The 57,336-nt window shown below is 63.2% G+C and carries 46 protein-coding genes, 3 tRNA genes and 3 pseudogenes (1 of these 52 only partly in view); 35 read left to right on the top strand and 17 right to left on the bottom strand.

All coding sequences use genetic code 11. The features are described 5' to 3' along the window. Window positions 1-1,837 carry the 5' portion of a M1 family metallopeptidase gene (locus tag ACQ4WS_RS12810; RefSeq protein WP_436476758.1) on the bottom strand. 869 nt of this gene lie to the left of the window's left edge, so 1,837 of the gene's 2,706 nt are visible here — the first part of the coding sequence; the start codon lies at window positions 1,835-1,837; its stop codon lies beyond the left edge, outside the window. Between the two features lie 210 nt (window positions 1,838-2,047). On the opposite strand from ACQ4WS_RS12810, the gene ACQ4WS_RS12805 reads away from it, so the two are divergent. Continuing rightward, window positions 2,048-2,671, top strand: a complete 624-nt coding sequence (locus ACQ4WS_RS12805; RefSeq protein ID WP_436476756.1) for a glutathione S-transferase family protein — start codon at window positions 2,048-2,050, stop codon at window positions 2,669-2,671. 74 nt (window positions 2,672-2,745) lie between these two features. Here ACQ4WS_RS12805 and ACQ4WS_RS12800 read toward each other — a convergent pair whose 3' ends face one another. Then, window positions 2,746-4,893, bottom strand: coding sequence for a prolyl oligopeptidase family serine peptidase (locus ACQ4WS_RS12800; protein WP_436476754.1), 2,148 nt, complete (start codon window positions 4,891-4,893; stop codon window positions 2,746-2,748). 199 nt (window positions 4,894-5,092) lie between these two features. Between ACQ4WS_RS12800 and ACQ4WS_RS12795 the strand changes: the two are divergent. Then, window positions 5,093-5,540 (top strand): annotated as a pseudogene (locus tag ACQ4WS_RS12795) (transposase); the annotation flags it as partial. Between the two features lie 70 nt (window positions 5,541-5,610). Here ACQ4WS_RS12795 and ACQ4WS_RS12790 read toward each other — a convergent pair. Then, window positions 5,611-6,963 carry a GAF domain-containing sensor histidine kinase gene (locus tag ACQ4WS_RS12790; RefSeq protein ID WP_436476752.1) on the bottom strand — a complete coding sequence of 451 codons (1,353 nt, stop codon included), beginning with the start codon at window positions 6,961-6,963 and terminating at the stop codon, window positions 5,611-5,613. A 156-nt stretch (window positions 6,964-7,119) separates the two neighbouring features. Here ACQ4WS_RS12790 and ACQ4WS_RS12785 point away from each other — a divergent pair. Then, window positions 7,120-7,654, top strand: a pseudogene (locus ACQ4WS_RS12785) (transposase); the annotation flags it as partial. A gap of 78 nt (window positions 7,655-7,732) precedes the next feature. Here the strand turns inward: ACQ4WS_RS12785 and ACQ4WS_RS12780 are convergent. Next, window positions 7,733-9,355, bottom strand: a complete 1,623-nt coding sequence (locus tag ACQ4WS_RS12780; RefSeq protein WP_436476749.1) for a CehA/McbA family metallohydrolase — start codon at window positions 9,353-9,355, stop codon at window positions 7,733-7,735. Between the two features lie 415 nt (window positions 9,356-9,770). Between ACQ4WS_RS12780 and ACQ4WS_RS12775 the strand changes: the two genes are divergently transcribed. The 7 genes from ACQ4WS_RS12775 to ACQ4WS_RS12745 all read left to right on the top strand — a co-directional run bounded on the left by ACQ4WS_RS12775 (window position 9,771) and on the right by ACQ4WS_RS12745 (window position 20,554). After that, window positions 9,771-11,078, top strand: a complete 1,308-nt coding sequence (locus tag ACQ4WS_RS12775) for an MFS transporter (protein WP_436476747.1) — start codon at window positions 9,771-9,773, stop codon at window positions 11,076-11,078. A gap of 10 nt (window positions 11,079-11,088) precedes the next feature. After that, window positions 11,089-13,653, top strand: a complete 2,565-nt coding sequence (nirB, locus tag ACQ4WS_RS12770; protein WP_436476745.1) for a nitrite reductase large subunit NirB — start codon at window positions 11,089-11,091, stop codon at window positions 13,651-13,653. A gap of 12 nt (window positions 13,654-13,665) precedes the next feature. After that, window positions 13,666-14,019 carry a nitrite reductase small subunit NirD gene (gene nirD, locus ACQ4WS_RS12765; RefSeq protein ID WP_436476843.1) on the top strand — a complete coding sequence of 118 codons (354 nt, stop codon included), beginning with the start codon at window positions 13,666-13,668 and terminating at the stop codon, window positions 14,017-14,019. Beyond that, complete coding sequence (locus ACQ4WS_RS12760; protein WP_436476743.1) at window positions 14,016-15,248, top strand: NAD(P)/FAD-dependent oxidoreductase; 1,233 nt, start codon at window positions 14,016-14,018, stop codon at window positions 15,246-15,248. The genes nirD and ACQ4WS_RS12760 overlap by 4 nt, the downstream gene beginning before the upstream one ends. Before the next feature lie 22 nt (window positions 15,249-15,270). After that, on the top strand, window positions 15,271-17,940 hold the full coding sequence (locus tag ACQ4WS_RS12755) for a molybdopterin-dependent oxidoreductase (protein ID WP_436476741.1): 2,670 nt from the start codon (window positions 15,271-15,273) through the stop codon (window positions 17,938-17,940). Between the two features lie 63 nt (window positions 17,941-18,003). Next, entirely contained in the window at window positions 18,004-18,534 is a 531-nt protein-coding gene (gene cysC, locus ACQ4WS_RS12750) for an adenylyl-sulfate kinase (protein ID WP_436476739.1), read from the top strand. Between the two features lie 19 nt (window positions 18,535-18,553). After that, window positions 18,554-20,554, top strand: a complete 2,001-nt coding sequence (locus ACQ4WS_RS12745) for a diguanylate cyclase domain-containing protein (RefSeq protein ID WP_436476737.1) — start codon at window positions 18,554-18,556, stop codon at window positions 20,552-20,554. A gap of 3 nt (window positions 20,555-20,557) precedes the next feature. Here the strand turns inward: ACQ4WS_RS12745 and ACQ4WS_RS12740 are convergent, their stop codons facing one another. From ACQ4WS_RS12740 to ACQ4WS_RS12730, 3 genes are all read right to left on the bottom strand, one after another. Continuing rightward, a complete protein-coding gene (locus tag ACQ4WS_RS12740) occupies window positions 20,558-21,475 on the bottom strand; it encodes a pyridoxal-phosphate dependent enzyme (protein ID WP_436476735.1) in 918 nt (305 codons plus the stop codon). Window positions 21,476-21,553: 78 nt separating this feature from the next. After that, the gene (locus tag ACQ4WS_RS12735) at window positions 21,554-22,057 is read right to left on the bottom strand and encodes a MarR family winged helix-turn-helix transcriptional regulator (protein WP_436476733.1); all 504 of its coding nucleotides are present in this window, start codon (window positions 22,055-22,057) and stop codon (window positions 21,554-21,556) included. 356 nt (window positions 22,058-22,413) lie between these two features. Next, window positions 22,414-23,172, bottom strand: coding sequence for a DeoR/GlpR family DNA-binding transcription regulator (locus ACQ4WS_RS12730; RefSeq protein WP_193316641.1), 759 nt, complete (start codon window positions 23,170-23,172; stop codon window positions 22,414-22,416). A gap of 194 nt (window positions 23,173-23,366) precedes the next feature. Here ACQ4WS_RS12730 and glpD point away from each other — a divergent pair, with 194 nt between their 5' ends. From glpD to glpK, 8 genes are all read left to right on the top strand, one after another. Then, entirely contained in the window at window positions 23,367-24,923 is a 1,557-nt protein-coding gene (gene glpD, locus ACQ4WS_RS12725; protein WP_436476730.1) for a glycerol-3-phosphate dehydrogenase, read from the top strand. Between the two features lie 93 nt (window positions 24,924-25,016). Further along, the gene (locus ACQ4WS_RS12720) at window positions 25,017-26,120 is read left to right on the top strand and encodes an ABC transporter ATP-binding protein (protein WP_436476728.1); all 1,104 of its coding nucleotides are present in this window, start codon (window positions 25,017-25,019) and stop codon (window positions 26,118-26,120) included. A 1-nt stretch (window position 26,121) separates the two neighbouring features. Continuing rightward, complete coding sequence (locus ACQ4WS_RS12715; RefSeq protein ID WP_436476726.1) at window positions 26,122-27,213, top strand: ABC transporter ATP-binding protein; 1,092 nt, start codon at window positions 26,122-26,124, stop codon at window positions 27,211-27,213. Continuing rightward, entirely contained in the window at window positions 27,213-28,097 is an 885-nt protein-coding gene (locus ACQ4WS_RS12710; protein ID WP_099667330.1) for a carbohydrate ABC transporter permease, read from the top strand. Before ACQ4WS_RS12715 ends, ACQ4WS_RS12710 begins: the two co-directional genes overlap by 1 nt. Continuing rightward, on the top strand, window positions 28,094-28,900 hold the full coding sequence (locus tag ACQ4WS_RS12705; protein ID WP_436476723.1) for a carbohydrate ABC transporter permease: 807 nt from the start codon (window positions 28,094-28,096) through the stop codon (window positions 28,898-28,900). Before ACQ4WS_RS12710 ends, ACQ4WS_RS12705 begins: the two co-directional genes overlap by 4 nt. Before the next feature lie 28 nt (window positions 28,901-28,928). Continuing rightward, complete coding sequence (locus tag ACQ4WS_RS12700) at window positions 28,929-29,204, top strand: DUF2160 domain-containing protein (protein ID WP_034779613.1); 276 nt, start codon at window positions 28,929-28,931, stop codon at window positions 29,202-29,204. Window positions 29,205-29,276: 72 nt separating this feature from the next. Then, window positions 29,277-31,004 carry an ABC transporter substrate-binding protein gene (locus ACQ4WS_RS12695; RefSeq protein ID WP_436476721.1) on the top strand — a complete coding sequence of 576 codons (1,728 nt, stop codon included), beginning with the start codon at window positions 29,277-29,279 and terminating at the stop codon, window positions 31,002-31,004. An 81-nt stretch (window positions 31,005-31,085) separates the two neighbouring features. Then, a complete protein-coding gene (glpK, locus tag ACQ4WS_RS12690; protein ID WP_436476719.1) occupies window positions 31,086-32,579 on the top strand; it encodes a glycerol kinase GlpK in 1,494 nt (497 codons plus the stop codon). Window positions 32,580-32,598: 19 nt separating this feature from the next. On the opposite strand, the gene ACQ4WS_RS12685 is transcribed toward glpK, so the two are convergent. Further along, the gene (locus ACQ4WS_RS12685; protein WP_436476717.1) at window positions 32,599-33,159 is read right to left on the bottom strand and encodes a YdcF family protein; all 561 of its coding nucleotides are present in this window, start codon (window positions 33,157-33,159) and stop codon (window positions 32,599-32,601) included. 54 nt (window positions 33,160-33,213) lie between these two features. Further along, window positions 33,214-33,852 carry a cysteine hydrolase family protein gene (locus ACQ4WS_RS12680; protein WP_436476715.1) on the bottom strand — a complete coding sequence of 213 codons (639 nt, stop codon included), beginning with the start codon at window positions 33,850-33,852 and terminating at the stop codon, window positions 33,214-33,216. Window positions 33,853-33,994: 142 nt separating this feature from the next. Between ACQ4WS_RS12680 and ACQ4WS_RS12675 the strand changes: the two genes are divergently transcribed. Continuing rightward, entirely contained in the window at window positions 33,995-34,963 is a 969-nt protein-coding gene (locus tag ACQ4WS_RS12675) for a GlxA family transcriptional regulator (RefSeq protein WP_436476841.1), read from the top strand. Here the strand turns inward: ACQ4WS_RS12675 and ACQ4WS_RS12670 are convergent. The 3 genes from ACQ4WS_RS12670 to ACQ4WS_RS12660 form a co-directional block, all read right to left on the bottom strand. Then, entirely contained in the window at window positions 34,940-35,800 is an 861-nt protein-coding gene (locus ACQ4WS_RS12670) for a tetratricopeptide repeat protein (protein ID WP_436476713.1), read from the bottom strand. The two genes, ACQ4WS_RS12675 and ACQ4WS_RS12670, sit on opposite strands and share 24 nt — an antisense overlap. A 77-nt stretch (window positions 35,801-35,877) precedes the next feature. Continuing rightward, entirely contained in the window at window positions 35,878-36,225 is a 348-nt protein-coding gene (locus ACQ4WS_RS12665; RefSeq protein ID WP_436476712.1) for a hypothetical protein, read from the bottom strand. 147 nt (window positions 36,226-36,372) lie between these two features. After that, window positions 36,373-36,873, bottom strand: a complete 501-nt coding sequence (locus ACQ4WS_RS12660; protein WP_353656458.1) for an Lrp/AsnC ligand binding domain-containing protein — start codon at window positions 36,871-36,873, stop codon at window positions 36,373-36,375. 105 nt (window positions 36,874-36,978) lie between these two features. Here ACQ4WS_RS12660 and ACQ4WS_RS12655 point away from each other — a divergent pair, with 105 nt between their 5' ends. The 12 genes from ACQ4WS_RS12655 to ACQ4WS_RS12600 all read left to right on the top strand — a co-directional run bounded on the left by ACQ4WS_RS12655 (window position 36,979) and on the right by ACQ4WS_RS12600 (window position 49,930). Beyond that, window positions 36,979-38,268, top strand: coding sequence for a D-amino acid dehydrogenase (locus ACQ4WS_RS12655; protein WP_436476709.1), 1,290 nt, complete (start codon window positions 36,979-36,981; stop codon window positions 38,266-38,268). A 13-nt stretch (window positions 38,269-38,281) separates the two neighbouring features. Beyond that, the gene (gene alr, locus ACQ4WS_RS12650) at window positions 38,282-39,400 is read left to right on the top strand and encodes an alanine racemase (RefSeq protein WP_436476707.1); all 1,119 of its coding nucleotides are present in this window, start codon (window positions 38,282-38,284) and stop codon (window positions 39,398-39,400) included. An 88-nt stretch (window positions 39,401-39,488) separates the two neighbouring features. Then, window positions 39,489-40,046 (top strand): NADPH-dependent FMN reductase, encoded by a 558-nt coding sequence (locus tag ACQ4WS_RS12645; RefSeq protein ID WP_436476706.1) that lies wholly within the window; start codon window positions 39,489-39,491, stop codon window positions 40,044-40,046. Between the two features lie 138 nt (window positions 40,047-40,184). After that, window positions 40,185-41,759 carry a diguanylate cyclase gene (locus ACQ4WS_RS12640; RefSeq protein WP_436476704.1) on the top strand — a complete coding sequence of 525 codons (1,575 nt, stop codon included), beginning with the start codon at window positions 40,185-40,187 and terminating at the stop codon, window positions 41,757-41,759. Between the two features lie 134 nt (window positions 41,760-41,893). Continuing rightward, entirely contained in the window at window positions 41,894-42,430 is a 537-nt protein-coding gene (locus tag ACQ4WS_RS12635; RefSeq protein WP_436476702.1) for a hypothetical protein, read from the top strand. Between the two features lie 41 nt (window positions 42,431-42,471). Beyond that, entirely contained in the window at window positions 42,472-42,897 is a 426-nt protein-coding gene (locus ACQ4WS_RS12630; protein WP_436476700.1) for a hypothetical protein, read from the top strand. A gap of 120 nt (window positions 42,898-43,017) precedes the next feature. Beyond that, entirely contained in the window at window positions 43,018-43,359 is a 342-nt protein-coding gene (locus ACQ4WS_RS12625; RefSeq protein WP_436476698.1) for a hypothetical protein, read from the top strand. A gap of 1 nt (window position 43,360) precedes the next feature. Then, window positions 43,361-44,719, top strand: a complete 1,359-nt coding sequence (locus tag ACQ4WS_RS12620) for a TolC family protein (RefSeq protein WP_436476696.1) — start codon at window positions 43,361-43,363, stop codon at window positions 44,717-44,719. A 2-nt stretch (window positions 44,720-44,721) separates the two neighbouring features. Then, entirely contained in the window at window positions 44,722-46,104 is a 1,383-nt protein-coding gene (locus tag ACQ4WS_RS12615; RefSeq protein WP_436476694.1) for a multicopper oxidase family protein, read from the top strand. Window positions 46,105-46,288: 184 nt separating this feature from the next. Next, entirely contained in the window at window positions 46,289-47,944 is a 1,656-nt protein-coding gene (locus tag ACQ4WS_RS12610) for a methyl-accepting chemotaxis protein (RefSeq protein ID WP_436476692.1), read from the top strand. 178 nt (window positions 47,945-48,122) lie between these two features. Continuing rightward, window positions 48,123-48,617: a hypothetical protein gene (locus tag ACQ4WS_RS12605; RefSeq protein WP_436476690.1), complete on the top strand. Its 495-nt coding sequence runs from the start codon at window positions 48,123-48,125 to the stop codon at window positions 48,615-48,617. Window positions 48,618-48,631: 14 nt separating this feature from the next. Continuing rightward, complete coding sequence (locus ACQ4WS_RS12600) at window positions 48,632-49,930, top strand: NAD(P)/FAD-dependent oxidoreductase (protein WP_436476688.1); 1,299 nt, start codon at window positions 48,632-48,634, stop codon at window positions 49,928-49,930. Between the two features lie 56 nt (window positions 49,931-49,986). Here the strand turns inward: ACQ4WS_RS12600 and ACQ4WS_RS12595 are convergent, their stop codons facing one another. After that, complete coding sequence (locus ACQ4WS_RS12595; RefSeq protein WP_436476686.1) at window positions 49,987-50,502, bottom strand: DUF6265 family protein; 516 nt, start codon at window positions 50,500-50,502, stop codon at window positions 49,987-49,989. 50 nt (window positions 50,503-50,552) lie between these two features. Then, complete coding sequence (locus tag ACQ4WS_RS12590) at window positions 50,553-51,266, bottom strand: sensor histidine kinase (protein ID WP_436476684.1); 714 nt, start codon at window positions 51,264-51,266, stop codon at window positions 50,553-50,555. A gap of 309 nt (window positions 51,267-51,575) precedes the next feature. Here ACQ4WS_RS12590 and ACQ4WS_RS12585 point away from each other — a divergent pair, with 309 nt between their 5' ends. Further along, window positions 51,576-51,971, top strand: coding sequence for a hypothetical protein (locus ACQ4WS_RS12585; RefSeq protein ID WP_436476682.1), 396 nt, complete (start codon window positions 51,576-51,578; stop codon window positions 51,969-51,971). A gap of 71 nt (window positions 51,972-52,042) precedes the next feature. Here the strand turns inward: ACQ4WS_RS12585 and ACQ4WS_RS12580 are convergent, their stop codons facing one another. Together ACQ4WS_RS12580 and ACQ4WS_RS12575 are read right to left on the bottom strand one after the other, a co-directional pair. After that, window positions 52,043-53,026: a response regulator gene (locus tag ACQ4WS_RS12580; protein ID WP_436476680.1), complete on the bottom strand. Its 984-nt coding sequence runs from the start codon at window positions 53,024-53,026 to the stop codon at window positions 52,043-52,045. Window positions 53,027-53,324: 298 nt separating this feature from the next. Next, window positions 53,325-55,796, bottom strand: coding sequence for a PAS domain-containing hybrid sensor histidine kinase/response regulator (locus ACQ4WS_RS12575; RefSeq protein ID WP_436476678.1), 2,472 nt, complete (start codon window positions 55,794-55,796; stop codon window positions 53,325-53,327). Between the two features lie 440 nt (window positions 55,797-56,236). Here ACQ4WS_RS12575 and ACQ4WS_RS12570 point away from each other — a divergent pair. The 3 genes from ACQ4WS_RS12570 (at window position 56,237) to ACQ4WS_RS12560 (ending at window position 56,627) form a co-directional block, all read left to right on the top strand. Further along, window positions 56,237-56,313 (top strand) — tRNA-Arg (locus ACQ4WS_RS12570). An 82-nt stretch (window positions 56,314-56,395) separates the two neighbouring features. After that, window positions 56,396-56,472: transfer RNA gene (locus ACQ4WS_RS12565), tRNA-Arg, on the top strand. Between the two features lie 78 nt (window positions 56,473-56,550). After that, window positions 56,551-56,627: transfer RNA gene (locus tag ACQ4WS_RS12560), tRNA-Arg, on the top strand. Between the two features lie 216 nt (window positions 56,628-56,843). Here ACQ4WS_RS12560 and ACQ4WS_RS12555 read toward each other — a convergent pair. Continuing rightward, window positions 56,844-57,336 (bottom strand): annotated as a pseudogene (locus tag ACQ4WS_RS12555) (ISNCY family transposase); the annotation flags it as partial.

Below are 57,336 nucleotides of genomic sequence, written 5' to 3'. Positions count from 1 at the left end.
TGCCCAGCGACTGGCTGTCCGCCAGCAAGCCCAGTTGATCGATCGGCGCCAGGCGCGCGAAGCTGCCCGCCAGCGCGCGCGTGCCGGCTGGCGCGTACAGGGTGCGGTAGTAGCCGCTCTGGCCCGCGTTCACCAGCAGGGCGCCGCAACCGGGCACGTTCAGGGTGGCCTTGCCATCCTTGAGCACTACCTTGGCCAGCTTGCCGTTGCCGACCGTCGAAGCGATCACCGGTACTTTCCACGACAGCGGCTTCTTGTCCGGCTGGTCCTTGGAAAATTCCGTCTGCGTGAGGGTCACGCGCGTGCGGCCCTTCCTGCACACGGCTTGGCCCACCGTGATCATCGGCACGCCCGGCTGCAGGGTGAAATCATGGGCGATGGCGCTGACGGGCTTGCCCGCGGCCGCATCGACTTCGCGCCACAGGTCGTCCGACACCGTATTGCCATACGCATGCTTGCGCATGTAGTTGCGCACGGCCGTGCGCCACGTGTCGGCGCCCACGTACGCTTCGAGCATGCGGATCACCGCCTCGCCTTTTTGATAGGTGATGCCGTCGAAGGCCTGGCTGGCCTGTTCCACGGTGGCGATGCGCTGCACCACGGGATGCGTAGTGCGCAGCGCGTCCTGGCTCATCGCCGATTCGCGCCCGCCCACGTTGGACAGGGCCGTGTTCCACTCGGGGTGCAGGCGTTCCGTGGTGCGGCTTTCCATCCACGACGCAAAACCTTCGTTGAGCCACAGGTCGTCCCACCAGCGCATGGTGACCAGGTCGCCGAACCACTGGTGCGCCATTTCATGCGACAGGGTGGTGTAGATATTTTCCTTGTCGGACTGGGTCGAGATGGCCGGGTCGAGCAGCAGGCCATATTCGAAGGTGAACACGGCGCCCCAGTTTTCCATGGCGCCGAAGAACTGGCTGCGGCCCGGCGCGGCGATGTTGTCGAGCTTGGGCAGCGGGTAGCGCACGCCGAAATAATCGTTGTATTCGCGCAGCAGGGCGCTTGACTCGTCGAGCGCGAAGCGGCTTTGCGCCAGCGCGCCTTTCTTCGTGATGACGCCTATTTCCGTGCCGTCGCTCATGGTCGTGGCGCGCTCGAAGTCGCCCAGGCCGAAGAACAGCAGATAGGTCGACATGCGCGGGGTGGTGGCGAAGTACACGTGCTTCATGCCATAGCCCAGCTCTTCGCTGCGGGCAATCGGCATGTTGCCAACGGCCATCAGATTGCTCGGTACGACCACGTCCAGCGCGAAGGTGGCCTTGTAGTCCGGTTCATCCCACGATGGCAGCATGCTGCGCGCATCGGAATTTTCGAACTGCGTGTACAGCGCGCGCTGGCGACCCTGCGGCGTGTCGTAGTCGAGCGAGAACAGGCCCGTGGCCTGCGTGCCAATCTTGCCGCTGTAATCGATGCGCAACAGGTACTCGCCCTTGGCCACGGGCTCGGCAAAGTGCACGGTGGCCGTCTGCTTGTCCGCATCGAACTCGATCTTGCCCGTCACCTGCTTGCTGCCACCCGCGCCTTCGATGGCGGCGGCGGCAAACGCCAGGTTCAGGGCATTGAAAGTGATGCTGCTTGTGGGCGCCTCGACGGCCACCTTGATGGCGACTTCGCCCTTGAAGGTCGAGGCGGCGGCATCCGGCGTGATCGACACGATGTAGTGCAAAGGCGTGACGCCGCGCGGCAGCTGCGTGGTGGTGCCAAGGGCGTGGCTGGCCGACGCGTATCTGGCGGCGGGTGCGGCGTGGCCCGGGATGACGGCGGCGACGGCGGTCAGTGCCAGAACGGCGGCGGCCAGTTGGCTGCGGCGGAAACGCGAAGTCGGTGTGCGATGCATGGTATGCCCTTCGTTCATGAGTAAAACGCCCGCCAGCCGGGTAGGCTGCGAGCGTTGATGGCGGTTGGGGGACATCGCTGGAACTGGAAGCCAGCGTTCCCGTACAGCAATCTAAGTGGAAACCGGGGCAAAGTCAACGCGCCAGGGGGACTGCACCAGGATGGCGCGCTGGTATGATTGTGAACCACCATAACGAGACGAGACCTGCCCATGAAACTGATTATCAGCCCCCGCACGCCCAATCCGCGCCGCGTCACGATGTTCATCGCCGAGAAGGGCATCAGCGGCATCGAGGAAGTGGCGCTCGACCTGATGGCGGGCCAGCACCGCGATCCCGCCTTCCTGGCAAAAAACCCGCTGGGCCGCGTGCCCGTGCTGGAATTGGCGGACGGGCGCGTGCTGACCGAGACGCGCGCCATCTGTACCTACCTGGAAGGTTTGCAGCCGCAGCCGAATCTGATGGGCGAAGGTTTCGAGGAGCGCGCCTTCATCGAAATGGCCGACCGCCGCGTGGAACTGCATCTGTTCAGCGCCGCCGCCAACTGGGTGCGCCACGGCCATCCGGCCCTGGTGGCGCTGGAAAACCCGCAGTTTCCCGACTTCGCCACGGCGCAGGCGGGCAAGCTGCGCGAGACGGCGCAATGGCTGGACCAGGTGCTGGCCCAGCAGCCGTACATCGCCGGCGAGCGCTTTACGATTGCCGACATCACGGCTTTCTGCGCGCTGGAATTTGCGCGCGGCCTGATGAAGTACCGGCCCGGCGCGGAAGGCTTGGCCAACCTGCAGGCTTACCGCGACCGCATTGCCCTGCGCCCCAGCGCGCAGGCGAAGTAAGTTCCCCAAAAAAGAACGCCTGCGCCGGAGTCCGGTGCAGGCGTTCTGTCTTGTCAGGTGCTGTCAGGCCCGTTTTATTTGAGCTGCTCCAGCAGGAAGGTGTAGGTCAGCGCCCACATCAGCGCCTGCTGGTCGTTATTGGCTGCACCCGCATGGCCGCCTTCCGTGTTTTCCCAGTACAGCACGTCGTGGCCTTGCTCTTCCATCTTCGCCACCATCTTGCGCGCATGGCCAGGGTGGACCCGGTCGTCGCGCGTCGAGGTGGTCAACAGCACGCGCGGATATTTCTTGTCCTTGAAGACGTTTTGGTACGGCGAGTACTTGCTGATGTAGGCCCATTGTTCCGGTACGTCCGGGTCGCCGTACTCGCCCATCCACGAGGCACCCGCCAGCAGCTTGTTATAGCGGCGCATGTCGAGCAGCGGCACCTGGCTGACGACGGCGTTGAACAAATCGGGACGCTGCACCAGCACGGCGCCCGTCAGCAGGCCGCCATTGCTGCCGCCCATGATGCCCAGGTGGCGCGGGCTGGTGACCTTGCGCTTGATCAGGTCTTGCGCCACGGAGATGAAATCGTCATACGCGCGCTGGCGGTTTTCCTTCAGCGCCGCCTGGTGCCAGCGGGGGCCGAACTCGCCGCCGCCGCGGATATTGGCCAGTACATACACGCCGCCCTTTTCCAGCCACGCCACGCCCGTGGTGCCGCTGTAGCTTGGTTTCAGCGACACTTCGAAGCCGCCATAGCCATACAGCACGGTGGGGTTGCTGCCGTCGAACTTCGTCTTCTTGCCCATGATGGCGAAATACGGCACCTTCGTGCCATCCTTCGACGTCGATTCGAACTGCTCCACCTTGTACGGCGCCGCGTCGTAGTAGGCGGGCAGGGACTTGATCTTTGTGCGCTTGTCGCTTTGCGCCGTGGCCAGGTACAGGGTGGTCGGGTTGAGGAAGTCCGTCACTGTCAGGAAGTATTGGTCCGAGTCGACGGGATCGAGCGCGCTGACGGCCAGGGTGCCCAGTTTTGGCGCATCGACTGCGCGGCGCTGCCACTTGCCATTCACGTGGCGCAATTCCGTCAGGCGGTTCTTGACCTTGTCCAGGGTCGTCACGAGGATGGCCGATTTCGTCGGCGTGACATTGTCCAGCGAAGACGTGGCCGTGGGCGCGTACAGTACTTCCAGCTCTTGCTTGCCCTGCATGAAGGCCTTGAAATCCGTGGCCAGCAGCGAGCCTTGCACATAGGTCTTGCCGTTCACTTTCCAGTCCGAGCGCAGGGTGATGATCAATTGATCGCGCACGGTAAACATGGTGGCGTCGTCCGGTTTCGGCACTTTGGTCAGGCTCGTGCCGTCGCGCAAAAAGGTTTCGCCGCTGTAGAAATCGATTTGCCGCTCGATGAACTGGTGTTCGTAGCCGGGCGTGAAGTCCTTGTAGGCGCCGGCGCTCAGATCGTCGGCCTTGGCTTCGTACAGCGTGTGCGCCTGCGCCAGCGGCGTGCCGCGCCGCCACTCTTTGACGATGCGCGGGTAGCCGGAGCTGGTCATCGTGCCGGGACCGAAATCGGTGGAGACTAACAGGGTATCCTGGTCGATCCAGCTGGCGCTGCCCTTCGCTTCCGGCAGGCTGAACCAGTCGTCGCTGCCCTTCGCTTCCGGCAGGATGAAGCCGCCGTCGACAAAGGCGCGTTTCGCCACGTCGTATTCGCGCACCACCTTGGCGTCGCCGCCGCCGCGCGACAGGGAAATGAGGCAGCGTTCGCCCTTCGGATACAGGCAGGAAGCGCCGCCCCAGACCCAGTTTTCATTTTCGCCGGCGGCCAGCTGGTCGAGGTCGATCACGGTTTCCCAGGTCGGTTCGGCCTGCTGGTATTGCGCCAGGGTGGTGCGGCGCCAAATGCCGCGCACATGCTGGGCGTCGCGCCAGAAGTTGTAGTAAAACTCGCCTTCCTTGCTGACGTAAGGAATGCGTTCCTTCGAATTGAGGATGGTTTTCAGGCGCGCCTGCAGGGCGGGGAAGCCGGGCCGGGCTTCCAATTCTTTGGTGGTGACGGCATTGTGCTGCTTGACCCAGGCCAGCGGCTTGTCGCCATGGACTTCTTCCAGCCACAAATGGGGATCGGCCGGAACAGTGGAAGCGGCGGGCGTGGGTGCTTGCGCATGGGCGATGCCCGCTGCGGCCAGGCCGAGCAGCATGCTGCTGGCGAAGATGCGATATGACGACATATAGGGTTCCTGGTTGGTCCGATGGAGGCCGCGTTGCAGGCAAAACGGCGCAGCCATGGTGCCATGGATTGCTGTGGGGAACCAGTGTGACGTAGATATTAGTGTAGCTTTGGCATGCATTTCATATAATATTCGCTGCTGGATCGTCAGGCCGTATATTCTGCGGCCCCGTAATCTATCCCAAAGTCGAGGATGGAGTCGGCCGCCGATCGGCCTGGCACGCATGCCGCGCGTGTTTGTGAGCCTGCTATGCTTCGGTTTATCCGACGAAGGCATTGAGGAGGCGATTTACGACAGCCAGGCCATTCGCGCCGTCGTCGGCATCGACGCGGGCCGCGAGTCGGCGCTGGACGCGATTACCTTGCCCAAGTTTCGCCGCCTCCTCGAGTCGAAGGAGCTGACGCACCGGAATCTCGACACAATCAACGGCCACTTAGACGAAAAGGGGCCTGACGATGCGCGAGCGGACCATCGTCGACGCGACGCTGATCGTCGCGCCACCATCGACAAAAAACAAAGTCAGCTAGCGCCATCTGGAGATGCACCAATCGAAGAGTGGCAATCACTGGCATGTCGGGATGGACGCCTACATCGGCATCGATGCAGCGTCGGGCCTCGTGCACACAGTCGTCGGCGCCGCCGGCTCTCAAGTCGTCGAAAAGCGCCCCTACATTCCAGGCAAATCCGTGACCTTGCAGGTGCTCATGAAGAAAAATGCTACCGCCACTGGTGTGCGCTGTCCGGTATCGTCACGGAGAAGCAGCTACCAACTCCCGGAGTGCTGACCAGCACTATCGTCCCTCGCATGGCGGTACTGACCAGGTTGTATGTAGTATGCAAGCCAAGGCCGCTGCCCCCCTGACCTAGTTGCGTAGTGAAGAACGGATCGAATACACGGCTTTGGTCCGCTGCCGATATGCCAACGCCATCGTCGCTGACTGTCAATTCGATGCAGCGTGCATCCGTCATGCGGGCAGCGACCGTGACATTGCCCGGGGCACGACCAACGAACGCGTGACGTGCAGCATTTCCCAACAATTCGGCAAGCACATCGGCAAAAGCGCCGAGATAGCCGGTCATCGAAAGGTCTTCGTTGACGGTGTTGACGAGACGCAGACCTGGCACGGCGGCGGCCACGGTCTCGACAGTATGACGCAGGTTGAAGTGGCTCGGCGTCATATCAGTCGGATCCACGGAAATCCGTTTGAAGCTGGCTACCAGCTGCGACGCCCGCTCCAGATTACGCGTCAGCAGGAAGGTACCGTCATGCATAGCCTCACAAAAGCTGCTGAGATCAGTACGCGTCAGGCCTGTCGCCATCTTGTCGCGAAAAGCCAATGCCTGATCTTGGATTGTGCTGGCCACCAGTATGCTGTTACCGATAGGCGTGCCAAGCTCGTGCGCCACGCCGGCCACCAGCGCACCCAAGGCCGCATTCTTGGCCGATTTCAACAGCTCTGATTGCATCGCTGTCAGCGTGGCAAGTGCCAGATTGAGTTTTTCATTTGACCGCTGCAGTTGCTCGGCATCGCTGTGTTGGCGGGCAATGGCGGCGGTCAGCTCGATATTACTTCGCTTGAGCTGCTCTTGCTGCTCTATAAGCTGTTGCTGCTGCTCCATTAATTCTAAATCGCGCTCGATACTCTTTTTTATTTCCCACATCAGCTCGACGTACTTTTCATGGTAGGTACGAGTTTTGTTATCGAGGACGCAAATAGTGCCGAACACGTTCTGGTTCGGCGCAAGCAAAGGTACGCCTAGATACGAAATCATGTCCAACGCGACGTCGGGATTGTCCTTCCATTGAGTATCGTCTAACGCATTGGGCACGTGCAACAAGGCGCGAGTTTCCATCACCGTCTCACAATAGAGGCCCGTGTTGAGCACGGCCATCTCGTTGGCGTGGTATGGATTGCCTGCCCTTTGGGCGGCCACCAGCACTTCAATCTGCCCCGGCTGCACGCGCATGATCAGACCAGCTGGTACCTCAAATACTTCGGCCATGACATCGACGGTATGCTGCCAGTTGTCCAGCACGTACTCGGGAATCGTGGATGCCTGATCAAGCATGGGATAGTCCTTTCGTATTGGAGCAACGGCTCGCTAAGTAAGGTAGAGAATTGACGTTCCCTACCAGACAAGTCTAAAGCTGACGGTACAACATAACCATTCCCGCTGCAAGCCATCGCACCTCACGGATAGACGGTCCGCTTACAAACGCCATGATACTCCGCCAAGAAAAAGCGCACGCCGCGCGACCGCTTCCTCGCCGAGATCGACAGCGTGACGCTGTGGGGCAAGCTCCACAAACTCGTCGAGCCGTTCTATCCGAAGGTTGAGGGCGCGGGTCGTCCGCCAATCGGCTTGGCACGCATGCTGCGCAGGTATGTGGCGCAACAATGCTTCGGTTTGTCGGACGAAGGCATCGGGGACCATCGTCGACGCGACGCTGATCGCCGCGCTCGGCGACGCCGGTTGCCAGGGCGTGCAAAAGCGGCCTGAGAACGCAGGCAAATCCGTGACCTGGCACGTGGCCATGAAACGTTCCAAACGCAAGGCGCTGCCCAACAATAAACTGGGGCGTTTGACGGAAAAGCTCGAGCATCCGTTTCATGTCGTCAAGAATCTGTTCCGTCATCGCAAGACGCGCCATCGCGGCCTGGCGAAGAACACCGCACAACTGTCCACGCTGTTCGCCTTTGCCAATCGGGTGCTGGCCGGCAGGCGCTTTACCGTCACCGAAACCCGAAGAGCGTCTTGATCGCCGAAAGGCGCCCGATCAAGGCAGAGCCAGGATATCCGCGGTGACATGCCATCACAGGCGGCGATGCAGACAAATTCATTGCAGCTGCGTCACCCACACGGGCGCCGACCAGACGATATTGCCGTCATCCTGCGTCAGGCGCGCGTAATAGAAATGCGGGCCGGGCGCGGGCGTGACGGCGATCTCGGCCTGGTCCGATACTTGTGTGACGGAGCCGTTGCTTCCCGGCACACCGTGGAAAATGACGATGGCCGCCGCTTGCCGCCCCGCGCTATTGCTGAAATGGATGGCCAGGTGCAGCGGTCCCCGGTTCTCGAAGCGCTCGCCCATCAACTTGCCATTCGCCGTCAACAGCAGCTGCGCGTGCTTGTCCATGGTGGCAAACACGCGGCGCGCCCGCAGCGCTTCGAAGAAGCTGTCGCGTGAAACGGGCATGCCGGCGGCCGGGCTGGCCACCAGCACGGCCGTGCGGTTGCCATAGGCCGCGCCCCAGTTGGCGCAGTGGTTGTCCTGGTTGCTGCTGAAAGCCACGTGGTAGCCGGCCGCCAGGGCCCGGTTGCAAGCCGTCTCGTAGTTGCTGCGCCGCGTCTCCGTTTCCTGGTCGTTGGTGGAAAAGGCGGACGTGTTCATCACTTCGCACAGCACCATGGCCGCGTCGCCATCCTGTGTGTAGCCCAGCGGCTGGCCGTTGACGAGAAACTGGCCCGTTTGCGCCGGGTGGTTGAACTGGCCGATCCAGCCCCGTTCGCGCATCAGCGCGTACAGGCCCGCGTAATCGCCCTTCGGCGTTTCCACGTCGGCCAGCAGCTGGTCCAGGGCATTCCTTTCCCAGCCCAGCAACAGCTCGCTATTGAGGATATTCACATGGCCGCCCTTGTTGATGACGCCCCATTCCATGCCGTACAGGGCCAGAAAGCCCGGGTGAGCGGCCGAATACGCCGCCGCTTCGGCCAGCCCTGTCTGGTACAGGGCTGTCGCCTCGGCAGGGGTGGCAGCGCTATTCGTGCCGTCGGAACCGTCATACATATGGTTATGCTCGGATGTCAGCAGGGCGTCTAGCCCCTGTTGCTGCGCATACTTGTAGGCATCAATGGGGCCGAAAGGCGCCGTTTGCGGCTCCTGCGCGCCATGGCAAGCGTCGAGCGCCGCACCGCCATCGCTGTGGCGCGTCTGGCTGTGCAGGTTGGCGTAGACGATGCGGTAGCCGGGCTGGCCGTCCACGCTGGCCAGTTGTTGCAGGCCGGCCTGGAAGGCGGGCAGCGTGGGCGCCGTGCTTGCACCCCGCTGCACCTGGATGTGCCATTGCTGCTCCACCTGCGCTTCCTGCGGCGTGTCCGCGTCCGCCACGGCCAGCAGGCGCAACTGGTATAAACCGTCCGGCGCCAGCACGCGCCGTTCGCGCGCATCGGCGTCGGCGCGGCCATCCCAGGGCAAGGCGATGCTCTTGCCTTTGGTTCCCACCTGTTCTGCGCCCGACCAGCGCCGCAGCACGGCGCCTTGCGGCCCCGGGCCGGACAAGGTCAGGGTCCAGCGCACCGCATGGGTGCGCCCCGCGTCGGGGTAGGCGAGGCGCACGATAAATGTACGTGCCTGCGTTGTCTGCGCGCCGCGCGCGGCGTGAAAGGGCGCGACGACGGCGGCATCGAGTTCGCTGTGTTCCTTCGCCTCTTGCGCGGCGGCACTGTTACTCCATGTCATCAGTAACAGCCCGGCGCACGCGCATGCCAGCCAGGGTGGCCAGGGTGATCGCAAATGGCGGTGCAGTGTCTTGGCCATCGTGGCCTCCCGCGACTGCTTCAGATGATGGTTTAGACAAGAGATGCCACGTACTGGTTCCCGCATGCACCAGCAAGTGGCGCCCTTGCACCGTCAGGTGCCATGACTTGGCGCAAAACCGGTGCGCATGGCGCTGCATGCCCGGCAGGCAAGCTGGCACGGCGCTTGCTACACAAGAGATACGGATCAACGGCGATCCCCTGAATAAACGCACAACGGTCCAACGACGGACCACATGGACAACGGCGTCCGCTCTGGCTGATTTTTTTCATCGGCGGGGGCGGGCGCCGTTTTTGTTTGCATTTTTGTTATTTTCGGGATACTTCGGGAACCTATCATGGCCAGCCAAAAAGCAACGAGCATCGCGCTCTTCTCCCTCGCCACGCCACCCATGCGCGCATTCCACCTGACGTGGATGGCATTTTTCGTGTGTTTCTTCGCCTGGTTCGCCTGCGCACCGCTGATGCCTGTCATCAAGGGCGAGTTTGGTCTTTCCTTGGCGCAAGTGGCGAACATCAATATCGCGGCCGTCGCCATCACCATCCTCGTGCGCCTGATCGTGGGGCCATTGTGCGACCGCTACGGCCCGCGCAAGACCTACACGGGCTTGCTGCTGCTGGGCGCCATTCCCGTGCTGGGCGTGGCCGCCTCGCAAAGCTATGAAAGCTTTCTGTTCTTCCGCCTGGGTATCGGCGCCGTCGGCGCCAGCTTTGTCATCACGCAATATCACACCTCCGTGATGTTCGCGCCTCGCGTAGTGGGGACGGCGAATGCGGCCGCCGCCGGCTGGGGCAATGCGGGCGGTGGCGCGGCGCAGGCGCTGATGCCGCTGCTGCTGGGTGCCGTGCTGATGCTGGGCGTGTCCGAATCGCTGGGTTGGCGCGTGGCCCTGCTGGTGCCGGGCGTGCTGATGCTGGTGATGGCCGTGCTGTACTGGCGCTATACGCAGGATTGCCCTGAAGGCAATTACTCGGACTTGCGTGCCGCTGGCAGCGCCATCGAAGGCGGCAAAGGTGGCGGCAAAAGCGGCGGCTGGGACAGCTTCAAGGCGGCAAGTTCCAACTATCGCGTCTGGCTGCTGTTCGTCACCTACGGCGCCTGCTTCGGCATCGAAATTTTCATTCATAACATCGCCGCCGTGTACTACGTCGACCATTTCGGCCTGTCCTTGAAATCTGCCGGCCTGGCCGCTGGCAGCTTCGGCTTGCTGGCCCTGTTTGCCCGCGCTCTCGGTGGCTGGATGTCCGACAAACTGGCCCTGCGCGGCAACCTGAACAGCCGCGTGACCCTGCTGTTCATGCTGATGATAGGCGAAGGCGTGGGCCTGCTGTGGTTTGCGAAAGTCGACAGCGTCACGTACGCCGTCATCGCCATGCTGGTCTTCGGCCTGTTCACCCACATGGCGTGCGGCGCGACCTACGCGCTGGTGCCCTTCATCGACAGCCGTGCGCTGGGCGGCGTGGCCGGCATCATCGGCGCCGGCGGCAATGTGGGCGCCGTGGCGGCCGGTTTCCTGATGAAGGGTACGGGCGACATCCGCCAGACCCTGATCATCCTCAGCGCGCTGGTGGTGATCTCGGCCCTGTGCGCCATCGCCGCCCGATTTACGGGGCTGGCGGCGGAACCGACCATGGCTGCGGCCTGAGGAGACAAGCATGAACCACCCTTTGAACATCGTCGTCCTTGGCCATGGCATGGTCGGGCATAAATTCCTTGAACGGCTGGCGCTGGAAAACAACACACGCCTGTGCGTGACGGTATTGTGCGAAGAACCGCGTCCCGCCTATGACAGGGTGCACCTGTCCGAATTTTTCAACGGCAAATCGGCCGAGGACCTCTCCTTGGTGGCGCCCGGCTTCTTCGACAAGGACAACCTTGTGTTGAAGCTCAATACGCGCGCCGTGTCCATCGACCGCGTGGCGAAAACCGTCACCGTCAGCACGGGCGAAGTGCTGGCCTACGACAAGCTGGTGTTCGCCACCGGCTCCACGCCGTTCGTGCCACCGCTGCCGGGCAAGGAGCGCGATGGCTGCTTCGTCTACCGCACCATCGAAGACCTGGAAGCCATGCTGGCCTGGGGCGCCAAGTCCACCACGGGCGTGGTCATCGGCGGCGGACTATTGGGCCTCGAATGCGCGAAGGCCTTGCGCGATCTCAAGCTCGACACCCACGTGGTGGAATTCGCGCCGCGCCTGATGGCCGTGCAAGTGGACGAGGGTGGCGCGCGCGTCTTGCGCCGCAAGATCGAGGAACTGGGCGTGACCGTGCACACGCAAAAGAACACCCTGGCCATCGTCGACGGTGTAGCGGCCACGCACCGCATGCAGTTCGCCGATGGCAGCCACCTGGAAGCGGACATGATCGTCTTTTCGGCCGGCATCCGCCCGCGTGACGAACTGGCGCGCGCCTGCGGCCTGGACGTGGGGCCGCGCGGCGGCATCGCCATCGACGACCGCTGCGTCACCTCCGACCCCGACATTTACGCCATCGGCGAATGCGCGCTGTGGGGCGGCTTGATCTTCGGCCTGGTGGCGCCCGGCTATGACATGGCGCGCATCGCCGCGCGCCACCTGCTGCAGAAGGAGGAAGGAGAAGCGGGCGAAGCCTCCTTCAAGGGCGCCGACATGAGCACCAAGCTCAAGTTGATGGGCGTGGACGTGGCCAGCCTGGGCGACCCGCACGGCAATGCACCGGGCAGCCGCTCCTACCAGTTCACGGACGAACGCAAGCAGATATACAAGAAAATCGTCGTTTCCGACTGCGGCAAATACCTGCTGGGCGGCGTGATGGTGGGCGACGCCAGCGAATACGGCACCTTGCTGCAGATGATGCTGAATAAAATCGAGCTGCCGGAATTCCCCGAATTCCTGATCCTGCCGCAGGCCGACGGCCAGCAAAAGGTGGGACTGGGCGTGGATGCCTTGCCCGAGTCGGCGCAAATCTGCTCGTGCAACGACGTCTCGAAAGGCGCGCTGTGCGCGGCCGTCGCCGAGGGCGCCACCACCATAGTCGCGCTGAAAAGCTGCACGAAAGCCGGCACCGCCTGCGGCGGCTGCGTGCCGCTGGTGACGCAGATCATGAAGGCGGAAATGCAGAAGCAGGGCATGATGGTAAACAACCACGTGTGCGAACACTTTGCGTACTCGCGCCAGGAATTGCACCACCTGGTACGCGTGGGCAAAATCCGCAGCTTCGGCGCGCTGCTGTCCGCGCATGGCCAGGGTCTCGGTTGCGAGGTGTGCAAGCCCGTGGCGGCGAATATCCTCGCCTCGTGCTGGAACGATTTCGTCCTGTCTCCCATACACGCCAGCCTGCAGGACAGTAACGATTATTTTCTCGGTAATATCCAGAAAGATGGCACTTACTCCGTCGTGCCGCGCATGCCGGGCGGCGAAGTGACGGCCGACGGCTTGATCGCCGTCGGCATGGTGGCGAAAAAATACGGTCTCTACACGAAAATCACCGGTGGCCAGCGTGTCGACCTGTTCGGCGCGCGCGTCGATCAATTGCCGGCCATCTGGGAAGAACTGATCGCGGCCGGCTTCGAGTCGGGCCACGCCTACGGCAAATCCTTGCGCACGGTCAAATCGTGCGTCGGCTCCACCTGGTGCCGCTACGGCGTGGCCGACAGCGTGGGCTTTGCGATTCAGCTGGAAAACCGCTACAAGGGCTTGCGCACGCCGCACAAGATCAAGTTCGGCGTCTCCGGCTGCACGCGCGAATGCGCCGAGGCGCAGGGCAAGGACATCGGCCTGATCGCCACCGAAAAAGGCTGGAACCTGTACGTGTGCGGCAATGGCGGCATGAAGCCGCGCCACGCGGAATTGCTGGCGGCCGACCTCGATGAAGCGACCCTGGTGCGCTATGTCGACCGCTTCCTGATGTTTTACGTGCGCACGGCTGACCGCCTGCAGCGCACCAGCGTGTGGCGCGACAACCTGGAAGGGGGCCTCGATTACCTGAAAGCCGTCGTCGTGGCCGATCGCCTGGGCATCGCCCAGGAACTGGAAGCGGACATGCAGCACGTGGTCGATACCTATGCCTGCGAGTGGAAGGAAGCCATCTCCAACCCCGCCGTGCGCCAGCGCTTCCGCCATTTCGTCAACAGCGAGAAGAATGATGAAAACGTGGTGTTCGTGGAAGAGCGGGGCCAGATCCGGCCCGCCACCGAGATGGAACGCCGCGGCACCGTGATCCCCATCCTTGCCGTGGAGGCTTGAGCCATGAATGCGATGAATGAACTGACTGGCGCCAGCGCCGACAACTGGGTGGCCATCTGCCCCTTGACGGACATCGTGCCCGACACGGGCGTGTGCGCGCTGCTGGGTGGCCGGCACGTAGCCGTGTTCCGTGTCGGCGATGCCGCGCCGCGCGTGTACGCCATCGACAATATCGACCCGAACGCGGGTGCTTCCGTGCTGTCGCGCGGCCTGGTGGGCAGCATCGGCGAGCGTGTCGTTGTCGCCTCGCCCATCTACAAGCAGCACTTCGACCTGGCCAGCGGCGAGTGCCTGGAAGCGCCCGAGCATTCGGTTGCCGCCTGGCCGGCGCGCGTGTTTGCGGACATGGTGTGGGTGGCCCTGTGAACCCGCCAGCCAAGGCACGCCCCTCGCTGGTGGTGGTCGGCAACGGCATGGCCGGCATGCGCACGGTCGAGGAACTATTGAAACTCGCGCCGGACCTGTACCACACCACCGTGTTCGGCGCCGAGCCGCATGGCAATTACAACCGCATCCTGCTGTCTCCCCTGCTGGCCGGCGAAAAATCGCTGGACGACATCATGCTGCACACGCGCGACTGGTATGCGCACAACGGCATCACCCTGCATGCGGGCGACCCTGTGGTGCGCATCGACCGCCAGGCGCGCACCGTGCAATCGCTGTCCGGCATCACGGTTGCCTACGACCGCCTGCTGCTGGCCACCGGTTCGACGCCCTTTATCGTGCCCGTGCCGGGCCACGCGCTGCCCGGCGTGATCGGTTTTCGCGATATCAGCGACGTCGACACCATGCTGCAGGCGGCGCGCATGCACCACCATGCGGTGGTCATCGGCGGCGGCTTGCTGGGACTGGAAGCGGCCAACGGCTTGCAGCGCCAGGGCATGGACGTCACGGTCGTGCACATGAGCGGCGCCCTGATGAACCAGCAGCTTGACGCACCCGCATCGATGCTGCTGAAAACGGCGCTGGAAGCGCGCGGCCTGCGGTTTTTGATGCAGGCGCAAACGGCGGAAATCCTCGGCACCGACCGCGTGCAGGGAGTGCGCTTTGCCGATGGCGCGTCGATTCCCGCCGACCTGGTCGTGATGACGGCCGGCGTGCGCCCGAATATCGCGCTGGCGCAAGCGGCCGGCCTGCACTGCGAACGGGCCATCGTCGTCGACGACTGCCTGCAAAGCTACGATCCGCGCGTGTACGCCGTGGGCGAATGCGTGCAGCACCGGCGCGCCACCTTCGGCCTGGTCGCGCCCATCTGGGAACAGGCGCGCGTGTGCGGCGCGCACCTGGCCGGCGCCGGGCACCGGCGCTACGTGCAGCAGGCCAGCGCCACCAAATTGAAAGTGACGGGCATCGACCTGTATTCGGCCGGCGACATCATCGGCGGCGAGGGCAGCGAAGACCTGGTGCTGCGCGATCCGCGGCGCGGCGTCTACAAGCGCCTGGTGGTGCAGGGCAGCCGTCTGGCCGGCGCCGTGCTGTACGGCGACGTGCAGGACGGCCCCTGGTACTTCGACCTGATCCAGCAGCGCCGCGACATCAGCAAGCTGCGCGCCCATTTATTGTTTGGCCAGGCGCTGTGCGCCCAGGCCGCCTGACAGCGACCAACAGGATACTTTCATGACTAGCTGCACGCCCGTGAAAACCACTTGCCCGTATTGCGGCGTCGGCTGCGGCGTGGCAGCGACACGCCTGCCCGACGGCGCCATCCGCATCGCCGGCGATGCCAGCCACCCGGCCAACCTGGGCCGCCTGTGCGTGAAAGGCTCGGCCCTGGGCGATACCCTGGAGCTCGAGAATCGTTTGCTGCAGCCGCAGGTGCGCGTCGATGGCATCTTGCAGCGGACTTCATGGGACATTGCGCTGGACCAGGTGGCGGGCGGCTTGCGCGCCATCATCGACGAGCACGGCCCTGACGCTGTGGCCCTGTATGTGTCGGGCCAGCTGCTGACGGAAGATTATTATGTGGCCAACAAATTCATGAAGGGCTATGTGGGCAGTGCGAACATCGACACCAATTCGCGCCTGTGCATGTCGTCGGCCGTGGCGGGCCACAAGCGCGCGTTTGGCGAGGATATTGTGCCGGGCTGCTATGAAGACCTGGAACTGGCCGACATGGTGGTGCTGGTGGGCTCGAACACGGCCTGGTGCCACCCCATCCTGTTCCAGCGCATCGCCCGCATCCGCGAAACCCGGCCGGAGATGAAACTGGTGGTGATCGACCCGCGCCGCACGGCCACCTGCGAGCTGGCCGACCTGCATTTGCCCGTGAAACCGGGTACCGATGTGTGGCTGTTCAACGGCTTGCTGTGCCATCTGGCGCGCGAAGGCGTGATCAATGAGGCTTTCGTGACGCAGCACAGCTCGGGACTCGACGCAGCGCTGGCGGCCGCCCACGTGGATTGCAGCGACCCCTTGCAGGTGGCGCGCATCTGCAAGGTCGACCCGCAAGCCTTGCTGGCGTTTTACCAGGCGTTTGCCGCCACGCGCAAGGTCGTCACGGCCTTTTCGCAGGGCGTAAACCAGTCGTCCTCCGGCACGGACAAGGTCAACAGCATCATTAACTGCCATCTGGCGACAGGGCGCATCGGCCAGCCCGGCATGGGGCCGTTTTCCCTTACGGGCCAGCCGAACGCCATGGGCGGGCGTGAGGTAGGGGGCCTGGCCAACATGCTGGCGGCGCACCTGGAGCTGGATAATGCGCTGCACCGCGAGACCGTGCAAACCTTCTGGGACTCTCCCCGCATCGCCGGTAAACCTGGCCTGAAGGCGGTGGACCTGTTTCACGCCATCGAAGCGGGCAAGGTCAAGGCCGTGTGGATCATCGCCACCAATCCCCTGGTCAGCATGCCGGACGCCGACCAGGTGCGCCGCGCGCTGGCCAAATGCGAGCTGGTGGTGGTGTCGGACATCAGCGCCGCGTCGGACACGAACGTGCATGCCGACGTGCTGCTGCCTGCCCTGGGCTGGGGTGAAAAGGATGGCACGGTGACCAATTCCGAGCGCCGCATCTCGCGCCAGCGGGCGTTTTTGCCGGCGCCCGGCGAAGCGCGCGCCGACTGGGACGTGCTGTGCGATGTGGCGCGGCGCATGGGCTATGCGGGCTTCGATTTCACGTCGCCGCAAGCCATCTTCGACGAACACGCGCGCCTGTCCACCTTCCGCAACGGGGCGGAAACGGCGCGCCTGTTCAATCTGGCGGGCCTGGACAACCTTGATGCGGCGCAATACGAGGCCCTGGCGCCGCAGCAATGGCCGCAGGGCCAGGCGCGCCTGTTCGGCGACGGCCGCTTCGCGCATGCGGATGGCCGCGCGCGCTTCATTCCCACGCCACCGCGCGCGCCGCAGAACATGCCCGGCGAAGACTATCCGCTCATCTTGAATACAGGCCGGGTGCGCGACCAATGGCATACGATGACGCGCACGGGCAAGGCGGCCAAGCTCTCGGGCCACATCGCCGAAGCCTTCATCGACATCCACCCGCAGGATGCGCTGCTGTACAGCGTGCGCGAAGGCGAGCTGGCGCGCATCAGCAGCGCCTGGGGCGCGATGGTGGCGCGGGTCGTGCATGGCGGCGGCATCGCGCGCGGCCAGGTCTTCGTGCCGATCCATTGGAGCGATGCGAATGCATCCGATGCGCGCGTGGGCGCCGTCGTCAATCCCGTCGTCGACCCTGTCTCGGGCGAGCCCGAATTCAAGCACACGCCCGTGCGCATCGAGCAGTTCCGCGTGCACTGGCATGCGTTTGTCCTGAGCCGCACGCCCTTGAACCTGGACGGCGTGGCGCACTGGACGCGCATCCAGGGCGAGCAGTTCCTGCGCTACGAACTGGCGGGCCGCCAGCGCATCGAAGACCTGGGTGCCTGGGCGCGCGCGCTGCTGGGCGTCACGGACGACAATGCCGACTGGCTCGATTATGCGGACGCCAGCGCCGGCGTGTACCGCGCCGTGCATCTGGTCGAGGGGCGCATCGGGCAATGCGTGTATGTCTCGCCGCGTCCCGACCTGCCGTCGCGCAGCTGGCTGGCGGGCCTGTTTGCGCACGCGCAGCTCGATGCGGCCGACCGCGCCGGCGTGTTGCTGGGCCAGCCCATCGGCAAGGGCATGGACGCCGGTCCCACCGTGTGTTCGTGCTTTGGCGTGGGGCGCAACACCATTTGCGCCGCCATCGCGGAGCAAAAACTGACGACGACGGCGCAGGTGACGGCCTGCGTCAAGGCGGGCGGCAATTGCGGCTCCTGCGTGCCGGAGATACGACAGTTGCTGCTTGAGGCGCGCAGCGCTGCCTGATCATCTGTCCTTTCCTGCGCGGCTTTGTTATATTGCCAGCTCTACAAGGGGAGAGGCAGTCTGATGACAGCAGGACAACACGACACGGTCTGGCTGACGGGCTTGAGCGGTGCAGGCAAATCCAGCATCGCCGATGCGCTGGCGCGCCGGCTCAAGGCGCAGGGCCGCGCCGTGGCGGTGCTCGACGGTGACCAGCTGCGCCATGGCTTGAACCGCGACCTGGGTTTTACGCCGCAAGATCGGCATGAAAACATCCGCCGCGCGGCCGAAGTGGCGCGCCTGATGAATGGGGCGGGCCTGACTGTCATCGCCGCCTTCATTTCGCCGTATCGCGCCGACCGTGCCATGGCCGCCGCCATTATCGGCACGGCGCATTTCATCGAAGTCCACGTCAGCACGCCGCTGGCCGTGTGCGAGGCGCGCGATCCGAAAGGTTTGTATGAACAGGCGCGCGCGGGGCAGATCGCCGAATTCACGGGCGTTTCCGCGCCGTATGAAGCGCCGCTGGCGGCCGCTCTGACCCTCGACACGGGGGCCTTGGCGCTGGAAGAAGCGGTCGAGCGTCTGTGCCGGCATTTGCAGCAGCGGCTGTGACGGCGTGGTGGCGATGCGTATGAGATTGCGCAAATGGCTGCGCGGGTGCCTGCCGGCCAGCCTGAAGGCGCGCATGAGCGTGGTCGTCTTCCTGCTCGTGCTGGGCGCGGTGGCTTCGCTGGCGCTGGCCACCCTGGCCGTGGCCGAGCGCGGCATGCGCGACGTGACGGGGCGCCAGCAGTACGTATCGCTGGCCAGCGCCGCCGTTTTCATCGATGAAGAAACCGACGCCAAGCGCAATGTGCTGCGCGCGATGGCGGACAGCCTGGCGGCCAGCGGCGCGCACGACGGCGCCAGCCTGCAGCGCTTCCTGGCCGCGCAAACTGTGCTGGGCAAGGAGTTCTTTTCGGCCGGCGTGGTCGGCGTCGACGGCGTTGTCCTGGCCAGCGTGAGTCCCTTCAAGCCGCAGGCGGGGTTGAACCTGAAGGGCCGCCTTTATTTTGAACAGACGCTGGCGAGCCGGCGCTCGGTGATTTCCGCGCCGCTCAACGGCAGCATTTCCGGCATGCCCATCGTGGTGGTGACGCAGCCGGTGTTCGATGCGCAGGGCGGCGTGCGTTATGTGCTGGCGGCCAGCGTCAACCTGCGCCAGCCCGACTTCCTGGGCCGTCTCGGTGCGCTCAAGCCGGGGCCGGGCGGCTACCTGTACATCATGACCAGCGAAGGCGTCATCGTCGAGCATCCCGACAAGTCGCGCATCATGCAGCATATCGAAGCCCATGGCCCCGTCAGCGTGCCTACGCGGCGCGCCATGCAGGGTTACGAGGGCTGGCTGACGGGCACCACCACGCAAGGCGTCGATGCGCTGTTTGCCTACCATCGCATCGCCTCGACGGGCTGGATACTGGTATCCGTCTATCCCATGCGCGACGCGTTCGCACCGTTGCACGCCATCCGCAGCAAGATATTGCTGGCCGCCGTGCTGCTGGCGGCGCTGGCGGGCCTGGCCGGTTGGCGCGTGGTGCTGCGCCTGTTGCAGCCGCTCGAGCGCTTGCGCCGCCAGGTGCACCAGATCCACCGCCAGCGCCTGGGCATCGAGGCGCTGCAAATCGAGCGGCGCGACGAGATCGGCGACGTGAGCCGCGATTTCTACTCGCTGGTGGCCGAGCGCGAAATCGCCGAGGCGCAGACGCGCGACAGCGAGCGGCGCCTGAAGCTGCTGACGGACCATGTGCCTGTGGTGATCGTCTACATCGACCGCGAGCACCGCTACCAGTTCATCAACGCCACGTTTGAAAAATGGTTCGGCCGGTCGCGGCAGGAAAGCCTGATGCAGTCGATCCGCGAGGTGCTGGGGGAGGAAGCGTATCAATTGCGTGAAGCCTACCTGCGGCGCGCTTTTGCGGGCGAAGAGGTCGAATATGAATTTACCATCGGCGGCGAGGGGGGCGCTGGCCGGCGCGTCTTCCAGACCAGCTACGTGCCCGATGTGGGCGAGAGCGGCGCGGTGGAAGGCGTGTATGGCCTGATCCACGAGATCACCAAGACCAAGGCGATGCACACGGCGCTGCAGTCTGCCGCCGCCACCGATACCCTGACGGGCATCGCCAACCGGCGCCGCTTCGACGAGCAGCTGGCGCAAAGCATGCAGCGCACGCGTGCCGCGCGCGCGCCGATGGCGCTGGCCTATCTTGATATCGACCGTTTCAAGGCCATCAACGATAGCCTGGGACACAAGGCGGGCGACGAGGTGCTGAAGGAATTCGCTTCGCGACTGGAGCGCAGCGTGCGCGCCAGCGACCTGGTGGCACGCCTGGCCGGCGATGAATTCGTCATCATTCTCGAAGGCGTGAACAGCGCGGCCGAAGTGCGGCACGTCGGCGCCAAGATCATCGACGCCATCCGCCAGCCCTTCGAGCTGGCCAGCGGCCCGCTGCCGGTGACGACCAGCATCGGCATCGCCATCTTTCGCGAAGGCGCGCTGACGCCGGCGCAGTTGCTGGATCTGGCTGACCAGGCCCTGTATGCCGCCAAGGGGCTGGGCCGCGATGGCGTGGCGCTGCTCGAGGCGGCGCCGTAGGTTTTACAGGGTGGCAGTCCAGTGGTCGAGCTGCTGCGTGGTGGCCGTCACGCCGCCGCAGACGATGACGAGCACATTGCGGTAGGGCGCCAGTTCCGGCGCCTTGCCGTAGACGGCCGCCAGCGCCGCACCGCAGGCCGGCTCCACCACCAGGCGCTGATCGGTGATAAAGCGCTGGCAGGCGTCGACGGCGGCCTGGTCCGACACCACCACGCTGTGCAACAGGCGCGTCTGGCTGATGGCGTAGGCTTGTGCGCAGACCTGGCGCGCGGCCAGCGACGTGGCGATGCTGCTCACGGCCGGCAGGGCCACGTGTTCGCGCGCGGCGACGGCGGCGGCCAGCGAAGCGGCGCCTTGCGTTTCCACGGCCACCAGGGCCACGTCATCCCAGCCGTTGCGCTGCAAGCCTTCGGCCACGCCGGCCAGCAAGCCGCCGCCGCCCACCGACAGCACCACCGCGTCCGGTTTCAGGCCCGCGCGGGCCACTTCATCGATCATGCCGGCATGGCCCTGCCACAGCAGCGCGTCGTCGAAGGGATGCAAAAAGGCGTCTTGCGGCGTGAGCATCGACTGCGCCAGCGCGTTCGCTTCCTGCCACGCGGCGCCGTGCACGATGACTTCGGCGCCTTCCTGCGCGATCAGGGCCTTGGCCCGCGCGCTGGTCGTTTCCGGCACGACGACGATGACGGGAATGCCCAGCTGGCGCCCCGCGTAGGCCACGGCGATGCCGGCATTGCCGCCGGAAGAAGAGATGAGGCGGCTGGCGCCGCGCCGCGCGTATTCTTCGCAGGCGAGGCCGATGCCGCGGATCTTGAAGGAGCCGGGCGGCTGCAAGGCTTCGAGCTTGAGCCAGATGGCGCGTTCGCTGTGCAGGCTCAGGGCGCGCGAGTTGAGCAAAGGGGTTTCGATGTGCAGGGCCATGCGTGTTCCTGGTAGACGGTCAGGCCAGCATCATAGCCGAAGCGCCCGTGCCAGCGTGTCACCCTTGCCGGGAGTGACTTAGTTCAGCGGGGCGCTCTTGAGCTGATGCGTGCGCGCCACTTCCTTCATCGCTTCGAGCAAGTCGTCGCGCAGCTGGCGCGGCAGCTGGCCGAAGAATTCCTCGTCGTTCTGGTCGGCCATCTCGGCCAGCACTGGCACCAGCGCCTCGCCTTCCGTGGTCAGTTCGATCGAATGCTGGCGGCGGTCGGCCAGCAGGATAGACTTGCTGACCATGCCCTTGCTTTCCAGGCGGTCGATCAGTTTCGAGACGGCGCCCTTGCTCATGCCCGACACTTGCGCCAGTACCGTGGGCGAAGTGCAGCCCAGGCGGAACATTTCGCGCAGCACCACCCACTCGGAGACCGTCACGCCATTGGCTTCGGCTTTTTTCTGAAAACTATGGGAAACGTGGTTGGAAACGAAACGCAGCCAGTAACCGAGATGGGCTTCCAGTTCGCTGACGGGGACGCTGTTGGGATGGGCGGCTTGCGGCGTGGCGGCCGTTTCAAAATTATGGCTCATTTCTCTTCCTTCACTGTGCGGCGTTGCCGGCATGGTTAAGGCCTTCACGCTTGCTGTCGAGTGGTTTGTTTGGGAACAATCATCGTGCTTGAGGTAGTTTTAACACTGTTTTCACAGGAAATCACTTACCGGCAAAGAGGTTTTCCTTTTTTTCTTGCTCTGTATAAATAAAAAGCAATAACAAGCAAATAATCGTATTGCCGGACAGGAAGACTAAAAAAATAACTCTTGTTGCATCAATGGTAACAGCATTTTTGCCGAATTGATAAATATTTCATATCATTCCGCGAGCTTGCCCACATACGACGTATTGCCCACGCGACAGTGCGAGGTTTTCTTGCAGAAATGCGGCCCGCTCAGGCCAGTACCACCTTCACGCCCGCTTCGCGCAATACTTCGGCAAAGCGGGGCGGTGGCGGCGCATCCGTAAACAAGATGTCGACTTGCGCCAGGTCGGCCAGGCGCACCAGCGCCTTGCGGCCGAATTTATGCTGGTCGGCCACCAGCCACACTTCGCGCGACTGTTCGATGATGGCTTGCGCCACCTTCACTTCGCGCGCATCGAAGTCGCGCAGGCTGCCGTCTTCGTCGATGCTGGAAATGCCGATGATGCCGATGTCGACCTTGAACTGGCGGATGAAGTCGATGGTGGCTTCGCCCACGATGCCGCGGTCGCGCCCGCGCACCACGCCGCCGGCCACGATGACTTCGCAGGCGGCGTTGTCGGCCAGAATGGCGGCCACGTTCAGGTTGTTCGTTACCACGTGCAAGCCCGTGTGCCGGCCCAGCGCGCGCGCCACTTCCTCGGTCGTCGTGCCGATATTGATCAAGAGCGAACAGCCATGCGGCACCTGCGCGGCGACGGCGGCGGCGATGCGCCGCTTGGCGTCGCTGTTGAACACTTGCCGCTGGCTGTAATCGATGTTTTCCACGGACGAAGGCAAGCCGACCCCGCCGTGGTAGCGGGCCAGCAGGCGCGCTTCTTCCATCTGCTTGACGTCGCGGCGCACGGTTTGCGGCGTCACGTCCAGCTGCTGGGCCAGCTCTTCGACGGACATGGTGACCTTCTGGCGCACCACTTCGAGCAGGCGGCGCTGGCGGGGATTCAAAATCATGGGTTTGTCTCTTTAAAAATCACAAACGAACAAAAACGAACAAATAGTAATGGAAATATGTTGCTATGAGTTCGTATTCTGGCGTAACCTTATCCATATTGCATTCGAATTACATCTGTATTGATCTTAACGACAGTCACCGGCGATGCCTAGTCTTTCCTCGCCGGCCTTTCCCCGACATACACGGAGTCACGATGGCGGCAGCACAGCAAGGTGTGGAGACAGCGATGGCATGCGACATGCTGGTGGTCGGCGGCGGCATCAATGGCGCCGGCATCGCGCGCGACGCGGCCGGGCGGGGCTTGTCCGTCGTGCTGTGCGAAAAGGACGACCTGGCCGCGCACACCTCGTCGGCCTCGACCAAGCTGATACACGGCGGCTTGCGCTACCTCGAATACTATGAATTCGGCCTCGTGCGCAAGGCGCTGATCGAGCGCGAAGTGCTGCTGCGCTCGGCGCCGCACATCATGTGGCCGCTGCGCTTCGTCATGCCGCATGCGCAGGGCCAGCGTCCCGCCTGGCTGATACGCGCCGGCCTGGTCCTCTACGACATGCTGGCGAAGCGGGAAATCCTGCCGGCCTCCAGCGGCATCGACCTTGAGCGCCACGCGGCCGGCACACCGTTAAAACCCCAGTTCAAGCGCGGCTTCGTGTATTCCGACGGCTGGGTCGACGATGCGCGCCTGGTGGTGCTGAATGCCGTCGACGCGGCGGACAAGGGCGCGCGCGTGCTGACGCAGACGCGCTGCGCGGCCCTGCGGCGCGACGGCGCGGGTGCGGACGCTACTTGGCAGGCGACCCTGCTGCAAGGCGACGGACGTGAACTGGCCGTGCGCGCACGCAGCGTCGTCAATGCGGCCGGGCCGTGGACGGCCGAGTTCCTGCAGCAGGCGGCACCGGGCGGAAAGGGACGGCATTTGCGCCTGATCAAGGGCAGCCATATCGTCGTCAAGCGATTGTTCGAGCATGATCATGCGTACATCTTCCAGCATCCGGACGGGCGCATCGTATTTGCCATTCCGTATGAGCACGATTTCACCCTGATCGGCACTACCGACCTTGACTATCACGGCGACACGGGCAAGGTGGAAATCGATGACGAGGAAATTCGTTACTTGTGCGAACTTTCCAGTTATTATTTCAGCAAGCCCATTGTGCCGGCTGACGTAGTCTGGACGTATGCCGGCGTGCGCCCGCTGGTGGAAGATGCGGCGGCCGATGCCAAGGCCGTCACGCGCGATTACCGCTTCGAACTGGACCAGGAAAGTGCGCCGCTGCTGAGTGTTTTCGGCGGCAAGATCACCACCTTCCGCAAGCTGGCCGAGGAGGCGCTGGATATGTTGGCGCCCTTGCTGGGCAATACGCGGCCGGCCTGGACGGCTAGCGCCTGCTTGCCCGGCGGCGATGTGTTCGGCAGCACGCCGCAGAACCGCTCCGTGCGCGAGTTCGGCCAGTTCGTGCAAGGCTTGCAGCGCGAGTATGCTTGGCTGCCGGCGGCGCTGGTGGCGCGCTATGCGCGCGCCTACGGCACGCGCATCCATCTGCTGCTCGATGGGCGGACGGACGTGCTGGCCATGGGCGAGGAAATTGCCGCCGGCCTGTACGCGGCGGAAGTTGATTATTTGCGGCGCCATGAATGGGCCGTCAGCGCGGCCGACATTCTGTGGCGGCGCTCCAAGCTGGGCTTGCACCTGCCGCGCGAGACGGCGGACACGCTCGACGCCTGGCTGTTGCAGCACCCTTTGCCGTAAGTAGCACCCTTTGCCGTAAACAAAACACGTTGGCGACCGCGCCCCGCAGAGGGTGCGGCGAAGAATAAAAAAACATCACTGGAGGAGAAGCGCGTGCAACTGGTACTGGACAAGATCAGCAGGAAGCAGGGGGCTGACGACTTTTTATATCCGATGTCGCTGGCGTTGGTGCCGGGCGCCATCAACGTCTTGCTGGGCACCACGCGTGCCGGCAAGACGACCCTGATGCGCGTGATGGCGGGCCTGGACAAGCCCAGCGGGGGCACCGTCACGGCCGATGGCGTCGACGTGACGGGCGTGCCCGTCAGCCGCCGCAACCTGGCCATGGTGTACCAGCAATTCATCAACTATCCGGCCTTCACCGTCTACGACAATATCGCCTCGCCCTTGCGCTTGCGCAAGGTGCCCGAGGAACAGATACGGACGAAAGTGCTGGCGCTGGCCGAGCGCCTGCATATCACGCCGTATCTGCAGCGCACGCCCGGAGAACTGTCGGGCGGCCAGCAGCAGCGCACGGCGCTGGGGCGCGCGCTGATCAAGGATGCGTCCTTGCTGCTGCTCGACGAACCCTTGGTGAACCTCGACTATAAGCTGCGCGAAGAATTGCGCCGCGAATTGACGGAACTGTTTTCCAGCGGCAGCACGACGGTCGTGTACGCCACCACGGAACCGCTGGAAGCGCTGCAGCTGGGCGGCCACGTGGCCGTGCTGCACGAGGGACGCTTGCTGCAGCAGGGGCCGACCCTGGACGTCTTCAACGCCCCCAATTCCATCGATGTGGCGCGCACCTTCAGCGACCCACCCATCAACCTGATCGCCGCGCGCGTGGATGCGCAGGGCGTGGCGCAGGCGGCGGACGGCCTGTCCATTCACTTGAGCGGCGAACAGCGCGCCCGCCTGGGCGACAGCACGGACGTGATCCTCGGCGTGCGCGCACACAGCCTGCATCTGTCGCCCCAGTCCGAGGGCGACGTGGCCATCGCGGCGCAGGTGGACCTGGCGGAAATCAGCGGCTCGGAAACCTATGTGCATGCGCGCCGTGGCGACCTGGCCCTGGTGGCGCAGCTGGGCGGCGTGCACAACCTGGAGATCGGCAGCGCCTGCACCGTGTATTGCCAGCCGCATGCCTTGCTGATCTTCGCGCAAGACCGCGGGCTGCTGTTTGCTCCTGGGCAATCTACGACAGGAGGAGCTTGACATGGCGCGCATCGAACTGGTCGACCTGGCCCACGCCTACAAACCGAACCCGACGGCACCCGCCGACTATGCGCTGCGGCCCATGAGCATGGAATGGCGTGACGGCGGCGCCTACGCCTTGCTGGGGCCGTCCGGCTGCGGCAAGACGACCTTGCTCAATATCATTTCCGGCCTGGTGAAACCGTCGCATGGCAAGGTGTTGTTCGACGGGAAGGACGTCACGCAACTGCCGACTGAGGCGAGGAATATCGCGCAAGTATTTCAGTTTCCCGTGATCTACGACACCATGACCGTACACGACAACCTGGCGTTTCCACTGCGCAATCGCGGCTGGAAAGAGAGCGAGGTGAAAAAGCGCGTGCAGCAGGTGGCGCAGATGCTGGAATTGACGGGCGACCTGAAATTGCGCGCCAGCGGCTTGTCCGTGGACGCCAAGCAAAAGATTTCGCTGGGGCGCGGTCTCGTGCGTCCCGACGTGGCGGCCGTGCTGTTCGATGAACCGCTGACGGTGATCGACCCGCACCTGAAATGGCTGCTGCGCAGAAAGTTGAAGGAAATCCACCACGAACTGAAGTTATCACTGATCTACGTCACGCACGACCAGGTGGAAGCGCTGACCTTTGCCGACCAGGTGGTCGTCATGACGCAGGGTGAAGTGGTGCAGACGGGCAGCGCGCAAGCCCTGTTCGAGGAACCGGAGCACACGTTTGTCGGCTATTTCATCGGCAACCCGGGCATGAACTTGCTCGATTGCACCCTCGACGATGGTGGCGTGCGCGTGGCGGGCCAGGCACTGGCCGTGTCCGCCGCCGTCCGCGCGGCCCTGGCTGGCGCGCAAGGGAAAATCACGCTGGGCGTGCGGCCGGAATTCGTCGAATGCCGGCAAGCAGGCGAGGGTGGCGAGGCTACGCTGGATGCCACGGTCACGGCCGTGCGCAACATGGGCACGCATTACCTGGCGGAATTCCAGCTGGGTGGCGCCACGGTGGCGGCCAAGCTGCGCGCCATCGATGCCGTACCCGGGGATGCTGTGCGGCTGCGCTTTCCGCCGCAACGCACCCTTTTCTATGTCAACGATAAGCGGGTGGCCTGATGATACATAACGGTAAAACCGATAACAACCGCCGCGCCTGGCTATTGATCCTGCCCGTGCTGTTGTGCGTGGCCTTTTCCGCCATCCTGCCCCTGATGACGGTGGTCAATTATTCCGTGCAAGATATTCTGAGCCCCACGCAAAAGGTGTTCGTGGGCACGGAGTGGTTCCGCATGGTCATGCTGGACGGCGACTTGCACAGCGCCTTGCTGCGCCAGTTGCTGTTTTCCGGCTCCGTGCTGGCGATCCAGATTCCGCTGGGCATTTTGATCGCCCTGTGCATGCCGGCCGATGGCTGGAAGGCCTCGCTGGCGCTGGTGCTGATCGCGCTGCCCTTGCTGATTCCCTGGAACGTGGTGGGCACCATCTGGCAAATCTTCGGCCGCGGCGACATCGGCCTGATGGGCTACAGCCTGAACCAGCTGGGCTTTGATTACAACTACAACGGCAATTCGCTCGACGCCTGGCTGACGGTGATGGTGATGGATATCTGGCACTGGACGCCCCTGGTGGTGCTGCTGTGCTATGCGGGCTTGCGCGCCATTCCCGACGCGTATTACCAGGCAGCGCGCATCGACGGCGCCTCGCGCCTGGCCGTATTCCGCTACATCCAGCTGCCAAAACTGCGCAATGTGCTGATGATCGCCGTGTTGTTGCGTTTCATGGACAGTTTCATGATCTACACGGAACCGTTCGTGCTGACGGGCGGCGGGCCGGGCAATGCGACTACCTTTTTGTCGCAATACCTGACGCAAAAGGCCGTGGGCCAGTTCGACCTGGGGCCGGCTTCCGCCTTTTCCCTGATCTATTTCCTCATCATCCTGCTGTTCTGCTTTGTGCTGTACACGTGGATGCAGCGCGTCGGTACGGGAGACCAGAAATGATGCACAAGAAAATGAGCAGCGCCATCCTCGCCGTCTTTTTGCTGGCATCCCTGTTGCCCATCTACTGGATGCTCAACATGTCGCTCAAGACCAACGAGGAAATCGTGGGGGTCTTGAGCCTGTGGCCACAGCAACTGACGTTCGCCAACTACCACACGATCTTTACGGACCCGTCGTGGTACAGCGGCTACATCAATTCCATGATTTACGTGGCCTTGAATATGCTGATGTCGGTCACCGTCGCCTTGCCGGCCGCGTATGCTTTCTCGCGCTACAACTTCGTGGGCGACAAGCATCTGTTCTTCTGGCTGCTGACCAACCGCATGACGCCGCCGGCCGTCTTCCTCGTGCCCTTCTTCCAGCTGTATTCGACGGTGGGCCTGATGGATACGCACCTGGCTGTGGCGCTGGCGCACATGGTTTTCAACGTGCCGCTGGCCGTGTGGATACTGGAAGGCTTCATGTCCGGCGTGCCCAAGGAAATCGACGAGACGGCGTATATCGACGGCTACAGCTTCCCCCGTTTCTTCATCCGCATCTTCTTGCCGATGATCAAGTCGGGTGTGGGCGTGACAGCCTTCTTCTGCTTCATGTTCAGCTGGGTGGAACTGCTGCTGGCCCGCACCTTGACGTCCGTCAATGCCAAGCCGATTGCCGCCACTATGACGCGCACCGTCTCGGCGGCCGGCATGGACTGGGGCGTACTGGCGGCCGCCGGCGTGCTGACCATCGTGCCCGGCGCGCTGGTGATCTGGTTCGTGCGGCATTACATTGCCAAGGGTTTTGCGATGGGGAGGGTGTGACATGGAAAATACCGATAGCACAGCCAGCCTGTTCGGCTGGATGGCCTGGACGCCGGAAGTGGCCATCTTCTTCATTTGCATCGGCTTGATGCTGGCAGGCATGACGGTGTGGCAAATCCGTTCGCCCAGCATCGAGCGCAAGGGCTTTTTGCCCATGCCGACGACGCGCGGCGACCGCCTGTTCATCGGCTTGCTCACGGCAGCCTACGTGAATCTGGCGTGGGCGGGCTTCACGGAAATGCAGCAGGCGATAGGTGCTGCCATCAGTTTTGTACTTTTATTAGTGGTAATGCGTTGGGGATGACCGGCTTGCCGGTGTTGATGGAGGCCGGACCGCCAGCAGGCGGCCGGTAAAAACTATAAAAGGAGATTCACGATGAAATTGAAGTTTACGGTCTTCGCGGCTGCGGCCATGCTCGTGTCGAATGCGGCCCTGGCCGACGCCAAGCAGGCGCAAACCTGGATCGACAAGGAATTCCAGCCATCCAGCCTGAGCAAGCAGCAACAGCTTGCCGAAATGAAATGGTTCATCGATGCGGCGGCCAAGCTGAAAGCCAAGGGCATCAAGGAAATTTCCGTGGTCTCGGAAACCATCGACACCCACGTCTACGAATCGAAGACGCTGGCCAAGGCCTTCGAGGAAATCACGGGCATCAAGGTGCGCCACGACATCATCCAGGAAGGCGACGTGGTGGAAAAGCTGCAGACCTCCATGCAGTCCGGCAAGAGTATCTATGACGGCTGGATTTCCGATTCCGACCTGATCGGCACGCACTACCGCTATGGCGCCGTGGAACCCCTGTCCGACTACATGGCCGCCAAGGGCAAGGAATTCACGAATCCCGGCCTGGACCTGAAGGATTTCATCGGCATCAGCTTTACCACGGCGCCGGACGGCAAGGTGTACCAGCTGCCCGACCAGCAATTTGCCAACCTGTACTGGTTCCGCGCCGACTGGTTCGCGCGCAAGGATTTGCAAGCCAAGTTCAAGGCCAAGTATGGTTACGAGCTGGGCGTGCCGCAGAACTGGTCCGCGTATGAAGATATCGCCGACTTTTTTACCAATGACGTGAAGGAACTGGACGGCAAGAAAGTCTATGGCCACATGGATTACGGCAAGAAAGATCCATCGCTGGGCTGGCGCTTCACGGATGCGTGGCTGTCGATGGCTGGCGCGGCCGACAAGGGCATTCCGAATGGCATGCCGGTCGATGAGTGGGGCATCAAGGTGGCGGCCGACAAGTGCACGCCCGTGGGCGCCTCGACGTCGCGCGGCGGCGCCACCAATTCACCGGCGGCCGTCTTTGCGCTGACGAAATATATCGACTGGATGAAGAAATACGCGCCGCCGCAAGCGAACGGCATGAACTTCTCGGAATCGGGCCCTGTGCCGGCGCAGGGTGAAATCGCCCAGCAAATTTTCTGGTACACGGCATTTACGGCCGGCATGACGAAACCGGGCTTGCCAGTGGTCAACAAGGATGGCACGCCGAAATGGCGCATGGCGCCGTCGCCGCACGGCCCGTACTGGAAAGAGGGCATGCAGAACGGCTACCAGGACGTCGGTTCCTGGTTCCTGTTCAAGTCCACGCCGGATGACCGCAAGGCCGCCGCCTGGCTGTACGCGCAATTCGTCACCTCGAAAACCGTGTCGTTGAAGAAATCGATCGTCGGCCTGACCTTCATCCGCGATTCCGACATCCGCCATGATTATTTTACGAAACACGCGAACGAGTACGGCGGCTTGATCGAGTTCTACCGCAGCCCGGCCCGCGTGGCATGGACGCCGACGGGCAACAATGTGCCCGACTATCCGAAGCTGGCGCAGCTGTGGTGGAAGAACGTGGCCACGGCGATTACGGCGGAAAAAACGCCGCAAGCCGCCATGGACAATCTGGCCGAGGAAATGGACCAGGTCATGGCGCGCTTGCAGCGGGCCGGCATGAAAGCGTGCGCGCCCAAGCTCAATGCCAAGGGTGACCCGAACCAGTATCTGTCGGACCAGCACGCCCCATGGAAAAAGCTGGCGAATGAAAAGCCGAAGGGTGAAACGATTGCCTACGATAAATTATTGCAGGCTTGGAAAGAAGGCAAGGTAAGGTAGTCGTGTAAGCTTCTGCCGCCGTTGTTCCGGGGCACGGGCGTTTGCCTGTGCCCCTTTCACTGTAAAGACGTAGTAGCGACCATGACCAAATACATACTTGCTGTAGACCAGGGCACCACCAGTTCGCGCGCCATCCTGTTCGACCATGCGGGCCGGCCGCACGCCAGCGCGCAGCGGGAATTCCGCCAGATTTTCCCCCAGCCGGGCTGGGTTGAGCATGACGCCAACGAAATATGGGCTTCGCAAGAGGGCGTGCTGCAGCAGGTGCTGCGCGACAGCGGCGTGGCCGCATCCGACGTGGCCGCCATCGGCGTGACCAACCAGCGCGAAACGACGGTGCTGTGGGACCGCGCCACGGGTGAGCCTGTCGCCAACGCCATCGTCTGGCAAGACCGGCGCAATGCGGCTTACTGCGAGCAACTGGTCGAACAGGGCAAGGCGGACCTGATCCAGAAAAAAACGGGTCTGGTGCTGGACGCGTATTTTTCCGCCACCAAACTCAAATGGCTGCTCGACAACGTACCCGGCGCCCGCGCGCGCGCCGAACGGGGAGAATTGGCCTTCGGCACGGTCGACAGCTGGCTGATCTACAAGATGAGCGGCGCCCACTTGACGGACACGAGCAACGCGGCGCGCACCATGCTGTTCAATATCCACACCCTGCAATGGGACACGGACCTGCTGGCGCTGCTGGACATTCCCGCTTCCCTGCTGCCCGACGTCGTGCCATCTTGCGGCGTGGCGGCGCACACGCACGCAGCACTGCTGGGTATCTCCGTGCCGATCGCCGGCATCGCGGGCGACCAGCAGGCCGCCACCTTCGGCCAGGCGTGCCTGAAACCGGGCATGGCGAAGAATACCTACGGCACGGGCTGCTTCATGCTGATGAATGTGGGCAAGCGCCCCTTGCCCTCGAAAAACCGGCTCTTGACGACGGTGGGCTGGAGCCTGGGCCCTGATGCAAATCAAACCGATTATTTGCTCGAAGGCAGCGCCTTTATCGCGGGCGCGGCCGTGCAATGGATGCGCGACGGCATCGGCATCATCCGCGACTCGTCCGAAGTGGAAGCGCTGGCCACCAGCGTGCCCGATTCGGGCGGCCTGGTCTTCGTCCCCGCGTTCGCCGGACTCGGCGCGCCGTACTGGGATCCGTATGCGCGCGGCACCTTGATCGGCATCACGCGCGGCACGGGCAAAGCGCATATTGCGCGCGCAGCATTGGAAGGCGTGGCCTACCAGAACGTGGACGTCTTGTCCGCCATGCAGGATGACGCGGGCATCGCGCTTTCCGAATTGCGCGTCGATGGCGGCGCGGCCCGCAACGACATGCTGATGCAGTTCCAGGCCGACATATTAAATGTGCCCGTGGTGCGCCCCGTGGTGACGGAAACGACAGCCCTGGGCGCCGCCTACCTGGCGGGCCTGGCCGTGGGTTTCTGGGAGTCGCAGGAAGAAATCGCCGCCCAGTGGCAGGTGGGGCGCCGTTTCGAGCCGAAGATGGCGGCCGACGAGCGCCTGACGCGGCTGCATAAATGGCAGCGGGCCGTGGAGCGCTCGCGCGACTGGAGCGAGTGAGCCTGGGAATAATCCGCGATCAGGGCCGCGCGTAATACACGGCGTAGCCCACCGTTTCACGCGGCACGGAATACAGGTCGCGCAGTTCAAAATACGGTGCGTGCACATTGCCACTGACGGCGATGCCGGCCCGCTCAAGCGCCAGCCGGAAGCGGGGCACGTGAAAATATTGCGTGGCCACCATAGCTGTCTTCCACCCGTGTGTACGCATCAGGGCCGCCGCGTTGCGCGCCGTGGCGTCCGTGGTCCAGCCTTGATTATCCTCAACGATGGCGCTGGCCGGCACGCCACGCGACTGCAGGTAGCGGGCCATCGATGCCGCCTCGTCAAAACCTTCCTTGCCCGTCGCCCCGCTGACGAGGATGCGCGGCGCCCTGTGTTGCTGGAACTGCTTGAGCGCCACGTCGAGCCGCGCCCGCAGGCGGGGGCTGGGCGTGCCATCGGGCAGGATCGTATTGCCCGGCACGACGATCACGTCGGCCGGGGCCAGCTTGTCGTGTAGTCCCGCCAGCACCAGTGCGGCCGTGGCCAGCAGGAACATAGCAACGGCGATTGAACCCAGCACAGTTATTTTTCGCATCGATCATCATCAAGTAGGGAATGGATGCATGATACCCGTCCATTCCGGCCAGCGTCAGTTCGCCTGCGCTTTGCGCGCGCGCTGGTTCGACAGATAAATATTGTCCTTTTCCAGCGGCTTGCCTTCACGCACGGCAGCCAGCCAGTCCTCGGTGCTGACGACGGCGGCGAAATTCGAATGAAATACAGTGCAAAAGACGCGGTGGATTTCCTCGGCGCTGGCCGCGCCGCCCGCATTCGCGTAGGGCAGGGTGCCTGTGGCGTCCTGCAGGAACTCGACCTGCAAGCCGTCGTGCGCGGCGTGGTAGATGGTGGCCGCGTCGCAGTTGTGCGTCATGTAGCCGATCACGCTCAGGGTGTCGATGCCACGGCCCTCCAGCCAGGCGCGCAGGTCCGTGCCTGCAAAGGCGCTGCCCATGGACTTGTTGATGTGGTGCTCGGCAGGGAATGCTGAGACGGCCGGATGCAGTTGCCAGCCGTCGCTGCCCCTGGCGAAGATGGGGGAAGTTTCCGGCGTATCGTGCTGCACGATGATGACGGGCACGCCGGCGGCGCGGGCGGCAGCCATGGCCTGCACGATGTTGGGCAAGGAAATGTCGACGGACGGATATTCGATGGGCATGTCGCCCGTGAAGTATTCGTTTTGCACATCGATGACGAGCAGGGCGCGGCGCGGGGTGGTGGTGTTGGACATGCGTGACTCCTGAATGGTTGAAAGAGGAAGGACTTCCCCGATACAGCCATTTTCAAGCCGTGCGGCGCAAACAAAAAGTGGCCCGAAGGCCTATCTGCGATAAAATCGGGCCATGCCTACTATTCCTGCTTCGTCCTCCCCCTTGAGCGTGGCCGTGATCGCCTTTGACGGCATGACGCCATTCCACTTGTCCGTGCCTTGCCTCGTGTTTGGCGCCCAGACGGACGAGGCCGACCTGCCGCCTTTTCACGTGCGCGTGTGCGCCGCCGATCCCGTGCCCCTGCGCACGGCGGCCGGTTTCGGCATCACGCCCGAGTTCGGCCTTGAAGGGCTGGAGGGCGCCGATATCGTCATCATGCCGGCCTGGCACGACGATTGCCGCGATGCGGCGGCGCCCCTGGTCGCGGCGCTGCAGGCAGCCAGTGGGCGCGGTGCGCGCATGGTGGGCCTGTGCCTGGGCGCGTTTCCCCTGGCGCAGGCGGGCTTGTTGGATGGCAAGTGCGCTGCCACGCACTGGGGCATGGCGGACCGGCTGGCGGCCCGCTATCCCAAGGTCAGGGTGGACCGGGAAGTGCTGTACGTGGATGATGGCGCAGTACTCACCTCGGCCGGCGTGGCGGCCGGTCTCGATTGTTGCCTGTACCTGCTGCGCCAGCTGGCGGGCGCCGATGTGGCCAACCGGGTGGCGCGCCGGCTGCTGGTGGCGCCGCACCGCCAGGGCGGGCAGGCGCAATTCATCGAGCGTCCGCTGCCCGTGTCCGGCAGCGAAGGGCGCTTTGCCGACGTGCTCGCTTGCGTGACGGCCAGCCTGGGCCAGGCGCACTGCATCGACGCGCTGGCGGAACGGGCCGCCATGAGCCGGCGCAACTTCACGCGCCACTTCCGCCTGGTCATGGGCACGTCGTTCAAGCAGTGGTTGCTGAACCAGCGCCTGGCGCATGCGCAAGGCTTGCTGGAGAAAAGCGCGGCCTCGATCGACGTCGTGGCGCAAGAGGCCGGCTTCGGCACGGCCCTGTCGCTGCGCCAGCATTTCCGGGCGAATTTGCAGACGTCGCCCTCGGCGTATCGCAAGCTGTTCCGCCAGCAATCAGGCCAGGTCGGGCAGCCATAGCGCCGCCGGGTCGCGGCTGCCCTGGGCCAGCCTCGCGCTGACGGTGATTTGCCGCGCAAGGAAGGCGGCCGGCTCGAAGGCGTAGCGTTCCTGGAAGGACACGGTTTCCGCGCTCATCAGTTCGGCATACGTCTGCATCAGGGTCGAGGCCGATACATGGTTGCCTTGCTCCAGGTAGGTGGTTATGGCGGCCAGCAGCACGGGGTAATCCCCATTTTCCTTGCTGCCGCCAAAGTTGAACGACAATTGCCCGCAGGCGCGCCAGATGGGGTCAAGTTCCCCCGCCGGCACCGGCTGCGTACGCAGCCATTGCAAGGCCTTGAATGGCGGGCCGCCCAATGACGGTGGCGAAATGATGGCCTGGATGGCCACCTTGACGGCTGCATCGATTCTTCCCGCGCGCACATACTGGCCATGCAGCAGCACCAGCGCATCCGTATATTCGGGCAGGATGGCCAGCGCCGCTTCCAGCAGCGCGATGGCCGCGTCCGGGTTGCGTTGCGCGATCTGTTCCTTGGCCTCCAGGAAAGCGGCGCGCGGCGAGGCGGGATCGTCGTCCAGCGACGGCGTACCGACATACTCATCCTCCGCTGCTGCGTAGGCTTGCAAAAACGCCGTCAGGCAGGAAAAGTGCGGCTGGATACGCCATTCGTCGTGCCAGGTTTCGACGACGATGGGTTCGTAGGCCTCGCGCCCGATGGGCCAGTACAGGCCGAAAGTATCGCCATTGCCCAGCGCGCCTTCGGCGAACGGGGTGAATCCGAGCGGTGGGTACGCAGTCGTGTGTTGCCAGTCTTGTTGCGCCGAGATATGGGCGAGGCTTGCGGGTAGTTGCATGGAGGCACCGGAGGAAAAAACGCCAGTGTAGAACAAGAGGACGCGGCGGGTGCGTCCCCATGGCTTGCTTGTGCGACCTACTTGCGCGGCTCGTGTATTCGGAATTTCCTGACGATGCCGGCCTGGTCGAACATCACGGCCACTTCGCGCGTGCCTTTGTCGCCCAGCAGAGGGATCAGCCGCGTCACCTTGGGTGTTTGCAGCTGGTTCTTGTAGACCCAGACTTCATAACCGGGATCGAAGCTGACGACAGTGGCGTTGCCCAGGGCCGCGTCGAGGTCGAGGCGGGTGGTCTTGCCGACCTGGATGTTCTGATAGATGGCGCCATTGTCCGGCGCGCGGTTGACCTTGTATTCACTGGCGGTGCACATGGCCACGGCCAGGCCCGCGAGGCAGGAAGCTGCCAGTTTTATCAATGTGTTCATATGGACTCCCAGTGTGCATCACTGCTTCCAATCTCAGAGGGGACGGGCGTGATGTCAGGATGGAGTGTGCTTGGGTCGCCACGAATGTGCTACAAGATTATACAAAGGCGCACAAAACGATGCTGCCGGTACCAGTAGACGGTACTTTTACCGGCTCTGCAATACCTCGGTCGACAGCGCCAGGGTTTCCTTTATTTCTTCCATCACCACATAGCTCTTCGATTGCGCGGCGCCGGGCAGCTGCAGCAGCATGTCGCCCAGCAGCTTGCGGTATTCGGCCATTTCATGGATGCGCGCCTTGATCAGGTAATCGAAGTCGCCCGACACCAGGTGGCATTCCTGCACTTCGGGAATTTGCAGCACTTCGCGGCGGAATTGCTCGAAGGCAGACGCGGATTTTTGATTGAGCGTAATCTCTACAAAGACGAGCAGCTTGGCGCCCAGCGCGGCCGGGTTCACCTTGGCATGGTAGCCCGTGATGACGCCGTCGCGCTCCATGCGCTTGACCCGCTCGATGCAGGGCGTGATCGACAGGCCCACCTGTTCGCCCAGGTCTTTCATCGAGATACGGCCATCCTGTTGCAGGATGCGCAGGATGTGGCGGTCCAGCTTGTCGAGGCCACGTGCCGATTCTTTAAGGATTCTCATGATTTATTGCTGAATATCTCGATTTATACGTGAACAAATACTGGCTCTTTCCCAATATGATAGCGGTTAATCTGGCGTCAGCCTAAAAAATATAATGAGGAAACTATGCGTATCGTGATTCTGGGTAGCGGCGTCATCGGCGTCACCAGTGCTTACTATCTGGCCAAGGCAGGACATGAGGTGACCGTCATCGACCGCCAGCCGGGCCCGGCACTGGAAACCAGCTTCGCGAATGCGGGGCAAATCTCGCCCGGCTACGCATCGCCATGGGCCGCGCCCGGCATTCCCTTGAAAGCCGTGAAGTGGATGATGCAGCGCCATGCACCCCTGGCGATCTCGCTCGACGGCAGCGCTGCCCAGCTGAAATGGATGTGGCAAATGTTGCGTAATTGCACACCGGAAGCGTATGCCGTGAACAAGGAACGCATGGTGCGCCTGGCCGAGTACAGCCGCGACTGCTTCAAGGTGCTGCGCGCCGAGGCTGGCATCACCTATGAAGGCCGCCAGCAGGGCACGATGCAATTGTTCCGCACCGAAAAGCAATACAACGATGCCGCCAAGGATATCGAAGTATTGAAAGACGCGGGCGTGCCGTATGAAGTACTGCAACGCAACGAGCTGTCGCGCGCCGAACCGGCCCTGGAAGCGGTCAAGGATAAACTGTTCGGCGGCTTGCGCCTGCCCAACGATGAAACGGGCGATTGCCAGCTGTTTACCACGCGCCTGTCCGAGATGGCCGTGGCCCTGGGCGTGAAGTTCCGTTATGGCGTGTCCATCGATGCCTTGCTGACGCAGGGCGATGAAATCGCTGGCGTGCAATGCGGCGCGGAAATCGTCAAGGCCGATTCCTATGTGGTGGCGCTCGGTTCCTACTCGACGGGTTTCATGAAGCCGCTGCTGGACATCCCCGTGTATCCGCTGAAGGGCTATTCGATCACCGTGCCTATCGTCAATGCGGCCAAGGCGCCCGTGTCGACCATTCTCGATGAAACGTACAAGATTGCCGTGACGCGTTTCGACGACCGCATCCGCGTGGGCGGCATGGCGGAAATCGCCGGCTACAACCTGAACCTGAACCCGCGCCGCCGCGAAACCCTGGAAATGGTCGTCAACGACCTGTTCCCCGGCGGCGGCAATACGGCCGAAGCCACGTTCTGGACGGGTTTGCGCCCGATGACGCCGGACGGCACGCCGATCGTCGGCCGCACGCCGCTGCGCAACCTGTTCCTGAACACGGGCCACGGCACCCTGGGTTGGACCATGTCCTGCGGCTCGGCGCAATTGCTGGCCGACCTGATGTCGTCGAAACAACCGGCCATCCTGGCCGACGACCTGTCCGTCAGCCGCTACAGCGGCGCGCAGGGCCATGGCAAACTGCAACACGCGGCGGCCTGAGATGGCTGCCAGCATGCCTCCAAAGGAACGTAGCGGCGCCATCCTGACGGTGGACCTGGACGCCGTGCGCGCCAACTATCGCTTGCTGCGCGACAAGGCGCACCCGGCCGCCTGCTCGGCCGTCGTGAAGTCCGACGCGTATGGCCTGGGCGCCGCGCAAGTGGGCGCGGCCCTGTATGAAGAGGGTTGCCGCCATTTCTTCGTGGCGCACCTGGAAGAGGGCATCAGCCTGCGCCCGCACGTGGCGCCCGACGCGGATATCTTCGTGCTGCACGGCCCGCCTGTCGGCACGGAAGGCGAATTCACGGCCCACGGCTTGATACCCGTGCTCAACAGCGAGCCGCAGGTGGCTGGCTGGCGAGCGCACGCCAAGGCATTGGGGGAAACCCTGGACGCCATCGTGCAGGTCGACACGGGCATGTCGCGCATGGGCTTGTCGCCGCAGGAAATCGACGCCTGGCTGCTGGACGCACACTTTCTAGACGGCATCAAGGTGCGCTACCTCATGAGCCACCTGGCTTGCGCCGACGAGCGCAGCAACCCCATGAATGGCGAGCAGCTGGCCCGTTTCACCGCCATCCGCGCCCGTTTGCCGCAGTATCGCGCCAGCCTGGCCAATTCCTCGGGCATCTTTTTGTCGCCCGATTTTCACTTTGACCTGGTGCGCCCGGGCGCTGCCCTGTATGGCATCGGGCCGCAGGGCGGCGAGCCCAATCCTTTGCAATCGGTAGTGCGCCTGCAAGGCAAAGTGCTGCAAACGCGCACGATTGCCGCCGGCGACCACGTGGGCTACAGCCGCCGCTACACGGCCAGCGCGCCGCGCCAGGTGGCCACTGTTTCCGTCGGTTACGCCGATGGCTGGTTGCGCAGCATGAGCAACCAGGGCCTGGCCATCGTCGACGGCGTGAAAGTGCCGCAGATCGGCGCCATCTCGATGGATTCCATCACACTCGACGTGAGCGCCATCGCCGAAGAGCGCGTCGCGCCGGGCAGCCTGGTCGACCTGATCTGCGCCGAACACCCGGTCGATGCCGTGGCGGCCATGGCCAATACCATCGGCTATGAAGTGCTGACAAATCTTGGCGGGCGCTACTACCGCGAGTATCAGGGATTAGCCGCCGCCGCACGCTAAGCAGCGCGAAACCGATGATTGTGTGGCAAGATAGTCCCGGTGTGAACTCCACTCCGGGGCTTCTTTTTAACCATCATCGGGGATTTATATGAGCCAATATCAAGTTGCAATCATCGTCGGCAGCCTGCGCAAGGATTCCTTCAACCGCAAGCTCGCTGATGCGCTCGTCAAGCTGGCGCCGCCCGAGTTTTCCTTCAAGCATATCGACATCGGCGACTTGCCGCTGTACAACCAGGACGATGATGGCGCGCAGTCCGAGCAGGTGCTGCGTCTCAAATCCGACATTTCTGCATCGCAAGCTTTGCTCTTCCTCACCCCCGAATACAACCGCTCGATCCCCGGCGTGCTGAAAAACGCCCTCGACCACGGTTCGCGTCCGTATGGCCAGAGCGTGTGGGGCGGCAAGCCGGGCGCCGTGCTGGGCGTTTCCGTGGGCGCCACGGGCACGGCCCTGGCGCAGCAGCATTTGCGCAATGTGCTCGCTTACCTGGATGTGCCGCTGCTGGGCCAGCCCGAAATGTTTATCCAGGCCAAGGAAGGCCTGTTTGACGAGCATGGCGGCATCGGCCCGGCCAGCCTCGGTTTCTTCCAGGGCTGGATGCAGCGTTACACGGACTGGGTACGCAAGCACGCCATCCACGCTTGATGCAGGTCAAGGCGGCAGCGCTCTGCGTTGCCGCTTGTAGCGTTTCTTTCACAATGGATGCCAACATTTCAATATTGGCACGGGTGTCTCGGTATAATGCGCCCTTTCTTTAGCGCAATATTTTTTCTTGCCGACCCCATGTGGACTAAACCTGTTCTGCGCATGAATTTGCGCCGTTTGATCGTGCTCGTGGCCTTTGCCAGCGCCCTGGTGTCCCTGGCCAATACCTTCTATGCCAGCTACAGCGTGCAGCGCCAGTTGCTCATCGATACCACCCTGGAAGCGAACCACGCCTACGCCAGCAAGCTGGCCAGCACAGCGGAGGACTTCCTGCAGTCGGCGCGCCAGCAACTGGCCTACAGCGCGGGCAGCTTGCCCTCGCGCATGGGCGACGAGCAATGGTTGACGGACGAGGCGCAGCGCCTGCGCCTGCAAACGAACAGTTTCAATTCCGTGCTCATCGTCGATGCCCAGGGCAAGGTCCTGGGGGTGTCGCCGGAAACCCTGGCTCTCAAGCACCGCACGCTCGATTCGGCCGGCGCCATCCAGGCACTGCGCGAGCGGCGCCCGCTGGTGACGCAGCCGTACGTTTCCTCGGCCGGCAACCTGGTGGTTTTCATTTCGCATCCCATTCTGGGCAAGGATGGCCGCTACCTGGGTTATGTGGGCGGCAGCATTTACCTGAAACAGAAAAACATCCTGTACACCATGCTGGGCCAGCATTACTACCGCGACGGCTCCTACCTGTACGTGGTCGACCAGAACCGGCGCCTGCTGTACCACCCGGACCCCGAGCGCCTGGGCGACGTTGCCGGCAGCAATCATGTCATCGACGCCATCATCGCGCAGCAGGGCGGCGGCAATCGGCGCATGCACAACAGCCTGGGCGTGGACATGCTGGCCGGCTACGCCATCATGCCATCGACGGGCTGGGGCATCGTGGCGCAGCGTCCGACGGCCATGACCCTGGCCCCGCTGAACCAGTTGATGGCCAACACGGTATGGCATTCTTTGCCGGTCGCCTTGCTGAGCTTGCCATTCATCTGGTGGCTGGCGAGCCTGATTTCGCGGCCCCTGGTGCAGCTGGCCGAGGGTGCGCGGCGCATGGATGCGCCCGGTACGGCCGAACACATCGCCGCCATCCGCTCCTGGTATGTGGAGGCGACGCAGATCAAGAAAGCCTTGCTGAAGGGCTTGGCGTTGTTGCAGAACAAGATCGGCAAGCTGAAGACCGATGTGCAGACGGACCCGCTGACGGGCTTGTCGAACCGGCGCGGCATGGCGGCGGCGCTGGACGATTGGCAGGCGCAAGCCCGGCCGTTTTCCGTCATCGCCATCGACATCGACCATTTCAAGCAAGTCAACGACCAGTGGGGCCATGCCGTGGGCGACGACGTCATCCTGCGCCTGGCGCAACTGATGCGCGCCTGTTCGCGCGATGCCGACGTGCTGTGCCGCAATGGCGGCGATGAATTCATCATGCTGCTGCCCGATGCCGACCTGGACGTGGCCATGCAGGTGGCCGAGCGCTTGCGCGTCAAGGTGGCCGCCGCCGTGATTCCCGGCGCCGGCTCCATCACGGTCTCGCTGGGCGTGGTCTCGTCGTCGCACGGGGAGCGCAGCACGGACGCCGTGCTGCTGGCCGCCGACGCCGCTCTGTACGTGGCCAAGGAAAATGGGCGCAACCGCGTGGGTCTCGCCGAGCCCGCCTGACAGGCGGGCCGTGCGGCATAAACTGATCCGCTGTTTTCTGTTGCATCTGAGCCTGTCCCGTTTGCGCGTCAGCGCTTACCATGTGCCCCTGAGACGGACAACGAGAACAACGCGCATGGCAGGGATGGACATTAATGACGTTTGAGCAAGAACTTGGCATCCGCTGCGAAGTCGGTGGCCAGTTGCACCCGCTGGCCTACCTCGGTTGCCGCGAACTCAACTACGGCCAGCACAGCGTGCTGCCGCTGCACCCGTTTCGCCTGAGCGTGCCGGAAACGGCGCTGGCAGGCTTGCTCGACGAGCCGTTCAACAGTTTTATCCAGACTTGCCGCGAAGACGACCTGCAGTACGAGGAAAGCGACTTGCCCGAACTCAAGGAAGCGGGCTATGCCGACATCACGGCCATGCTGGCGGGCCACCGGCCGCTGCTGGCCGACATGCTGTATGACTTCATGATCGGCGACTTGCTTGCGGCCATCGGGCGCGCCAGCGGCTACCGTCCACCTCGTGCCCGGCATTGGGGCGACGTGGAGGCGGCCGATGGCCGCGCCTATTTCACCATCAATGAAGTAGAGAAAATCTATTTTGCCGAGGGCCAGGCCGTATTTGAAGGGCAGGGTTACTACGGCGACTACGTCATCTGGCTGACGCACGGCTACAGGCGCAAATAGGGACTTGACCTTCCTCATGTGGGAAGGTTTATAGTTGTGGCATGAACCGTGCCTTTTTCCGCTTTCTTGCCCGCTCGCTGCTCTGGCTGCTGGCCGTCACGCTGCCCATGCAGGGCTTTGCGTCGGCCATGCGCAGCTGCTGCGTGGGCGAGCTGGCGGCTACGGTGACCGTCGCGGCCATGCAGGCGCCAGCGCCCCAGTGCCATGACATGGGTGACATGGCCGCCATGTACATGCAGGACCAGCCGATGAAGATGGCCATGGACGATGGCGGCGCCACGCAGCATGGCCACGATTGCAGCAACCATGGCGCTTGCACCGTGGGCGCTGCGGCGCCTCCCGGCATGCCTGCCTTGCACGCCTTGACCCTGCGCGCGCCGCCACCGGCGCTGGCGCCCGATTCCCTGTTCGCCGGGCATATCCCGCTAGGTCCCGAACGTCCCCCGAGTAGCACACGCTCCGCCTGACCGCCCGTTGAACCTGGCGGTGCCGCCGTCGCACGTCCCGGCATCCTGGGCCTTGCATCGGCTGCGCCAGCGTTCCAGTCGCGCGCCCGCCGCGCCATACCCTGTCATTCAAGGAATACCATGAAGCAATTATTCAGCCTCGCGCTGGCCACCTGCGTTGCGCTTGCCGCGTTGCCGCTGGCCGCCGTCGCTCAGTCCCAGCCCGCCCCGCAAGAGGCGCAAGCGCCGGTGCCGGCCGCCACTTACCGCTCCGCCTTCACCGGCTACCGTCCCGCCGCCGAAGAAGACGCCACCCCCGACCAGGCCTGGCGCGCCCTCAACGACAAAGTCGGCAAGGCCGGCGGCCACATGGGCATGATGAAGATGGACGGGCACAAGATGCCGATGAAGCATGCCATGCCCAAGCCGGATGCGAAGCCGGCCGCCCAGCCCGCCACGCACCACCAGCATGAAGGACACTGACATGGCCCGCTTCACACAATCAACTTGCCTGACGCCGCTGGCGCTGGCGGCCGTCCTGCTGCTCAGTGGCTGCGCCAGCTTCAGCTCCGATGGAGGCATGCAGACGGTGTCCGCGCTGGCCGATGCCCGCACGGGCGCGCCCGCAGCGCTATCGGACAAAGGCGGCGAGGAAAAACTGGCTACCCTGCTGGCCCAGCCCCTGGACGCGGACAGCGCCGTGCGCATCGCCCTGATGAACAACCACGGCATGAAAGTGGCGCTGGCCGAACTGGGCGCGTCCGAGGCGGACCTGGTGCAATCGGGGCGCTTGCGCAACCCGGGCCTGTCGTTCGGCCGCTCGCATGGCAGCCACGGCAATGAAATCGAGCGGGGCGTCAGCTTCGATCTGGCCGGCCTGCTGACCATGCCGATGCGCGTGAATATCGAGCGGGGCCGTTTCGAGCAAGCCAAGCTGCAGGCCGCCAGCAGCGCCGTGCAACTGGCGTCTGACACGCGCCGCGCGTATTTCACTGCCGTGGCCGCCATGCAGACGGAAGTGTTCATGCAGCGCGCGCTGCTGTCGGCCGAAGCGGGCGCCGAACTGGCCACGCGCTTGCAGCAGGCGGGCAACTGGAGCCGCCTCGACCAGGCGCGCCAGCAAGTATTTTATGCGGACGCCGTCGGCGACCTGGCCCGCGCGCGCCACCAGGCCACGGCCACGCGCGAGCACCTGACGCGTCTGCTGGGCCTGTGGGGCAAGCAGACCAGCTTTACTTTACCGTCGCGCTTGCCCGACTTGCCGGCCCAGGCGGCGGAAGCCGGCAATATCGAGGCGCAGGCCATGGAGCAGCGCCTCGACGTGCAAAGAGCGAAACTCGACGCGCATGCGACGGCCAACGCGCTGGGCTTGTCGAAGGTGACAGGCTTCATCAATGTGCTCGACGTGGGTTACACCAACAAGAGCAGCAGCGAGGCGCCGCGCGAAAACGGCTATGAAGTGTCGCTGGAACTGCCCCTGTTCGACTGGGGTTCGGCGCGTAATGCCAAGGCGCAAGCTTTGTACGAGCAGTCGCTGCAGCGCACGGCGGGCACGGCCGTGCGGGCCCGTTCCGAAGTGCGCGAGGCGTATTCCAGCTACCGCACGGCCTACGACCTGGCACGCCACTACCGCGATGAAGTCGTGCCGCTGCGCAAGACGATCTCGCATGAAGTATTGCTGCGTTACAACGGCATGTTGGCCAGCGTGTTCGAATTGCTGGCCGATGCCCGCGAGCAAGTTGCCAGCGTGAACAGCGCCATCGAGACCCAGCGCGATTTCTGGATTGCGCAAACTGAATTGCAAGGCGCCATCAATGGCAGCGGCCCAGCCAACAAGGAATAATGATGATTACACGTAGAAACTTTTTCATGAATGCGGGCGCTGTCGCACTGAGTGCTGCAGCGGTGAGTCGCGTCGGTGCGGCATCGTTGCCGGAAGCCGTCAGCATGGCTGGCGCGGAAACGAAGGCGCCGCCACCGCCGCCAAACGGGCGTCCGTACAACCCCGTCGTCACCCTGAATGGCTGGTCCTTGCCTTGGCGCATGAACAACAACGTCAAGGAATTTCATCTGGTGGCCGAACCCGTCGTGCGCGAACTGGCGCCCGGCATGATGGCCAATCTGTGGGGCTACAACGGCCAGTCGCCGGGTCCCACCATCGAAGTGGTCGAGGGCGACCGTGTGCGCATCTTTGTCACGAACAAATTGCCGGAACACACGAGCGTGCACTGGCATGGGCAGCGCTTGCCCAACGGCATGGACGGCGTCACGGGCCTGACCCAGCCAGGTATTGCTCCCGGCAAGACTTTCGTCTATGAATTCGTCGCCAAGCGGCCCGGCACCTTCATGTACCACCCGCATGCGGATGAAATGACGCAGATGGCCATGGGCATGATGGGTTTCTGGGTGACGCACCCGAAAGACCCGAATTTCATGAAGGTGGACCGCGATTTCGTCTTCTTGCTGAGCAACTACGATATCGATCCCGGCAGTTACACGCCGAAGATCATGACCATGACGGATTTCAATCTGTTCACCTTCAACAGCCGCGTCTTCCCCGGCATTGACCCCATGGTCGTGCGCCAGGGCGACAAGGTGCGCGTGCGTGTGGGCAATCTGACCATGACGAACCATCCGATCCACATGCATGGCCACGAATTCGAGGTGACGGGCACGGATGGCGGCTGGACGCGCCCCGAATCGCGCTGGCCCGAAGTGACAACCGATATCGCCGTGGGCCAGATGCGGGCCGTGGAATTCACGGCCACCGACCTGGGCGACTGGGCCTTCCACTGCCACAAGTCGCACCACACGATGAATGCCATGGGGCACGACGTACCCACCATGATCGGCGTCGACCACCAGGGCGTGGCGGCGAAGATCAACCAGCTCGTGCCCGGCTACATGGTGATGGGCGAACGGGGCATGGCCGACATGGGCGAGATGCAGATGCCGATCCCCGACAACACCTTGCCGATGATGGCGGGAGATGGCCCGTTCGGCGCCATCGGCATGGGCGGCATGTTTACCACGGTCAAGGTGCGCAAGGACCAGAAACCGGGCGACTACCGCGACCCCGGCTGGTACAAGCACCCGGCTGGCAGCGTGGCCTATGAATGGACGGGCGCCTTGCCGGAACCGCTGCGCGGCCAGGGTACGGGCAAGCTGCCAGCCAAGGGGGGCGTCGAGATGACGGTGCGCAAGCCGGCCGGCCACAGCGGGCATTAATACGGTTCATTGGCGCTGACCATCGCAACGGCTTGCCTAGCATGGCAAGCCGTTTTGCATGTTGCTATAAATCAAAGAATTATTATTTGGTGACAATCCGAGCATTTTTTTTCGTGTTTTTTCTTTATATTCAAACCAGTACGCTCCAGTTGCATCGAGTGTCAGCCAGTCTATGGAGGAAATCATGTTGAGCCGGATGAAGGTGGGTACGCGCTTGCTGGGGGCATTTTTTTGCGTCGCGCTGATGGGGGCCATCGTGGCCGGCATCGGTATCTTCAACATGGGCAAGATCGATACCATGGCGGGGCAGATGTACAGCCATGAGCTGCTGGGGCTGTCATACATCAAGGAAGCCAACATCGCCTTGATCAAGGTGGGGCGCGCGCGCAGCAATTTCTTGCTGGCGACGACCGCCGAGGAGCGCGCCACACGCCAGGCCGACATCGCCAAATTTCTCGATTCAAACAGGGCCTACCTTGCCAAGGCCCAGCCGCTGTTCGTCACGCCGGCCGCCAAGGAATTGTTTGCCCGCTTTGCCGCCGTCGAAGCCGAGTACGTCGTCACCATGCAGCAGGCGCTGACCTTGGCCGCGGGCGAACCGCTGGCCCAGCGCAGCGCGCAAATGGTCGAACTGCTCAACAAGACGCGCCAGCATGCCGACGAGCTCGACGGCGTACTGGATAAACTCTCGTTGCAGAAGGAAGAGCGCGCCAAGGCAGCCTCCGAGCAGGCGTCCGACGTGTATCAGGCCAGCCGCAGCTTCATGATCGCGCTGGTGCTGGGCAGCATGGCGGCCGGTCTGGCGCTGGGCGCGCTGATCACGCGCGGACTGACGCGCCAGCTCGGTGGCGAACCGGCGTATGCCGTCCAGATTGCCGGCGCCATCGCCGAGGGCGACCTCAGCGTGGATATCCGCACGGCCAGCCACGACAGCGCCAGCCTGCTGTTTGCCATGAAAACCATGCGCGACAAGCTGGTAGCCATCGTCAGCCAGGTGCGCTCGGCGACGGACACCATCAACACGGCCTCGGGTGAAATCGCCCAGGGCAACCTCGACTTGTCGTCGCGCACGGAAGAGCAGGCCAGTTCGCTGGAAGAAACGGCGTCGTCGATGGAGCAGCTGACGTCGGCCGTGCGGCAGAACGCGGACAACGCGCGCCAGGCGAATGTGCTGGCCGGTGCCGCCTCGGAGGTGGCCGGCAAGGGCGGCGCCGTGGTGGGGCAGGTGGTGCAGACCATGGAATCGATCAATGCGTCTTCGCGCAAGATCGTCGACATCATCAGCGTCATCGACAGCATCGCCTTCCAGACCAATATTTTGGCCTTGAACGCAGCCGTGGAAGCGGCCAGGGCGGGCGAGGAGGGGCGGGGATTTGCCGTCGTGGCATCCGAAGTGCGCAATCTGGCGCAGCGCTCGGCCAGTGCCGCGAAGGAAATCAAGACCTTGATCGGCGATTCCGTCGAGCAGGTGGAAATCGGTTCCAGACTCGTGCATGATGCGGGCAAGACGATGGATGAAGTGGTCGCCAGCGTGCGCCAGGTGGCCGACATCATGCAGGAAATCACGGCCGCCAGCAGCGAGCAAAGCGCCGGCATCGGGCAAGTCAACCAGGCCGTGCTGCAGATGGATCAGGTGACGCAGCAAAATGCGGCCCTGGTGGAGGAAGCGGCCGCCGCCGCCGCATCGCTGCAGGACCAGGCGCACACCCTGACGGAACTGGTGGGCGTGTTCCGCCTGCATGCCCAGGAGCAACAGATAGCCGTGCCGGCCGCCAGCAATGTCACGCCGCTGCGCCGGCCAGTGCCGCCTGCCAGGCAAGGCGTGCGGCGCCTGGCCTGAACCCGGCGGGCTCGGGCGCAATCGGCGCGGCGGTGCTAGGCTGTCACTATGGCGCGTTTTCGTGTCTCTGGGCAAGCTGTGGCGAGATTGCCACGGTGTTCCCTATGTGTCCTTGCGAACGAACAGCGTGGCGCACAAGGTCTACAATGGGGGCATAACTGATAAAAGGAGTGTCCCCATGAAAACCCTGATTCTTGCCGCCGTCTTGCTGTCGGCCGCCACCGCTGCCGTCGCCCAGGTCGGCGTATCGGTCAGCATTGGCCAGCCCGGCTTTTACGGCCGCATCGACGTGGGCGACTATCCCGCGCCGCAATTGATCTATGCCCAGCCTGTCATCGTGCAGCGCCCGCAATACTATTCAGCCCGTCCCATCTATTTGCGCGTGCCGCCCGGCCATGCGAAAAACTGGTCCAAGCACTGCCGCAAGTATAATGCCTGTAACCAAGAGGTGTATTTCGTTCAGGATAGTTGGTATAACAATCAATATGTGCCCCGTTACCGCCAGCAGCATGGCGACCATGGCCGTCCCGATTATGCTGACCGCGGTCGTCATGACAACAAGCATGACAAGCACTTTGACAAGCATGATGACAAGCGCGACAAGCGCGACAAGCATGACAACAAGCCGGGCAAAGGCCATGGCAACGGTCATGGCAACGGCCACCGGGATTAACAAGGGGAGGATCTTTGCACAGTAAAATCGTTATCGTAGGTGGTGGCGCAGGCGGCCTGGAGCTGGCCTGCAAACTCAGCCGCAAGCTCGGTGCCGGCCAGGTGACCCTGGTCGACAGCCGCCTGTACCATATCTGGAAGCCGTCGCTGCATGAAGTGGCGGCCGGCACCCTGGACATTCATCAAGAGGGCCTGTCGTACCAGATGCTGGCGCATGACAATGGTTTTACCTATGTCTATGGCCCCTTGATCGGGCTAGCCGCCGCGTCGAACAGCCTCACCGTGGGCGCCATCGCCACCGACAAGGATGAACAGCTCTTGCCCCAGCGCCAGGTCAGCTACGACCAGCTGGTGCTGGCCGTGGGTAGCACCTCGAATTACTTCGGCGTGCCCGGCGCCAAGGAAAACACGATATCCCTGAATGCCACGGAAGACGCCGAACGTTTCCGTTTGACCCTGTTGAAACTGCTGGCCATGGCCGAGCAGCGCCAGGGCGACGCGGGCCATCCCGGCGTCGACATCGTCATCATCGGCGGCGGCGCCACGGGCGTGGAACTGGCGGCCGAGCTGCGCGAAGCGAGCGGTGTGTATGCCGCGTATGGTTTCCAGAATCTGAACGCCATCAAGGATGTGCGCATCACCCTGCTCGAAGGGGCGCCGCGCATCCTGGCGCCACTGCCCGAGCGCGTGTCTATTGCCGCCTCGAAACTGCTGCATCAACATGGCATCAGCGTGGTGACCGACACGCGCGTCACCACGATCGAAGCGGACAAGGTGACGGTGGCCAGCGGCACCAGCTACGCGGCCGACATCTGCGTGTGGGCCGCCGGCATCCGCGCGCCGGAATTCCTGTCCACGTTGGGGCTGCCGACCAACCGCGCCGGCCAGCTGGAAGTGACGGGCATGCTCAATGTGCAGGGCCATGCGAATATTTTCGCGCTGGGCGATTGCGCCGCCTGCATGGGCCCGGATGGCAAGCTGGTGCCGCCGCGCGCTCAGGCGGCCCACCAGCAAGCCGATTACCTGCTGAAGACCTTCCTGTTGCAAGCCAAGGGCAAGCCGCCGCAAACCAAGCCGTACGAATACCTGGATTACGGTTCGCTCGTGTCGTTTGGCCGCACCACCTCGGTCGGCACCCTGATGGGTTCGCTGAAGGGCCTGAGCTGGTTCGTCGAAGGTTTTGTCGCCCGCATGATGTATGTCAGCCTGCATCTGATGCACCACAATGCCGTGCTGGGCAGCGTGCGCACGGCCGTCATGGCCATGGGCCGTTTCCTGATCAAGCGCAGCACGCCGCAGGTCAAGCTGCACTAGGCGAGCTGCATCAAGCGCTTTGCGCCGGATCAAACAAGGGGCCTTGCGGCCCCATTTTATTTGCTGCGCGCCATCGGCGCCGCTTCGCAGCGGCCCCGCGTCATGGGGAAATCGATGGTGGTGAGCTTGCCCTTCAAGGTGCCTGTCATGCTGGCGTGCAAGATGCGCTCGCTGTCGTGGCGGTAGATGATGCGGCTGGGGAAGTCATTGTCCAGGTTGGCGAAGATGAATGTATTCGGCTTGTCCTGGCGCAGCAGGTTGAAGATCACGGGCGGCTGGCCCGACGGCTGCACGATGTAGGCCAACTGCCCCGGCTCGGTGAGGCGGATCTGCACGAATTCGAAAGCCGTCGTCTTGCCGCCCTTGACGGTGCGGCTGGTGCCGAGGATGGTGCCGCCGGCGGCCGTGCTCCATTGTTCCCCGGAACCGGGCTCGGCGCCGTCGACGTTCCAGCAGCCGGCCAGCCAGGCCAGCTTGTCCACCGTTTCCGGCGGCGGCACGGTTTTGTTGGCGCCCTGGGCGGCGCCCATGACCAGCAGCGCTGCCAGCAGGGTGGGGATGCGTCGTTGCATGCGGTCTCCTGTCGTCGAATCGTTCAGCGTATGAGGGCGCCTGGTAAAGACTATTCTTTCGGGGGAATGCGCGGCAAGACGACGGTCACGGCCGTGCCGCCTTGCGGATTGGCCGTCAGGCTCAGGCTGCCGCCCAGGTAATGCACGCGCTCGCGCACGGAGCGCAGGCCATGCTTGCTCATTTCGACGGGCTCGCTCTTCGGCAGCCCCACGCCGTCATCCTTGACAGTCATCATCAGCGCTTCGTCATTGTCGTCGATGATGATGTCCACTGCGCTTGCGTGCGCGTGCGCGGCGATATTGCCAAGCGCTTCTTCCAGGGTGCGCAGCAGGGCCACGCCCACGCTGCGTGGACAAATCAGTTCATCTTCGGGCAGGCTGCAGCGCACGGTGATCTTGTGCTGTTCGGCAAATTGCGTGGCCAGCTCACCCAGCGCCACATTCACGCCGAGAAACTCCAGCTTGTCGTTCCACAGCTTCATCTGCATTTGCCGGTTGGTTTCAATCACATTCAGCAGCAATTGCTTCATGGTCGCCGCGCGGTCGAGCAAGGCCGCTTCCTGCGGCATTTTTTGCGTCAGCAGGGACAGGTGCATGGTCAATGCCGTCAGCGAGGAACCGAGGCTGTCGTGCAGCTGGCGCGACAGGGCGCGCCGTTCATTGTCCCAGCTGGTGTTGACATGACCCAGCAACTCGCTGAGATCGGCGGCGCGCTCCGCATCGGCCTGGGCCGCTTCCTTGTTCGGATCTGTTTGTGCGGACATAGCGCCCCGTGAATGGTGAAAGGTGGACCAAATTCAAGTTGTGGATCATACATGAGGATTTCATCGCGGGGCGCATGGATGGAAAATTTCTGTCTTTTCGGCAATTTTGATCTCCTTCCATCACTTTTATATGATAGACAATATTCTTGTTTGCGCCAGCAGGAAGAGTTCCCGTCGTTACGTACGGCTGCGCACATACCAGGGCGCGGCACGCTGCCATAGTGGGGCTGTGCATTACCCCATGCAGCCTGGCGCCACCAAGGCGCGGGGCGCAGCACAGGCCCGCTTACCGAAACGAAAGGACATGCCATGAATATCGATACCATCGTCGACCAGGAATACCTCGACAAAAGCTTCCGCGACATCGTCAATGCGCCCATCAGTGCCCTGCGCGGCGTCAGCGCGAAGGATGCCAAGGCCTTGCAGCAAGCGTTTGGCGTGAACACCGTGCGCGAACTGTCCAACCTCAATTTTGTCAAATGGGCCAGCGCGCTGGCCATTCTGGCCGATGAAGAGGGCATGAGCGGCGAAGAGCGGGCCAAGGAAGAATTGCTCGACGACGCCGTGGAAATGACTTTCCCCGCCAGCGACCCGATTTCCGTCGATGCCGGCATCACGCGCATCGAAGTGGCGCCGGACACCGTGAATGCGCAAACGGACCACCAGCATGCCGGCCAGCAAGAAGTGACGGCAGGCAAGAAGTAAAGTCTTCGGCCATCAAAAAACCGGCGGGCCGTGAGGCTTGCCGGTTTTTCATGTGCCGCATGGCGTCGCAGTCAGGCGATCGACGGAATGCTGTTTTTTTGCATGTTGACCTGCGACGCGATCACCTCGTGCGGCGTGCAGCAAAAGCGGTTCTTGCCGGCGCGCTTGGCTTCATACAGCGCCGTGTCGGCCACGCCCAGCAGGGATTCGACAGTGCTGGCGTCGTCCGGGTAAATGGCGATGCCGATGCTGGTCGACAGGCGCAGGGTCAGGTCGTTGATGAAATACGGTTCGGAAATAACTTCGATCAGCTTGGCCGCCGGTTCGCGCGCGTCGCCTTTGCCGGCCAGGTTGCCTAGCACGATGACGAATTCATCGCCGCCGATGCGCGCCACCGTGTCTTCCTTGCGCGACGCGCCCACCAGGCGGGCCGCCACCATTTTCAGGATGTCATCGCCATAGCCGTGGCCGTAGCTGTCGTTGATGGCCTTGAAGCCGTCCAGGTCCAGGTACAGGATGGCCGACTTGCTGCGGCTGCGGGCCGATTGCTGCAGGGTATGCTCGATGCGGTCTTCCAGCAGGCGCCGGTTCGGCAAGCCCGTCAGCGGATCGTGCAGCGCCAGTTCCTGCTGCTGCTTGCTGTATTGCGCCAGTTCCTTGTATAGCAGGCGCACTTCCAGCATGTTGTGGATGCGCTTGTGCACTTCCATCAGGTCGAAGGGTTTGCTGATGAAGTCGCGCGCGCCCGCTTCCAGGGCGGCGATCTTGAAACTCGGTTGCGCCGTCAGGGCCAACACGGGCAGGTAGCCACCATGTTCGATTTCCTTCAAGCCTTTCATGACCTGGAAACCATTCAGTTCAGGCATTTGCAGATCCAGCAAGATCAGATCGTAGCAATGCTCCTGGTGCAGGGGGCAGACCTGTGCCGGACGCATGGTGGCCGTGACGTTGGTGTAGCCGGCATCGCGCAGGATTTCCAGCATCAGGTCGACATTGTCGGGCGAATCGTCGACGACCAAAATTTTGGCTTTCAAAATCTCATCTTGGCTGGGCATGTAGGGTCTCGGTTAATACGGTCTATGCAACGCTGGCTTCTACCGCTGATGATCGGCTGACGGCGGTGAGAAAGATAGTAGCGCCTTGCAACAAGATAGGGCGCACAACAGCGCTTGAACTCGCTTCTGCCACTGATGGCAACCAAGGTTGCCGGTCTCCTGCCTGCCGTGCAGGTATTTCTGCATTTAAGTGTAGCAAACTTCAGCTTAGTTGCTTGTAGGACAGTGCCGCGTCTGAAAGTAGGAAGGCCAACCCACAAAAATGGTCATTTTGTTTTGCACTATGTGTTTTTTTGCATTATCTTTTTAAGGGTGGGGCCGTGACGCGCGCAGCGGCCAGTTGCGCCACGGCTGCTACCAGTTCGACCGGGTCGAGCGGTTTCGAGACCCAGCTCTGGAAGCCGCTGGCCAGCGCCCGCTGGCGATCCTGCGGTTGCGCAAACGCCGTCAGCGCCAGCGCGGGCAGCCGGGCGGCAGCGGGAGAAGGGTGGGCGCGGACTTGCGCCAGCAAGTCGAAACCGTCGGCATCGGGCATGCCGATGTCGCTGACCAGCACATCCGGGTGCACCTGGTCCAGCAGTTGCAGCGCTTGCGCGACGCTGCCGGCGCTGTGCACTTCGGCGTTGTTGTCGCGCAAGATGCGTTCCGTCAGTTCGCGCGCATCGGCTTCGTCATCGACCAGCAACACCGTGACGCCGCGCAAGTCATGGCCGGCGGACAGATTGCCGCTCTTCAGGCGCGCCGGCCCGGCCGGCGTCCCCAGGGGCAGGCGCACGGTAAAGCTGGCGCCCTGCATGTCACCGGCGCTGCTGACCGTGACCGTGCCGCCATGCTGCTCCACCATGTGCTTGACGATCGCCAGTCCCAGCCCCAGGCCGCCGTGCCGGCGCGTGGTCGAGGCGTCGGCCTGGCGGAAGCGGTCGAATACGTGGGGCAGGAAGTCTTTCTTGATGCCGACGCCGTTGTCGGCCACCGTGATGGCCAGGCGCGACGCCTCGCGGCGCACGCCGATATCGACCCGTCCCCCTTGCGGCGTGAACTTCAGGGCATTCGACAGCAGGTTCCAGATCACTTGCTGGATACGGCTGGGGTCGCCCGTCATGCTGCCTGCATCGCTGGCGATGCTGCTGTGGATGGCGATGTGCTTGGCATCGGCCGCCGGGCGCAGGGTTTCGATGGCCGAGGCGATGATGCTGGCGGGCACGATGGTTTGCAGGTCGAGCAGCACCTTGTCGGAGGTGATGCGGCTCATGTCGAGCAAGTCTTCGATCAGTTGCGCCTGCGCGCGCGCATTGCGTTCGATGCTTTGCAGGCCGCGGAGCAGGTCGGCCTGGTCGCGCGTGCCGCGCCGCAGCACCTGGGCCCAGCCCAGGATGGCCGACAGGGGCGTGCGCAGTTCATGCGACAGGGTGGTGAGAAAATCGTCTTTCAGCTGGTTCGTGTGCTCGGCCTCGGCGCGCGCCTCGCGTTCGCTGTCGAGCAGCACCTTGCGCTCTTCGGCGGCGCGCGTGGCGGCCGCGTACAGGCGCGTATTGTCGAGCGCGAGGGCGGCCTGGGCCGCGATGGCCGAGACGATGCGTTCGCTGCGCGCGCTGAACATGCCCGCCTGCGGATGACCCAGCAGCAAGCGCCCCAGCAACAGGCCCGAGCGCGAACTGACGGGCAGGCTCAGGCAGCTGCGCAGCGGCGGCGCGCCGTCGGCGCTGGCATCGGGCGCGACCAGCAAATCGTTCTGGCGCATGGCCGGTCCCTGGCGCAATTCCGTGGCGATGGCCTCGGCCTGGCGCAGGCTGATGCCCGTGACGGCGCGCGCCGAGGGGTGGGCCTCGCCCGCATCGTCATAATAAAAAGCGCCGAAGCGCGCGCCGCTGATGCGCGTGGCCGCGTCGACGGCTTCCTGCAGCAGGGCTGGCAAGTCCAGGGTGCTGGCCAGGGCCGCGCCTGTATTGTTGAGCAACTCGAGCACGCGCGTCTCATCGCGCAAGGCTTCCTGCGCGCGCTTGACCTGGTCGACATCGGTGCTCGTGCCAAACCAGCGCAGCAGCTGGCCACCCCGGTCGCGCACGGGATTGGCGCGCGTCAGGAACCAGCGGTACTGCCCGTCGGCGCCGCGGATGGGGAATTCCATTTCGAAGGGCGTGCCGTCGCGCAAGGCGGCCTTCCAGGCTTGCAGCATGGGCGGCAAATGCTGCGCGTCATAGGCGATGCTCCAGCCGTCACCCGCCATCTGTTCGGCGCTGGTGCCCGTGTAGTCGTGCCAGCGCTGGTTGTACCAGGCAATGGTGCCGTCGAAGCTGGCGATCCAGGCCAGTTGCGGGATGGAATTGGCCAGTGCGCGCAAGTCTTCTTCGCTGTGGCGCAAGCTTTCCTCGGCCGCCTTGCGCTGGCTGATGTCCTGGATATACGTGGTCAAGCCGTCGCTGGAAGGGAAGATGCGCACCTCCAGCCAGCGCCCCAGCGGCAGATACAGCAGTTCGAAGCTGCCGCCGTGCTGCTGCGCCATGGCGCGCCGGTACTGCGTTTCCAGTTCCGTGCCCGGCAGGTCGGGGCAGGCTTGCCACAAATTGTTGCCTGCCAGGCTGGCGCCAGGCGGACGCTGCGGCGCCAGCATGTCGGCGCCGCGCGTATTGATATAGCGGATGGTCCAGTCGCGGTCGAGCAGGCAAAAGCCGTCGGTGATGCCCTCCAGCAAGTTGGCCAGGCGCTCGTCGGAGAGGCTCAGCGGCGCTGATGGGGGAAGCAGATCTTGCTCGCGGTCATGCTTGGCCATCGGAAATCCTGCAACAGTGAGTCTGCCGCACAGGCTGCTGCCCCGCCGGGCCGCCATCGCTAAGCTCAGTGAGTGGGGCATGATGGAACTGCCTGCCGTCATGCATGAGAGGAGGCACAAGCGCCCCTGTCTGGCTGGTATTGTAGCCCCAAGCGGTGCGCCGCCACCGCACGCTTGCGCGCCGCCTCCAGATACACACCTGCAGATAGCACTGGACAGGCTGGAAAGCAGTCCCTATAATCCCGCTTCTTTCGAGGCAGCAACTTCTCGATTCGCTGGATGCCCCTGTGAAAGCAGAAGTGTCCATCGATAAAAAGGCGTCAGCTTTTTAGCTGTGAAAAGGTGGTCGATGATGCGGGGCGGTATTCTGCAAAATCAGCTAAGCGATTGAAAAATCGAACTTTTCAAAGCGAAATGAATACGCTATAATGTTTGCCTGCGCGGCTGTAGCTCAGCTGGATAGAGTACTTGGCTACGAACCAAGGGGTCGTGGGTTCAATTCCTGCCAGCCGCACCAGAATACTGAAAATCAGACTTTGCCTGGTTTTGTTGTAACAAGTTTCACCTCCATGTTGTTAATGGAATGTTGTAGAAGTTTTGCGGCTGTAGCTCAGCTGGATAGAGTACTTGGCTACGAACCAAGGGGTCGTGGGTTCAATTCCTGCCAGCCGCACCAGTATTACCGGAACGGAGTTCGCTTCGTTTTGATGAAAGTTTCAAGCTTCGCGCCGTCCGGCGAAGTGTGTCAGAGTTTGCGGCTGTAGCTCAGCTGGATAGAGTACTTGGCTACGAACCAAGGGGTCGTGGGTTCAATTCCTGCCAGCCGCACCAGTATCAGCAGTAGTGAAAAAACCCGGAAAGTTCGCTTTCCGGGTTTTTTTTCCTTCTGGCGGGGCGGGGCATCAGCCATGCTGGCGGCCTGGGCAATTGTGAAATTATCCGCACGGCGCCCACACGGCGCCCTGTCAACGCTAAATAGAAATGTCCCCTTTTGTCCCAAGTAGAAATGTCCCCCGGGTTCAGCGAAACGGAGGGATTTTTTCGCATTCAGAACCTTGCCTGAGGTGGCTTCCCCGTGGCGTCGAGTGTTGGCATGCGCTTTTTCCAAGGGTGACCTATTTCTGGCGCCACCCGGGGGCGTGATTCGAGGATGCAGTCGACCAGATCGTTGACCTGCTTGCCGTCGACGGGTGCGCATTGATTGCTCGGTCCCGTCGATGGCGCCAAGGCATCAAAGGCGAGCGTACGGCCCTGCCAGCGCAATTCCGTCACGCCGTCATGATGGCGGTGCACCGTGACAGCGGCGCCTCGCATGGATAACCCTGAGCTGATTGTTCTGACTTGAAGCAAGATGCCTTCATGCTGGCAGCTCAGATTTTTCGACAGCTTCCTGGTATCTTGCACCGACAGGATGCGGCGCAGCTGCTCAGGCTTGCCCAGGTAGGGCACATGCGCGTCGCGTGCGGCCGCGGGCGGCACCGCGAAACGCCGATTGAAGTCCGCGATATAGGTCGGCAACCAAGCGTTGGCGGCCTGCTGG

The sequence above is a fragment of the Janthinobacterium leeuwenhoeki genome (genome assembly GCF_051380795.1).
Taxonomy (GTDB): Bacteria; Pseudomonadota; Gammaproteobacteria; order Burkholderiales; family Burkholderiaceae_D; genus Janthinobacterium.
The sequence above is the reverse complement of the archived record's forward strand: the minus strand, read 5'-3'. Positions and strand labels throughout refer to the sequence as shown.

Excerpts from the sequence above, each read along its gene's own strand:
- ACQ4WS_RS12805 (WP_436476756.1), top strand. The coding sequence starts at position 2,048 with ATGAAACTGATTATCAGCCCCCGCACGCCCAATCCGCGCCGCGTCACG.
- ACQ4WS_RS12800 (WP_436476754.1), bottom strand. The coding sequence starts at position 4,893 with ATGTCGTCATATCGCATCTTCGCCAGCAGCATGCTGCTCGGCCTGGCC.
- ACQ4WS_RS12790 (WP_436476752.1), bottom strand. The coding sequence starts at position 6,963 with ATGCTTGATCAGGCATCCACGATTCCCGAGTACGTGCTGGACAACTGG.
- ACQ4WS_RS12780 (WP_436476749.1), bottom strand. The coding sequence starts at position 9,355 with ATGACATGGAGTAACAGTGCCGCCGCGCAAGAGGCGAAGGAACACAGC.
- ACQ4WS_RS12775 (WP_436476747.1), top strand. The coding sequence starts at position 9,771 with ATGGCCAGCCAAAAAGCAACGAGCATCGCGCTCTTCTCCCTCGCCACG.
- nirB (WP_436476745.1), top strand. The coding sequence starts at position 11,089 with ATGAACCACCCTTTGAACATCGTCGTCCTTGGCCATGGCATGGTCGGG.
- nirD (WP_436476843.1), top strand. The coding sequence starts at position 13,666 with ATGAATGAACTGACTGGCGCCAGCGCCGACAACTGGGTGGCCATCTGC.
- ACQ4WS_RS12755 (WP_436476741.1), top strand. The coding sequence starts at position 15,271 with ATGACTAGCTGCACGCCCGTGAAAACCACTTGCCCGTATTGCGGCGTC.
- cysC (WP_436476739.1), top strand. The coding sequence starts at position 18,004 with ATGACAGCAGGACAACACGACACGGTCTGGCTGACGGGCTTGAGCGGT.
- ACQ4WS_RS12745 (WP_436476737.1), top strand. The coding sequence starts at position 18,554 with ATGAGATTGCGCAAATGGCTGCGCGGGTGCCTGCCGGCCAGCCTGAAG.
- ACQ4WS_RS12740 (WP_436476735.1), bottom strand. The coding sequence starts at position 21,475 with ATGGCCCTGCACATCGAAACCCCTTTGCTCAACTCGCGCGCCCTGAGC.
- ACQ4WS_RS12735 (WP_436476733.1), bottom strand. The coding sequence starts at position 22,057 with ATGAGCCATAATTTTGAAACGGCCGCCACGCCGCAAGCCGCCCATCCC.
- ACQ4WS_RS12730 (WP_193316641.1), bottom strand. The coding sequence starts at position 23,172 with ATGATTTTGAATCCCCGCCAGCGCCGCCTGCTCGAAGTGGTGCGCCAG.
- glpD (WP_436476730.1), top strand. The coding sequence starts at position 23,367 with ATGGCGGCAGCACAGCAAGGTGTGGAGACAGCGATGGCATGCGACATG.
- ACQ4WS_RS12715 (WP_436476726.1), top strand. The coding sequence starts at position 26,122 with ATGGCGCGCATCGAACTGGTCGACCTGGCCCACGCCTACAAACCGAAC.
- ACQ4WS_RS12710 (WP_099667330.1), top strand. The coding sequence starts at position 27,213 with ATGATACATAACGGTAAAACCGATAACAACCGCCGCGCCTGGCTATTG.
- ACQ4WS_RS12705 (WP_436476723.1), top strand. The coding sequence starts at position 28,094 with ATGATGCACAAGAAAATGAGCAGCGCCATCCTCGCCGTCTTTTTGCTG.
- ACQ4WS_RS12695 (WP_436476721.1), top strand. The coding sequence starts at position 29,277 with ATGAAATTGAAGTTTACGGTCTTCGCGGCTGCGGCCATGCTCGTGTCG.
- glpK (WP_436476719.1), top strand. The coding sequence starts at position 31,086 with ATGACCAAATACATACTTGCTGTAGACCAGGGCACCACCAGTTCGCGC.
- ACQ4WS_RS12685 (WP_436476717.1), bottom strand. The coding sequence starts at position 33,159 with ATGCGAAAAATAACTGTGCTGGGTTCAATCGCCGTTGCTATGTTCCTG.
- ACQ4WS_RS12680 (WP_436476715.1), bottom strand. The coding sequence starts at position 33,852 with ATGTCCAACACCACCACCCCGCGCCGCGCCCTGCTCGTCATCGATGTG.
- ACQ4WS_RS12670 (WP_436476713.1), bottom strand. The coding sequence starts at position 35,800 with ATGCAACTACCCGCAAGCCTCGCCCATATCTCGGCGCAACAAGACTGG.
- ACQ4WS_RS12665 (WP_436476712.1), bottom strand. The coding sequence starts at position 36,225 with ATGAACACATTGATAAAACTGGCAGCTTCCTGCCTCGCGGGCCTGGCC.
- ACQ4WS_RS12660 (WP_353656458.1), bottom strand. The coding sequence starts at position 36,873 with ATGAGAATCCTTAAAGAATCGGCACGTGGCCTCGACAAGCTGGACCGC.
- ACQ4WS_RS12655 (WP_436476709.1), top strand. The coding sequence starts at position 36,979 with ATGCGTATCGTGATTCTGGGTAGCGGCGTCATCGGCGTCACCAGTGCT.
- alr (WP_436476707.1), top strand. The coding sequence starts at position 38,282 with ATGCCTCCAAAGGAACGTAGCGGCGCCATCCTGACGGTGGACCTGGAC.
- ACQ4WS_RS12645 (WP_436476706.1), top strand. The coding sequence starts at position 39,489 with ATGAGCCAATATCAAGTTGCAATCATCGTCGGCAGCCTGCGCAAGGAT.
- ACQ4WS_RS12640 (WP_436476704.1), top strand. The coding sequence starts at position 40,185 with ATGTGGACTAAACCTGTTCTGCGCATGAATTTGCGCCGTTTGATCGTG.
- ACQ4WS_RS12635 (WP_436476702.1), top strand. The coding sequence starts at position 41,894 with ATGACGTTTGAGCAAGAACTTGGCATCCGCTGCGAAGTCGGTGGCCAG.
- ACQ4WS_RS12630 (WP_436476700.1), top strand. The coding sequence starts at position 42,472 with ATGAACCGTGCCTTTTTCCGCTTTCTTGCCCGCTCGCTGCTCTGGCTG.
- ACQ4WS_RS12625 (WP_436476698.1), top strand. The coding sequence starts at position 43,018 with ATGAAGCAATTATTCAGCCTCGCGCTGGCCACCTGCGTTGCGCTTGCC.
- ACQ4WS_RS12620 (WP_436476696.1), top strand. The coding sequence starts at position 43,361 with ATGGCCCGCTTCACACAATCAACTTGCCTGACGCCGCTGGCGCTGGCG.
- ACQ4WS_RS12615 (WP_436476694.1), top strand. The coding sequence starts at position 44,722 with ATGATTACACGTAGAAACTTTTTCATGAATGCGGGCGCTGTCGCACTG.
- ACQ4WS_RS12610 (WP_436476692.1), top strand. The coding sequence starts at position 46,289 with ATGTTGAGCCGGATGAAGGTGGGTACGCGCTTGCTGGGGGCATTTTTT.
- ACQ4WS_RS12605 (WP_436476690.1), top strand. The coding sequence starts at position 48,123 with ATGAAAACCCTGATTCTTGCCGCCGTCTTGCTGTCGGCCGCCACCGCT.
- ACQ4WS_RS12595 (WP_436476686.1), bottom strand. The coding sequence starts at position 50,502 with ATGCAACGACGCATCCCCACCCTGCTGGCAGCGCTGCTGGTCATGGGC.
- ACQ4WS_RS12590 (WP_436476684.1), bottom strand. The coding sequence starts at position 51,266 with ATGTCCGCACAAACAGATCCGAACAAGGAAGCGGCCCAGGCCGATGCG.
- ACQ4WS_RS12585 (WP_436476682.1), top strand. The coding sequence starts at position 51,576 with ATGAATATCGATACCATCGTCGACCAGGAATACCTCGACAAAAGCTTC.
- ACQ4WS_RS12580 (WP_436476680.1), bottom strand. The coding sequence starts at position 53,026 with ATGCCCAGCCAAGATGAGATTTTGAAAGCCAAAATTTTGGTCGTCGAC.
- ACQ4WS_RS12575 (WP_436476678.1), bottom strand. The coding sequence starts at position 55,796 with ATGGCCAAGCATGACCGCGAGCAAGATCTGCTTCCCCCATCAGCGCCG.